This window comes from Micromonospora sp. CA-248260, assembly GCF_050942205.1.
GTDB lineage: Bacteria > Actinomycetota > Actinomycetes > Mycobacteriales > Micromonosporaceae > Micromonospora > Micromonospora antibiotica.
Genome location: NZ_CP192021.1, coordinates 848,899 through 906,392 on the forward strand (window position 1 = coordinate 848,899; position 57,494 = coordinate 906,392).

Annotated in this window: 48 protein-coding genes and 1 pseudogene (2 of these 49 only partly in view); 30 read left to right on the forward strand and 19 right to left on the reverse strand. The window is 72.7% G+C overall.

Going from position 1 to position 57,494, the window contains the following annotated elements; genetic code table 11:
- The 3 genes from ACQP2H_RS04045 to cysN form a co-directional block, all read left to right on the forward strand.
- Positions 1 to 412 carry the 3' portion of a 3'(2'),5'-bisphosphate nucleotidase CysQ gene (locus tag ACQP2H_RS04045; protein ID WP_208570425.1) on the forward strand. The gene continues 392 nt to the left of window position 1, outside the view, so only the last 412 of its 804 coding nucleotides appear in the window; its start codon lies beyond the left edge, outside the window; its stop codon occupies positions 410 to 412.
- Between the two features lie 78 nt (positions 413 to 490).
- Positions 491 to 1,405: a sulfate adenylyltransferase subunit CysD gene (gene cysD / locus ACQP2H_RS04050; protein ID WP_357536175.1), complete on the forward strand. Its 915-nt coding sequence runs from the start codon at positions 491 to 493 to the stop codon at positions 1,403 to 1,405.
- Complete coding sequence (cysN, locus tag ACQP2H_RS04055; protein WP_219466881.1) at positions 1,405 to 2,700, forward strand: sulfate adenylyltransferase subunit CysN; 1,296 nt, start codon at positions 1,405 to 1,407, stop codon at positions 2,698 to 2,700. Before cysD ends, cysN begins: the two co-directional genes overlap by 1 nt.
- Positions 2,701 to 3,026: 326 nt before the next feature.
- On the opposite strand, the gene galK is transcribed toward cysN, so the two are convergent.
- On the reverse strand, positions 3,027 to 4,193 hold the full coding sequence (gene galK, locus ACQP2H_RS04060; protein WP_433231139.1) for a galactokinase: 1,167 nt from the start codon (positions 4,191 to 4,193) through the stop codon (positions 3,027 to 3,029).
- Positions 4,190 to 5,119 (reverse strand): UDP-glucose 4-epimerase GalE, encoded by a 930-nt coding sequence (gene galE, locus ACQP2H_RS04065; RefSeq protein WP_357536338.1) that lies wholly within the window; start codon positions 5,117 to 5,119, stop codon positions 4,190 to 4,192. Before galE ends, galK begins: the two co-directional genes overlap by 4 nt.
- Positions 5,120 to 5,347: 228 nt before the next feature.
- Here galE and ACQP2H_RS04070 point away from each other — a divergent pair, with 228 nt between their 5' ends.
- The 7 genes from ACQP2H_RS04070 to ACQP2H_RS04100 all read left to right on the forward strand — a co-directional run bounded on the left by ACQP2H_RS04070 (position 5,348) and on the right by ACQP2H_RS04100 (position 11,242).
- Positions 5,348 to 6,412 carry a hemolysin family protein gene (locus ACQP2H_RS04070; protein WP_433231142.1) on the forward strand — a complete coding sequence of 355 codons (1,065 nt, stop codon included), beginning with the start codon at positions 5,348 to 5,350 and terminating at the stop codon, positions 6,410 to 6,412.
- A gap of 33 nt (positions 6,413 to 6,445) precedes the next feature.
- The gene (gene trpS, locus ACQP2H_RS04075) at positions 6,446 to 7,471 is read left to right on the forward strand and encodes a tryptophan--tRNA ligase (RefSeq protein WP_219466907.1); all 1,026 of its coding nucleotides are present in this window, start codon (positions 6,446 to 6,448) and stop codon (positions 7,469 to 7,471) included.
- Positions 7,472 to 7,503: 32 nt separating this feature from the next.
- Entirely contained in the window at positions 7,504 to 8,073 is a 570-nt protein-coding gene (locus ACQP2H_RS04080; protein WP_244252842.1) for a 2'-5' RNA ligase family protein, read from the forward strand.
- 155 nt (positions 8,074 to 8,228) lie between these two features.
- Complete coding sequence (locus ACQP2H_RS04085) at positions 8,229 to 9,140, forward strand: YhjD/YihY/BrkB family envelope integrity protein (RefSeq protein WP_433233438.1); 912 nt, start codon at positions 8,229 to 8,231, stop codon at positions 9,138 to 9,140.
- Complete coding sequence (locus ACQP2H_RS04090; protein WP_433231146.1) at positions 9,140 to 9,499, forward strand: GntR family transcriptional regulator; 360 nt, start codon at positions 9,140 to 9,142, stop codon at positions 9,497 to 9,499. Before ACQP2H_RS04085 ends, ACQP2H_RS04090 begins: the two co-directional genes overlap by 1 nt.
- 542 nt (positions 9,500 to 10,041) lie before the next feature.
- Positions 10,042 to 10,689 carry a hypothetical protein gene (locus ACQP2H_RS04095; protein ID WP_433231149.1) on the forward strand — a complete coding sequence of 216 codons (648 nt, stop codon included), beginning with the start codon at positions 10,042 to 10,044 and terminating at the stop codon, positions 10,687 to 10,689.
- A gap of 115 nt (positions 10,690 to 10,804) precedes the next feature.
- Positions 10,805 to 11,242: a hypothetical protein gene (locus tag ACQP2H_RS04100; protein ID WP_433231152.1), complete on the forward strand. Its 438-nt coding sequence runs from the start codon at positions 10,805 to 10,807 to the stop codon at positions 11,240 to 11,242.
- Between the two features lie 218 nt (positions 11,243 to 11,460).
- On the opposite strand, the gene ACQP2H_RS04105 is transcribed toward ACQP2H_RS04100, so the two are convergent.
- Both ACQP2H_RS04105 and ACQP2H_RS04110 read right to left on the reverse strand, forming a co-directional pair.
- Positions 11,461 to 13,095, reverse strand: coding sequence for a glycoside hydrolase family 13 protein (locus tag ACQP2H_RS04105; RefSeq protein WP_433231154.1), 1,635 nt, complete (start codon positions 13,093 to 13,095; stop codon positions 11,461 to 11,463).
- A gap of 396 nt (positions 13,096 to 13,491) precedes the next feature.
- On the reverse strand, positions 13,492 to 14,556 hold the full coding sequence (locus ACQP2H_RS04110) for a LacI family DNA-binding transcriptional regulator (protein ID WP_357536187.1): 1,065 nt from the start codon (positions 14,554 to 14,556) through the stop codon (positions 13,492 to 13,494).
- Between the two features lie 205 nt (positions 14,557 to 14,761).
- Between ACQP2H_RS04110 and ACQP2H_RS04115 the strand changes: the two genes are divergently transcribed.
- From ACQP2H_RS04115 to ACQP2H_RS04170, 12 genes are all read left to right on the forward strand, one after another.
- Complete coding sequence (locus ACQP2H_RS04115) at positions 14,762 to 16,015, forward strand: sugar ABC transporter substrate-binding protein (RefSeq protein ID WP_219466940.1); 1,254 nt, start codon at positions 14,762 to 14,764, stop codon at positions 16,013 to 16,015.
- Positions 16,015 to 17,652: an ABC transporter permease subunit gene (locus tag ACQP2H_RS04120; RefSeq protein ID WP_363821208.1), complete on the forward strand. Its 1,638-nt coding sequence runs from the start codon at positions 16,015 to 16,017 to the stop codon at positions 17,650 to 17,652. The genes ACQP2H_RS04115 and ACQP2H_RS04120 overlap by 1 nt, the downstream gene beginning before the upstream one ends.
- Before the next feature lie 149 nt (positions 17,653 to 17,801).
- Positions 17,802 to 18,611 carry a sugar ABC transporter permease gene (locus ACQP2H_RS04125; protein WP_219470651.1) on the forward strand — a complete coding sequence of 270 codons (810 nt, stop codon included), beginning with the start codon at positions 17,802 to 17,804 and terminating at the stop codon, positions 18,609 to 18,611.
- Between the two features lie 16 nt (positions 18,612 to 18,627).
- On the forward strand, positions 18,628 to 20,550 hold the full coding sequence (locus ACQP2H_RS04130; protein WP_433231159.1) for a glycoside hydrolase family 13 protein: 1,923 nt from the start codon (positions 18,628 to 18,630) through the stop codon (positions 20,548 to 20,550).
- 378 nt (positions 20,551 to 20,928) lie between these two features.
- Positions 20,929 to 21,270, forward strand: coding sequence for a hypothetical protein (locus ACQP2H_RS04135; RefSeq protein WP_091252785.1), 342 nt, complete (start codon positions 20,929 to 20,931; stop codon positions 21,268 to 21,270).
- A gap of 272 nt (positions 21,271 to 21,542) precedes the next feature.
- Positions 21,543 to 22,613 (forward strand): BMP family lipoprotein, encoded by a 1,071-nt coding sequence (locus tag ACQP2H_RS04140; protein WP_219470653.1) that lies wholly within the window; start codon positions 21,543 to 21,545, stop codon positions 22,611 to 22,613.
- A gap of 269 nt (positions 22,614 to 22,882) precedes the next feature.
- Positions 22,883 to 24,421 (forward strand): ABC transporter ATP-binding protein, encoded by a 1,539-nt coding sequence (locus tag ACQP2H_RS04145; protein WP_433231161.1) that lies wholly within the window; start codon positions 22,883 to 22,885, stop codon positions 24,419 to 24,421.
- A 76-nt stretch (positions 24,422 to 24,497) separates the two neighbouring features.
- A complete protein-coding gene (locus tag ACQP2H_RS04150) occupies positions 24,498 to 25,823 on the forward strand; it encodes an ABC transporter permease (RefSeq protein WP_219466954.1) in 1,326 nt (441 codons plus the stop codon).
- Between the two features lie 3 nt (positions 25,824 to 25,826).
- Positions 25,827 to 27,107, forward strand: a complete 1,281-nt coding sequence (locus ACQP2H_RS04155) for an ABC transporter permease (RefSeq protein WP_219466956.1) — start codon at positions 25,827 to 25,829, stop codon at positions 27,105 to 27,107.
- A gap of 160 nt (positions 27,108 to 27,267) precedes the next feature.
- On the forward strand, positions 27,268 to 27,978 hold the full coding sequence (locus ACQP2H_RS04160; protein WP_433231164.1) for a cytidine deaminase: 711 nt from the start codon (positions 27,268 to 27,270) through the stop codon (positions 27,976 to 27,978).
- Between the two features lie 52 nt (positions 27,979 to 28,030).
- Complete coding sequence (locus tag ACQP2H_RS04165; protein ID WP_219466964.1) at positions 28,031 to 29,311, forward strand: thymidine phosphorylase; 1,281 nt, start codon at positions 28,031 to 28,033, stop codon at positions 29,309 to 29,311.
- A gap of 135 nt (positions 29,312 to 29,446) precedes the next feature.
- Entirely contained in the window at positions 29,447 to 30,127 is a 681-nt protein-coding gene (locus tag ACQP2H_RS04170) for a DUF4272 domain-containing protein (protein ID WP_208568640.1), read from the forward strand.
- A gap of 95 nt (positions 30,128 to 30,222) precedes the next feature.
- On the opposite strand, the gene ACQP2H_RS04175 is transcribed toward ACQP2H_RS04170, so the two are convergent.
- Positions 30,223 to 31,284 carry a putative RNA methyltransferase gene (locus ACQP2H_RS04175; protein WP_433233441.1) on the reverse strand — a complete coding sequence of 354 codons (1,062 nt, stop codon included), beginning with the start codon at positions 31,282 to 31,284 and terminating at the stop codon, positions 30,223 to 30,225.
- A 223-nt stretch (positions 31,285 to 31,507) separates the two neighbouring features.
- On the opposite strand from ACQP2H_RS04175, the gene ACQP2H_RS04180 reads away from it, so the two are divergent.
- Positions 31,508 to 32,584, forward strand: coding sequence for an adenosine deaminase (locus ACQP2H_RS04180; RefSeq protein ID WP_208568638.1), 1,077 nt, complete (start codon positions 31,508 to 31,510; stop codon positions 32,582 to 32,584).
- A gap of 1 nt (position 32,585) precedes the next feature.
- On the opposite strand, the gene ACQP2H_RS04185 is transcribed toward ACQP2H_RS04180, so the two are convergent.
- Positions 32,586 to 32,996, reverse strand: coding sequence for a uridine kinase (locus tag ACQP2H_RS04185; RefSeq protein ID WP_255597883.1), 411 nt, complete (start codon positions 32,994 to 32,996; stop codon positions 32,586 to 32,588).
- A 385-nt stretch (positions 32,997 to 33,381) separates the two neighbouring features.
- On the opposite strand from ACQP2H_RS04185, the gene ACQP2H_RS04190 reads away from it, so the two are divergent.
- The 4 genes from ACQP2H_RS04190 to ACQP2H_RS04205 all read left to right on the forward strand — a co-directional run bounded on the left by ACQP2H_RS04190 (position 33,382) and on the right by ACQP2H_RS04205 (position 38,511).
- On the forward strand, positions 33,382 to 37,041 hold the full coding sequence (locus ACQP2H_RS04190) for a nitrate- and nitrite sensing domain-containing protein (protein ID WP_357536195.1): 3,660 nt from the start codon (positions 33,382 to 33,384) through the stop codon (positions 37,039 to 37,041).
- The gene (locus tag ACQP2H_RS04195; protein WP_067304724.1) at positions 37,038 to 37,442 is read left to right on the forward strand and encodes a roadblock/LC7 domain-containing protein; all 405 of its coding nucleotides are present in this window, start codon (positions 37,038 to 37,040) and stop codon (positions 37,440 to 37,442) included. Before ACQP2H_RS04190 ends, ACQP2H_RS04195 begins: the two co-directional genes overlap by 4 nt.
- 96 nt (positions 37,443 to 37,538) lie before the next feature.
- Positions 37,539 to 37,916, forward strand: coding sequence for a DUF742 domain-containing protein (locus ACQP2H_RS04200; RefSeq protein ID WP_088643989.1), 378 nt, complete (start codon positions 37,539 to 37,541; stop codon positions 37,914 to 37,916).
- 1 nt (position 37,917) lies between these two features.
- Positions 37,918 to 38,511, forward strand: a complete 594-nt coding sequence (locus ACQP2H_RS04205; protein ID WP_088643912.1) for a GTP-binding protein — start codon at positions 37,918 to 37,920, stop codon at positions 38,509 to 38,511.
- 220 nt (positions 38,512 to 38,731) lie between these two features.
- Here the strand turns inward: ACQP2H_RS04205 and ACQP2H_RS04210 are convergent, their stop codons facing one another.
- A complete protein-coding gene (locus ACQP2H_RS04210) occupies positions 38,732 to 41,395 on the reverse strand; it encodes a transposase (protein WP_433231170.1) in 2,664 nt (887 codons plus the stop codon).
- 41 nt (positions 41,396 to 41,436) lie between these two features.
- Positions 41,437 to 42,432 carry a DNA primase gene (locus ACQP2H_RS04215; RefSeq protein ID WP_357536197.1) on the reverse strand — a complete coding sequence of 332 codons (996 nt, stop codon included), beginning with the start codon at positions 42,430 to 42,432 and terminating at the stop codon, positions 41,437 to 41,439.
- 140 nt (positions 42,433 to 42,572) lie between these two features.
- Here ACQP2H_RS04215 and ACQP2H_RS04220 point away from each other — a divergent pair, with 140 nt between their 5' ends.
- Complete coding sequence (locus ACQP2H_RS04220; protein ID WP_208568633.1) at positions 42,573 to 42,914, forward strand: PadR family transcriptional regulator; 342 nt, start codon at positions 42,573 to 42,575, stop codon at positions 42,912 to 42,914.
- Between the two features lie 10 nt (positions 42,915 to 42,924).
- Here ACQP2H_RS04220 and ACQP2H_RS04225 read toward each other — a convergent pair whose 3' ends face one another.
- The 10 genes and pseudogenes from ACQP2H_RS04225 to deoC all read right to left on the reverse strand — a co-directional run bounded on the left by ACQP2H_RS04225 (position 42,925) and on the right by deoC (position 54,611).
- The gene (locus tag ACQP2H_RS04225; protein WP_357536199.1) at positions 42,925 to 43,593 is read right to left on the reverse strand and encodes a permease prefix domain 1-containing protein; all 669 of its coding nucleotides are present in this window, start codon (positions 43,591 to 43,593) and stop codon (positions 42,925 to 42,927) included.
- Between the two features lie 103 nt (positions 43,594 to 43,696).
- A pseudogene (gene cydC, locus ACQP2H_RS04230) lies at positions 43,697 to 45,537 on the reverse strand (thiol reductant ABC exporter subunit CydC).
- Between the two features lie 64 nt (positions 45,538 to 45,601).
- Positions 45,602 to 47,323, reverse strand: coding sequence for a thiol reductant ABC exporter subunit CydD (cydD, locus tag ACQP2H_RS04235; RefSeq protein ID WP_433231174.1), 1,722 nt, complete (start codon positions 47,321 to 47,323; stop codon positions 45,602 to 45,604).
- A complete protein-coding gene (locus tag ACQP2H_RS04240; RefSeq protein ID WP_433231177.1) occupies positions 47,320 to 48,327 on the reverse strand; it encodes a cytochrome d ubiquinol oxidase subunit II in 1,008 nt (335 codons plus the stop codon). Before ACQP2H_RS04240 ends, cydD begins: the two co-directional genes overlap by 4 nt.
- Positions 48,328 to 48,337: 10 nt before the next feature.
- On the reverse strand, positions 48,338 to 49,591 hold the full coding sequence (locus tag ACQP2H_RS04245; protein WP_433231179.1) for a cytochrome ubiquinol oxidase subunit I: 1,254 nt from the start codon (positions 49,589 to 49,591) through the stop codon (positions 48,338 to 48,340).
- 271 nt (positions 49,592 to 49,862) lie between these two features.
- Entirely contained in the window at positions 49,863 to 50,768 is a 906-nt protein-coding gene (locus ACQP2H_RS04250) for a M56 family metallopeptidase (RefSeq protein ID WP_433231182.1), read from the reverse strand.
- Between the two features lie 10 nt (positions 50,769 to 50,778).
- Positions 50,779 to 51,303 (reverse strand): BlaI/MecI/CopY family transcriptional regulator, encoded by a 525-nt coding sequence (locus ACQP2H_RS04255; RefSeq protein ID WP_433231184.1) that lies wholly within the window; start codon positions 51,301 to 51,303, stop codon positions 50,779 to 50,781.
- Positions 51,304 to 51,404: 101 nt separating this feature from the next.
- Positions 51,405 to 52,229, reverse strand: coding sequence for an aldehyde dehydrogenase family protein (locus tag ACQP2H_RS04260; RefSeq protein ID WP_219466992.1), 825 nt, complete (start codon positions 52,227 to 52,229; stop codon positions 51,405 to 51,407).
- Positions 52,222 to 53,646, reverse strand: coding sequence for an aldehyde dehydrogenase family protein (locus ACQP2H_RS04265; protein ID WP_357536349.1), 1,425 nt, complete (start codon positions 53,644 to 53,646; stop codon positions 52,222 to 52,224). The genes ACQP2H_RS04260 and ACQP2H_RS04265 overlap by 8 nt, the downstream gene beginning before the upstream one ends.
- Positions 53,647 to 53,651: 5 nt before the next feature.
- Positions 53,652 to 54,611 carry a deoxyribose-phosphate aldolase gene (deoC, locus tag ACQP2H_RS04270; RefSeq protein WP_219466994.1) on the reverse strand — a complete coding sequence of 320 codons (960 nt, stop codon included), beginning with the start codon at positions 54,609 to 54,611 and terminating at the stop codon, positions 53,652 to 53,654.
- 219 nt (positions 54,612 to 54,830) lie between these two features.
- Here deoC and upp point away from each other — a divergent pair, with 219 nt between their 5' ends.
- Positions 54,831 to 55,463 (forward strand): uracil phosphoribosyltransferase, encoded by a 633-nt coding sequence (gene upp, locus ACQP2H_RS04275; protein WP_208568623.1) that lies wholly within the window; start codon positions 54,831 to 54,833, stop codon positions 55,461 to 55,463.
- A gap of 424 nt (positions 55,464 to 55,887) precedes the next feature.
- A complete protein-coding gene (locus tag ACQP2H_RS04280) occupies positions 55,888 to 56,571 on the forward strand; it encodes a GOLPH3/VPS74 family protein (RefSeq protein ID WP_208568622.1) in 684 nt (227 codons plus the stop codon).
- A gap of 206 nt (positions 56,572 to 56,777) precedes the next feature.
- Here ACQP2H_RS04280 and ACQP2H_RS04285 read toward each other — a convergent pair whose 3' ends face one another.
- Positions 56,778 to 57,494, reverse strand: partial view of a phospho-sugar mutase gene (locus tag ACQP2H_RS04285; protein ID WP_433231189.1) — the 3' end only. The gene runs 960 nt beyond the window's last position; only the last 717 of its 1,677 coding nucleotides appear in the window; its start codon lies beyond the right edge, outside the window; it ends in the stop codon at positions 56,778 to 56,780.

Below are 57,494 nucleotides of genomic sequence, written 5' to 3' on the forward strand. Positions count from 1 at the left end.
CCGGGTGCTGGGCACGGACTATCCGCCGGCGTACCCGCCGATGACGGTGGAGGCGGCGACCTCGGGCGACCGTACGCTGCGGTTGGCGGCGAGTCGGAGCCGACCGCCGGCCTTCCTCACCGACCTGGCCGAGGATGTGGGCGCCCAACTGGTGCCGATGGGTTCGGCGGGGGCGAAGATCGCGGCGGTGGTGACCGGTGACGTGGACGCCTACATCCACGCGGGCGGCCAGTACGAGTGGGATTCGGCGGCCCCGATCGCTGTGGCGACGGCCACCGGTCTGCACGCTTCCCGAATCGACGGTTCTGCGCTGAGATACAACGAGGCGGATCCGCGCCTGCCGGACCTGCTGGTCTGCCGCAAGGATCTCGCCAGCCGGTTGCTTGCAGCGCTGCAGAGGCATTCCGGGTAGCCTGAGCGCTGTTTTTGATTTGTCCGACCGGAAAGGTCTGGAATCCATGAACGGATCCGCGCCGATCGAGCCTGTGGCATGACCGCCCCCGGCCGCTTCTACCAGGTCTCCCACCTCGACGCGCTCGAGGCGGAGAGCATCTTCGTGATGCGTGAGGTGGTCGCCGAGATGGAGCGGCCGGTGCTGCTCTTCTCCGGTGGCAAGGACTCGATCGTGATGCTGCGCCTGGCGCAGAAGGCGTTCGCGCCAGCCAACATCCCGTTCCCGGTGATGCACGTCGACACCGGGCACAACTTCCCCGAGGTGCTCGACTACCGCGACGAGCGGGTCGCCGAGCTGGGCCTGCACCTGATCGTGGCCAGCGTGCCCGACGCCCTGGCCGCCGGGACGGTCCGCGAGTCCGGTGACGGGATGCGGAACCGGATCCAGACGCCGGTGTTGTTGGACGCGGTGGAGAAGCACCGGTTCGACGCGTTGTTCGGTGGGGCGCGGCGGGACGAGGAGAAGGCGCGGGCGAAGGAGCGGGTGTTCTCGTTCCGGGACGAGTTCGGGCAGTGGGATCCGAAGAATCAGCGGCCGGAGTTGTGGTCGTTGTACAACGGTCGGCATCATCCGGGTGAGTCGATCCGGGTGTTCCCGTTGTCGAACTGGACCGAGTTGGACATCTGGCACTACATCGCGCGGGAGCGGGTGCCGTTGCCGTCGATCTACTACGCGCACGACCGTGAGGTGATCGAACGCGACGGCATGTTCTACGCCGTCAACGAGTTCTTCCAGCCCCGGGCCGGCGAGCAGCGGTTCAAGGCCCGGGTGCGGTACCGCACGGTCGGCGACGCCTCCTGCACGGCGGCCGTCCGCTCGGATGCCGACACGGTGGAGAAGGTGATCGACGAGGTGGCCGCGACGCGGATCACCGAGCGGGGCGCGACCCGGGGCGACGACCGGGTCAGCGAGGCCGCCATGGAGGACCGCAAGCGGGAGGGCTACTTCTGATGAGCGCCGAGACGGTGTCACCCGAGGTCGAGGCCCGGCCGATGGATCTGCTGCGGTTCGCCACCGCGGGCAGTGTGGACGACGGTAAGTCGACCCTGATCGGTCGGTTGCTGTATGACACGAAGTCGTTGTTCACCGACCAGTTGGCGGCGGTGGAGGCGGTCAGCGCGGCCCGGGGTGACGAGTACACCAACCTGGCGTTGCTCACCGACGGTCTGCGGGCCGAACGGGAGCAGGGCATCACCATCGACGTGGCGTACCGGTACTTCGCCACCCCCCGGCGCAAGTTCATCATCGCCGACACCCCGGGGCACACCCAGTACACCCGCAACATGGTGACGGGCGCGTCCACCGCCGATCTGGCGTTGATCCTGGTGGACGCCCGTAAGGGCCTGGTGGAGCAGTCGCGGCGGCACGCGTTCCTGTGTTCGCTGCTGCGGGTGCCGCACCTGGTGTTGTGCGTCAACAAGATGGACCTGGTCGACTACTCCCAGGAGGTCTTCGAGCAGATCGCCGACGAGTTCACCGCCTTCGCGGCGAAACTCGACGCGCCGGACCTGACCGTGGTGCCGATCTCCGCGCTGCGCGGCGACAACATCGTCACCCGCTCGGAGCACATGCCGTGGTACGAGGGCCCGTCACTGCTGCATCACCTGGAGCACGTGCACATCGCCTCGGACCGCAACCTGGTCGACGTCCGGTTCCCGGTGCAGTACGTGATCCGCCCCCAGTCGACCACGGTCACCGACTACCGGGGCTACGCCGGGCAGGTCGCCTCCGGGGTCCTCAAGCCCGGCGACGAGGTGATGGTCCTGCCGTCCGGCTTCACCAGCCGGATCGCCGCCATCGACACCGCCGACGGCCCCGTCGACGAGGCGTTCCCGCCGATGTCGGTCACCGTCCGCCTCGACGACGAGATCGACATCTCGCGCGGAGACATGATCTGCCGGCCGAACAACGCCCCGACCGTCTCGCAGGACATCGAGGCGATGGTCTGCTGGATGGACGAGACCCGCCCGCTCCAGGTCGGCGGCAAGTACACGATCAAGCACACCACCCGGACGGCGCGGACGATCGTGCGTGGCCTGTACTACCGCCTCGACGTGAACACCCTGCATCGCGACGAGACCGCCAGTGAGCTGCGACTCAACGAGATCGGCCGGGTCCGGTTGCGCACCACCGTCCCGCTGCTGGCCGACGAGTACCGCCGCAACCGCACCACCGGCGGCTTCATCATCATCGACGAGGCCACCAACCGCACCGTAGCCTCCGGCATGATCGTCGACACCGCCTGACCCACCCCCCAGCGCCCCGCCCAATCCCGCCTCGTCCCGTCCCGTCCCACCTCGTCCCGTCCGTCCCACCTCATCGGCTCTCGGTGATCAAGAGCTTTGCGTCAGTTTCCGCCCGGCAGACGACGCAAAGCTCTTGATCACCGAGCCCCACCGCGCCTTTCCCCGCCCCACCGGCCCTGCCGCGCCTCATGTCCGGCTGCCCGTCTCGCCCCGGTGATCAAGAGCTTTTGGTCAGATTTTGCTGGTGGGTTGACGTAAACCTCTTGATCAACGGGGCGAGGGCGGGGTGGGGGCGAGGGCGGGGTGGGGGCGAGGGTGGGGTGGGGTTAGGGGAGGGGGGTGGTGCCGGGGGAGGGGTGGGCGGTGAGGGTGGTGGGGGTGGAGAAGCCGCGTTCGGCGTAGGCGGTACGGACGGCCGCCGCCACCTGTTCCGCAGCCGCCGCTTCGACCAGGGCGAGGACGCAGCCGCCGAAGCCGCCGCCGGTCATCCGGGCACCGAGGGCGCCGGCCGCGAGCGCCGCCTCGACGGCGGTGTCGACCTCGGGGACGGTGATCTCGAAGTCGTCCCGCATGGAGGCGTGCGAGGCGGTCAGCAGCGGCCCGATCTCGGGCACCCGGCCGGCGCGCAGCAGTGCGACGGTGTCGAGCACCCGCTGGTTCTCGGTGACCACGTGCCGGACCCGGCGTCGGGTCTCGTCGTCGGGCAGCCGGGCCAGGGCGTCGTCGAGGCCGGCGGCCGGCACGTCGCGTAGCGCGGGCACCCCGAGCAGGGCGGCGGCCCGTTCGCAGGCGGCGCGGCGGGAGGCGTACTCGCCGTCGGCGTGCCGGTGCGGGGCGCGGCTGTCTATCACCAGGATGGCCAGGTCGGCGGCGTCCAGGTCGAACGGGATGTGTTCGACTGACTCGTCCCGGCAGTCGAGGAAGAGGGCGTGGCCGGCGCGGCAGCGGAGCACCGCCGACTGGTCCATGATGCCGGTCGGCGCACCGACGTAGCCGTTCTCGGCGCGCTGGGCCAGCCGGGGGCGGTGCTCGTCGGGCAGGTCCAACCCGCCCAGGTCGACCAGGGCGGTGAGTACCGCCGCTTCCAGGGCCGCCGAGGAGGAGAGCCCGGAGCCGAGCGGCACGTCCGAGGCGATGGCCAGCCGGGCGCCGGGGACGGCGTACCCGGCTTCGCGCAGGGCCCAGACCACGCCGGCGACGTACCCACCCCAGCCGGTGACCCGTCCCGGGGTGTCGGCCTCGGTGGCGCCGAAGTCGACCGGCCGGTCGGCGATCTCCGACCGGACCGTCCAGCGTTCGCCGGGCTGCGGGCCGGCGGCGACCACGGTACGCAGCGGAAGGGCGAAGGGCAGCACGAATCCGTCGTTGTAGTCGGTGTGCTCGCCGATCAGGTTGACCCGTCCGGGTGCCGCCCAGCGTCCGGCGGGCGTCGCGTCGTACCCGGAGGAGAAGCCGGCGGTGGCGCGGTCGGCGACGTCGGGCCGGCCCGTCACGACTGCTCCAGCACGTGCGAGCGGTAGAACGCCCAGGCGTCGCCCACCATGTCGGTCAGGGTCGGTTTCTCGGGCACCCAGCCCAACTCCTGGCGGGCCAGTGTCGAGGAGGCGACGAGTTCGGCCGGGTCGCCCTCGCGGCGGGGAGCGGTCTCGACGGGCACCGGGTGGCCGGTGATCTCACGGACCACGTCGACTACCTGCCGGTTGGTGAAGCCGTTGCCGTTGCCGAGGTTGTAGATGCGGTGCCGGCCGGGCACGGCGGCGGTGAGCGCCAACAGGTGGGCGCGGGCCAGGTCCTCGACGTGGATGTAGTCGCGCACGCAGGTGCCGTCGACGGTGGGGTAGTCGTCGCCGAAGAGTTGGAGTTTCTCCCGGCGGCCGGCGGCGACGTCGAGGGCGATGGGGATGAGGTGGGTCTCCGGGTCGTGCCGTTCGCCGATGGCGAGGCCGTCGCGCAGGTAGGCGCCGGCGACGTTGAAGTAGCGCAGCGACACGGCGGCGAGGTCGTGTGCGGTCGCCTCGGAGGTGAGCACCAGGTCGACGGCGAGCTTGGTGGCCCCGTACGTGTTGGTGGGGGCCTTGACGGCGGTCTCCGGGATGGGCAGTTCGACCGGGTTGCCGTAGACGGCGGCGGTGGAGGAGAAGACCAGGCGTGGCACCCGGGCGGCCCGGACGGCGTCGACCAACGCGATGGAGCTGACCGTGTTGGCGTGCCAGTACCGCTCGGGGTGGACCATCGACTCGCCGGCGGCGATCAGCGCGGCGAAGTGCAGCACCCCGTCGTAGCCGGCGTCGGGGGTGAGGACCCGGGCGGCCTCGTGCACGGGCAGGTCGACGTGGGTGGCGTCGGGGGCCAGTGCGGCCCGGTGGCCGGTGCGCAGGTCGTCCAGGACCGTCACCTGGTGGCCGGCGTCGAGCAGCATCCGGGTCACCACGCTGCCGATGAACCCGGCGCCGCCGGTGACGAGCAGTTTCACGTCGGTCCTCCTGCCTGGCCGCGCCCGCTGCGGCCGTTCGTGATCACCCTACGGGCGGGTGCTGTCGTCGCGCTGTGCGTCGCGGGGTCGGCGCTATTCCATCACGAACCTTCATAGTTGAACAGATCCGCACATCGCCCACCGTTCGTGGTTGGCGGCCCTACCATCACTTCCATGCGGGAAGCGGGCGGTCCCGGGCCCCGCAGACGCGCGCCGGGGCGGACCAGACGCGTACCCGGGCCGGTGGCCCGCGGTGTCGCCCGGCTGGTCGTCCGGGCCGCCGACGGCGCCACCCGGCTCGTCACCGACCTGCTCGGCGCCAGCCCCGTCGCCGGTCGGGAACGGATCAGCGAGCACGAACTGCGTGACCTGGTCGCCGCGAACACCGTGCTCGACCCCGACGAACGGCGGATCATCGACGAGGTGCTGGTCGCCGGGGCCAGTCTGGTCCGCGAGGTGATGATGCCCCGCACCGAGGTGGTCTTCCTCTCCGCCGGACTGACCCTCGCCGAGGCCGAACGGCTGGTCCGGGCCGAGCCGCACACCCGCTACCCGGTGGTCGACGGCACCCACGACGACGTGGTCGGCTTCGTCCACCTGCGCGACGTGCTGCTGCGCCCCGACCTGGACCGGGCGACCACGGTGGGCCGGGTGAGCCGGGAGGTGAAGCGGCTGCCCGGCAGTAAGCGGGTGCTCGCCGCGCTGACCGAGATGCGCCGGGAGGGCCACCACCTCGCCGTGGTGGTCGACGAGTACGGCGGCACCGCCGGCATCGTCACCTGCGAGGACCTGATCGAGGAGTTGGTCGGGGAGATCCACGACGAGCACGCCGGTCCACCCGAACCGGTGGCGGCCGGTCTGCCGGCCGTGGTGGACGGCCGGCTCAACCTGGCCGACTTCGCCGAACGGACCGGGGTGCCGCTGCCCACCGGCCCCTACGAGACGGTCGGCGGGTACGTGATGGCGGCGCTCGGCCGGCTCCCGGTGGCCGGGGACGAGGTCCCGGTCACCGCGTCGGACGATCCGTCGGCGACGGACCCGGCCGACGGCTGGCTGCTGCGGGTGCTCACCCTCGACGGGCGTCGGGTGTCCCGGGTCGCGGTCTCCGCCGCCCGCCTGCCCGAGCCGCGCCGGGAGGCCGCCGCTGCCGCGGCACCGGCCGACGTCGCGCGGGCGTCGGTACGGGAGGTCACCGCCGCGGCGGAACCGGCGGCGAGTCGACCCGCCGGCCCGTCATGACGTACGCCGGAGGTTGCTGACAGAATTGCCGGCATGTCCGACGTTCCCGCCCGCCCCCGCGTCTTCTCCGGCATCCAGCCGACGGCCGACTCGTTCCACCTCGGCAACTACCTGGGCGCGGTGCGGCACTGGGTGGCGTTGCAGGACACCCACGAGGCGTTCTACTGCGTGGTCGACCTGCACGCGATCACCGCCGGGCACGATCCGGCGGTGCTGCGGCAGCGCACCCGGGTGGCCGCCGCGCAGCTCTTCGCGGTCGGCATCGACCCGGAGCGCAGCGCCCTGTTCGTCCAGTCGCAGGTGCCCGAGCACGCGCAGCTGGCCTGGGTGCTGGGCTGCATCACCGGTTTCGGTGAGGCGAGCCGGATGACCCAGTTCAAGGACAAGTCGCAGAAGCAGGGCAGCGACCGGTCCAGCGTCGGCCTGTTCACGTACCCGATCCTCCAGGCCGCCGACATCCTGCTCTACCAGGCCGACGCGGTGCCGGTCGGCGAGGACCAGCGGCAGCACCTGGAGCTGTCCCGGGATCTGGCCCAGCGGTTCAACTCGCTGTTCGGGCCGACCTTCACGGTGCCCGCCCCGCACATCGTCAAGGACACTGCCAAGATCACTGACCTGCAGGAGCCGACGGCGAAGATGTCCAAGTCGTCGTCCTCGCCGACCGGCATCATCGACCTGTTGGAGGATCCGGCCCGCTCGGCCAAGAAGATCCGCTCGGCGGTGACCGACACCGGCCGGGAGATCGTCTTCGACACCGAGACCAAGCCCGGGGTGTCCAACCTGCTCACCATCCACTCCGCGCTGTCCGGCCGGAGCATCGACGACCTGGTGGCCGCGTACGCGGGCCGGGGGTACGGCGATCTCAAGAAGGAGCTGGGCGAGGTGGTCCGCGAGTTCGTCACCCCGATCCAGGAACGCACCCGGGGGTACCTCGACGATCCCGCCCAGCTCGACAAGCTGCTCGCCGCCGGTGCGGAGAAGGCCCGCGAGGTCACCGTGCCGACGCTGCGCACAGCGTACGAGCGGGTCGGGTTCCTGGCGCCGGTCCACTTCGAGTAGTCATGGGCGGGGCGGCGGTACGGGTCGAGACGATGGCCGGAGGGGTGGCGCGGAGCGTGGATCGCAGGGACGAGGTTCCGGTGGCCGGCGACACCATCCAGATCGGGATCGCGGTCGACATCCCGGAGCCGTGGGGTGAGCTGCTCACCCGACGGCGGGTGCAGACGGGTGACCCGCAGGTCGTCCCGGCGCACGTGACACTGCTCGGTCCGACCGAGATCCCGGTGGCCGCGTTGGGGGCGGTCGAGGCGCATCTGGCCGAGGTGGCCGCCACCCACCTGCCGTTCACCCTGCATCTGCGGGGCACCGGCACGTTCCGGCCGGTGACCCAGGTGGTCTTCGTCGCGGTGGCGGCCGGGATCAGCGAGTGCGAGTTGCTCGCCGCCGCCATCAACGCCGCGCCCCAGCTGCACCGGGAGCTGCGCTTCCCGTACCACCCGCACGTCACCGTGGCGCAGGACGTCGCCCCCGAGGCGCTGGACCGGGCGTACGAGGACCTGGCGGACTTCTCGGCGATGTTCGAGGTGGAGGCGTTCACCCTGTTCTCGCACAGCGGTCAGACCCGGTGGCAGCCGCGCCGGGACTTCCGGCTCGGCGGCTGACCCGCCCGCCGGTGTCCGGTCGCAGCGCCGGCACGGGCGGCACCCCCGTCCACCGGTGGCCGGCGCCCCTTCCGCCGGCAGCCGGTTGGCGGGCCCGGTGACGACAGATCGGCGAGGATGACGTGGTGGATGCGTGGGGCCGGTGGACGGCCGGCATGGACCGCCGGTTCGCCGTGGCCCGGAGCCGGTGGCCGCGGCTCGACCATGTCTGGCGGGCGGTGGACCTCTACGGCGAGGTGCTGGGCGGACGGTTGGCCGCCGCCATCGCCTACTACGGCTTCTTCGCGGTCTTCGCCCTCGCCCTGGTGGCGTACTCGGTCTTCGGGGCGATCCTGGAGGACAACGACGAGGTCTCCGACGCGGTGGCGGCGTTCCTGCGGGACAACCTGCCCTTCCTCGACCCGCAGCAGATCGCCGAGAGTAGCAACGCGGTCGGGGTGGTGGGCCTGGTCATCCTGGTCTTCACCGGGATCGGCTGGGTGGAGGCGATCCGGTCGTCGCAGCGGCTGATGTACGGCTTCAACCAGCAGCCGGGCAACCTGTTGGTCCGCCCGCTGGTGGACCTGGGCGTGCTGCTGCTGGTCTTCGTCATGCTCGGAGTCTCGGTGGCGGCCGTGGACGCGTTGGAGTCGGTGCTGCGGTTCCTGCTGCGGGCCACCGGCTCGGTGGGGCTGACCACCATCAGCGCGGTGCTCAGCGTGCTGGTCAACGCGGTGCTGGCGACGGCGCTGCTGGTGGTGGTGCCCCGGCTGCGGATGAGCCGGCGACGGCTGCGGCCGGTGGTGCTGCTGGTGGCGGTCGGGATCACCCTGCTCAACACGGTCGGCCGGTTCTACATCGTGCGGACCGAGCGGAACCCGGCGTACGCGGTGGTGGCCGGTGCGGTGGCCGTGCTGCTCTACCTCTACCTGCTCAACCAGCTGGTGCTCTTCGGTGCCGCGCTCGCCGCCACCAGCCGGCACGGCCGGGTCGTCGACCTCTCCGAGGGCGCGGTGATGCGGCAGGTCAACGTCGAGGCCGACGTCGAGACCGAGACCGATCCGGGTACGCCGGGAGGAGCGGGCTGATGCTGATCGAGATCGACCCGGGCTCGGCGGTGCCCCCGTACGAGCAGGTGCGGGCGCAGCTCGCCGCGATGATCGGCGACGGCCGGTTGGCGGTGGGCACCCGGCTGGCCACGGTGCGGCAGTTCGCCGCCGAGCTGGGGCTGGCGGTGAACACGGTGGCCCGCGCCTACCGGGAGCTGGAGTCGGTTGGGCTGGTGCAGACCCGGGGCCGGCACGGCACCTTCGTCGCCCCGGGCCGGGACGACGCGGTCGACCGGTTGCAGCGGGCGGCCACCCGGTACGCCGAGGAGGCGGCCCGGCTGGGGGTGTCACCCGACCGGGCGCTGGCCCTGGTCCGCGCCGCCCTGGACACACCCTGACAGAACCGAGCCGAGGACAGGGCGAACGCCCCCGGTGACGCGGTACTCGTCACCGGGGGCGCTTGCTGACATTGCGCATCGGCTGGTCGGTCCGATGCCGGCGCTGCTAGTAGGGATCCTCGCAATCGTGGCCCGTGCGGTTGGCGATAGGGACGAACGCCATGGCGTCCCAGGCGATGTCGACGTTGCTGGCGGGCCCTGAATTGTTCAGCAGCACATACGATCCACGGCCCAGATTGTAGGCACCCAGGTAAACCCACTTGTCGTGACCGTTGATCCCGGGCAGCCCGGTGCCCTGATCCAGCTCGCAGGTGTACTCGCTGCCGTCGTTGCCGCCGCGATGACGTATTCTGCGGCGTCGTACTCGCCCCCGTGGCTGCACCCCCGTGGATATTTGCGGCGATTTCCGTCAGCCCTGATAGTTGCAGAGAATGATCTGAATGCGTAGCATTGAAAAATGTTCACCGTGCAGCTATTCGCCATGGCGGCTGGCGATGTGTGGTGACATCGTTTTCGATTAAATGTGACACGGGGGCACAATAGTGAACGGGTTTGAACGGGAAGTCGGATCGGCACCGGCGGATGGCGGGACGACGTCGAAGATGTCAAAAAAGTGGCTCCTGCTGGCGGTGCCTGTGGTGGTGTTGGCCCTGCTCCTGACCGCCGTGGTGTGGCGCGACAGCAGCGCGGCCCCCCAGCGGCCTCCCGGCCGGCAGGGCGACAGAGGTGAACCCCTGCCGCCTCCCACCCCCACCTCCACCCGCACCGGACCGGTTCCGGCGTTCGCCGGTATCACCCCGGCCAAGGTCACGGACGCCTGGGTCGAGCGCTGGCCCGGCCCGGTGACGGTCGACGGCGCACTGCGTATCGTCAACGTGACTTTGCCGGGCACTCGGGACGAACTGGCGGCTGCGGTCGGTCAGCCGGACAAGTACCGCCGGAACGAAGTGGCTCACATCTTCTGCAGGGTCAAGCTTCGTGGTGCCGTGCAGCGGCTTCTGTTGAAGAACCTGGTCGAGGGCTGCCTCGGTCCGGTCCTCACTGCCAAGGAGCGCACGGCGACGCTCGACTGGCTGCTGAAGGCGGATTTCTCCGCTCCGAGTGATCATATTCGGCAGTCCACCCGGTTCGAACTGCTCGCGATCCACAATGCCGACGAGAATCTGATGCTCAGCCTGAACGCGCGCTGATTTGCGGCGGCACGACGTCAGGACCGGTCGGCCGCCTCCGCTGCTGCCGGGTCGGGTCGCCGTGGGTTGAGGCGAATATCGCCCATGTTCGGGGTCGGGCCGACATGATGAGCCGGTGGGCGCACTTGTGACGCTGGACCTGCCGGACGACTCGCCGATGCTCGGCCTGCCGTGGATCATCACGGTTGGCCCGCTCGGCGACCCTGCGGAGTGGGAGCCTGTTGTCTGCGGCCCGTACGAGCGCCCGCACGCGTTGGCCCTGGCCGAGGCGGTGGTGGCCGACGAGCAGTTGCTGGCGGTGGTCGAGCCGCTGTTGCCGGCGCTGTCGGCCGAGGAGATCCGGGGCGAGATCACCGCGTCGCAGCTCGCCGCCGAGGACGAGGAGGCCCGGATCGAGGCCGCCGACCTCTACGGCGACTTCGACGACGTGCTCGACGAGCAGGAGGAGCCGGCGGTCGACGGGGCGGACCGGCCGGAGCCGCCGCCCGTACCGACCGTGGCGCAGGTGCGGGCGGGCTTCGCTCGGATCGCCGCGCTGCTGCGCGGCCGGTGACGGCTCCGCCGCTGGGGGACCGCGTCGTCGACCGGTGCCGGACGCCGACGGCTCGGGGCCCGGGGCGGGCCCGGTAAGCGATGGAGCTCCGGCCTCCCGGGGAGTCCGCTCCCCGGGAGGCCGGTGCCACCTCACCCCCCACCACAAGGGGTCGGCAGCCCAGTCGCCCGTCGGCGCGGGGCACAACGGACGACCAGGTCAAAGGCGGGTTACCCGGCTCAGCGCCGTTCGAACCACGCAGCTGCGTCCACCGGCAGGACGTGTCCGGTGTCCTGCTCGGTGAGGTCGGCGCTGGCCACCAGGGGACGGCCGTACCCGTCGATCCGGACCGGGGCGCCGCTGAGGTTGACCACGCAGGTCAGCCGGGCGTCGTCGGCGGCCCGGTGGAACGCCAGCACGCCGGGCCCGGTCTCCAACCAGACCACCGGGCCGGCGGTGGCGGCCAACGCCGGGTGCTCGTGCCGCACCCGCAGCGCCGCCCGGTACAGCTCCAGCGTCGAGCCGGGCGTCCCGGTCTGGGCGGCCACCGAGAGGGCCCGCCAGGTCGCCGGGGCCGGCAGCCAGCTCAGCGCGCTGCCCTGCGGACCGAAGCCGTACGGGGCCAGCTCGCCACTCCACGGGATGGGCACCCGGCAGCCGTCGCGGCTCTCCCCGGTACGCAGGAACGCCGGGTCCTGGCGGAGCGCGTCGGGCAGGTCCAGCACCTCGGGAAGGCCGAGTTCCTCACCCTGGTAGAGGTAGGTGGAGCCGGGCAGGGCCAGCATCAGCAGGGCGGCGGCGCGGGCCCGGCGCAGGCCGATCTCGCCGTCGCCGTACCGGGTGACGTGCCGCTGCCGGTCGTGGTTGGACAGTACCCAGGTGGTCGGCGCACCGACGATCGTCGACTCGGCCAGCGCGGTGTCGATCACCTTGCGGAACGAGTCTGCCGACCAGGTGGCGTCGAGGAAGTCGAAGCTGAACGCCTGGTGCAGCTCGTCCGGGCCGATGTAGCGGGCCAGTCGCTGCGGGGTCTCCGCCCACGCCTCGGCCACCGCCATCCGGCCACCGGGGTAGCTGTCCAGGATCGGCCGCCAGGCCCGGTAGATGTCGTGCACCTCGTCCTGGTCGAAGTAGGGCAGCCGGCCCTTGCCGAGCAGTTCCGACTGACGCCGGCCGGTGGTCATCGAGTTGAAGCCGACGTCCGGCAGCCCTTCCGCCTTGATCATCCCGTGGGCGACGTCGATGCGGAACCCGTCGACGCCCCGGTCGAGCCAGAACCGCAACACGTCCTCGAACTCGGCGCGCACCTGCGGGTGCCGCCAGTTCAGGTCGGGCTGGGCGGGGTCGAACAGGTGCAGGTACCACTGGCCGTCGGGCAGCCGGGTCCAGGCGGGGCCGCCGAAGATGCTCTCCCAGTCGTTCGGCGGCAGCTCACCGTGCGCGCCCTGACCGTCGGCGAACAGATAACGCTCCCGCTCCGGGGAGCCGGGGCCGGCGGCGAGGGCGGCGGTGAACCACGGGTGCGCGCTGGAGGTGTGGTTGGGCACCAGGTCCACGATGATCCGCAGGCCCAGCGCGTGCGCGTCGGCGATCATGGCGTCGAAGTCGGCGAGACTGCCGAAGAGCGGGTCGACGTCGCGGTAGTCGGCCACGTCGTAGCCGGCGTCGATCTGCGGCGAGGTGTAGAACGGGGTGAGCCAGAGCGCGTCCACGCCGAGGTCACGCAGGTAGGGCAGCCGCTGCCGGATGCCACCGAGGTCGCCGACGCCGTCGCCGTCGGAGTCGGCGAAGCTGCGGACGTACACCTGGTAGACGACCGCGGCACGCCACCAGTCGTCGGAGGTCTGCGGCGTGGGGTCGGTGGCGGCGGTCATCGGCGGAGCTCCCCGTTCTGTGGCGGGACGGCGGCACCCGCGCGGTGGTGGGTGACGGACGCGGGTGTGGAGAGAATGCCGGCCGAATGCTGCAAGAGTCAAGCAGGGCTTGCGCAAGAAATGACGCCCGTCACCCGCGGCCAGGGTGGGGTCGGCCCGCCCCCGTCCCAGCAGCCGGGAGATGGGCCCGGCGACGGAGCGCCGCATCCGCCCGGTCCGGCGTCGGTTCGCCGCCGGACCGGGCGGGCTGGCGGATCAGGTGGAATGGCGGATCAGGTGGGCTGGCGGATCAGATGGGCCGGGCAGGCTGGCAGGTCGGGTGGCTCACGGCCTGGGCGCAGATGCGGGCTCCGCAGCTCAGGCGGAGGCGGGGCAGCAGTGGAACTGGGGCGTGGCTCAGGCGGGGACGGCGAGGGCGGTGGGTGCCGGGTGGGGCCGGCCCGGGCCGGCCTGGCCGGCCACCGCGGTCGATCCGCGTACCACCAGCTCCGGGCGGAACAGGTATTCCGAGTGCGGGGCGGCGTGCCCGTTGATCTCGTCGACCAGGGCCCGGACCGCCGCCACCGCCATCGCGGCCACCGGCTGCCGCATGGTGGTCAGCGGCGGGTCGGTGAAGGCCATCAGCGGTGAGTCGTCGTAGCCGACCACCGACAGCTCGCCGGGGACGGACAGGCCGCGCTGCCGGCCGGCCCGGACCGCACCCAACGCCATCAGGTCGGAGCCGCAGACGATCCCGGTGACCCCGCGTTCGATCAGTCGCCCGGCGGCGGCCTCGCCGCCCTCGACGCCGAACAGCGACAGCTCGGCGAGCGCGTCCAGCTCGCTGCCGGTGGAGCCGAGCCGGGTCATCGCGGCCCGGAAGCCGGCCACCCGGCGCTGCACCGGCACGAACCGGTCCGGCCCGGTGATCAGGCCGATCCGCCGGTGCCCGAGCGCGACCAGGTGCGCCACGGCCAGCTCGGTGGCCTCCCGGTCGTCGCAGGAGACGAAGGGTGCGGCGATGCCGGGGGCGTACCCGTTGATCATGACGACCGGCAGCGGCCGGGCGATCAGCGCGCGGTACCGGTCATGGTTGGCGGCCGTGTCGGCGTGCAGGCCGGAGACGAAGACGATGCCGGAGACCTGCCGGTCGAGCAGCATCTCCACGTACTCGTCCTCGGTGACCCCGCCCGGGGTCTGGGTGCACAGCACCGGGGTGAACCCGCTCTGCGCCAGCGTCGACTCGATGACCTGGGCGAACGCCGGGAAGATCGGATTCTCCAGCTCCGGCACCACCAGCCCGACCAGCCCGGCGCTGCGCTTGCGCAGCCGGGCCGGGCGCTCGTAGCCGAGCACGTCGAGGGCGGTCAGGACGGCCTGCCGGGTCTCGGGGGCCACGCCGGGGCGGTCGTTGAGCACCCGCGACACCGTGGCCTCGCTGACTTCGGCCTGTTGGGCGATGTCGGACAGTCGAGCGCGCATGGCGGAACTTTAACCCAAGGGCAAGTTCTTGCGTACGTCTCTGCAAGCCCTTCCATAATATGCAACCTCTTGCTAACGTCCCGGCAACACGCGACAGCAGCGGCGCGGCCTGCCCGGCGCCGGTCAGCAAGAACTTTCAGTGTTTCCCACGACGAGGCCGCCCTTCCCCCCGGTGGTCGGCTTCGCCATGACGACAGGAGTACCGATGCGCATCCGTACCGCGGGTGTGGTCACCGTTCTCGGCCTGGCGCTCGCCGCGTCGGGCTGCGGCGGCGACAACAGCAACGACGAACCGGCCACCAAGGCCACCTCCCAGGCGGCGGGCGGCAAGCTCGTCATCTGGGCGGACGACAAGCGCACCGCGGCCCTCAAGCCGTTCGCCGAGAAGTTCGGCCAGGACAACGGCGTCACCGTCGAGGTGCAGGCCGTCTCCAAGGACCTCCAGACCAACTTCGTCACCGCCTCCCAGCAGGGCAGCGGCCCGGACGTGGTGGTCGGCGCGCACGACTGGATCGGCAACCTGGTGCAGAACGGGGCCATCGACCCGGTGCAGCTCGCCGCCGAGCAGAAGTCCGGCTTCAACGAGACCGCGATCAAGGCGGTGACGTTCAACGGTCAGCTCTACGGCGTCCCATACGCCACCGAGAACGTCGCGCTGATCCGCAACACCGCGCTGGCCCCCGAGGCACCCAAGACGATCGAGGACCTCGTCGCCACCGGCAAGAAGCTCAAGGCCGACAAGAAGGCCAGCGAGATCCTCTGCCTCCAGTCCGGACAGAACGGCGACGCCTACCACATCTACCCGCTCTACACCTCGGCCGGCGGGTACCTCTTCGGCACCGCCGCCAACGGCGACTACGACCCCAAGGACCTCGGCGTGGGCAAGCCGGAGTCGATCGCGGCCTTCCAGAAGATCGCGAAGCTCGGTGAGAAGGGCGACGGCGCGCTCAAGCGCTCCATCACCGGCGAGAACTCGATCGCCACCTTCACCGGCAAGAAGTGCGCCTTCCTGGTCTCCGGCCCGTGGGCGATCGCCGACGCCAAGAAGGCAGGCATCTCCTACGACATCTCCCCGGTCCCCGGCTTCGCCGGTGGCAAGCAGGCCCAGCCGTTCGTCGGCGTCCAGGCGTTCTACGTCGCCGCCAAGGGCAAGAACAAGGCGCTGGCCCAGGAGTTCGTCACCAACTACGTGACCACGCCCGAGCTGGCCGTGGCGCTCTACCAGGCCGAGCCGCGCCCGCCGGCGTTGACCGCCGCGTTCGACCAGGTCAAGGGCGCCGACCCGGACCTGGCCAAGTTCTCCGAGGCGGGCAAGGGCGGCCAGGTGCTGCCGGCGATCCCGGCCATGGCCGCGATCTGGGACCCGTTCGGCAAGGCCGAAGCGGCAGTCATCGGCGGTGCCGACCCGGCGAAGACCGTCACCGCCGCCGGCAAGACGATCTCGGGTCAGATCAAGTAATGAGCACGCTGTCCGGCCCGGGACCTGCCCCGCAGGCCCCGGGCCGGGGGCCTGCGCGTTCCGGGCCCCCGGAAACCTCCCGTACCGCGCGCCAGCACGCGCCGATCACCGCGACCGGCCTCGCCGTCAAGGTGGTCCTGCTCGGCCTGGTGGCCGGGATCGCGATCTGGGCGGCCTTCCCGCTCGTCGCCGCCCGGCTCTGGGTCGGTCTCGCCGTCCTGGCGGTCACCACCGTCGGCCTGGGCTACCTCTACCTGACCCGCCGGCACATCCCGGCCAAGTACCTGGTGCCAGGAACGATCTTCCTGATCGCCTTCCAGGTCTTCCCGGTGCTCTACACCGCGAGCACCGCGTTCACGAACTTCGGCGACGGCCACCGGGGCTCCAAGGACGACGCGATCGTCGCCATCGAGACCTCCTCGGTCAAGCAGGTCCCCGGCTCCGCCGAGTACGCCCTCGCCATCGCCACCACCGGCGATCCGACCACCGGCCCGCTGGTCTTCCTGCTCACCGACCCGGGGACCGGCCGGGTCTCCGCCGGGGACGCCGACGGGCTGCGCCCACTCGACGCCGCCGACGTGACCGTCGCCGGCAGCGGCAGGGTCACCGCCGCCAAGGGCTACACCGTGCTCAACGTCGGCCAGGCCAGCGTACGCAGCGAGGAGATCACCGCCCTGGTGGTGCCGACCTCCGGGGGCGCGGTGCGCTCCAACGGCCTGTCCCGCGCCTACGAGGGCAAGGCCGTCCGGGCGTACGACCGGGGCTGCGACTGCGTCACCGACGGCGAGACCGGCAGGACCTGGACGGCCGACCCGGACACCGGTGCCTTCGTCGCCGCCGACGGCGAGCGGCTCGCCCAGGGCTGGCAGGTCGGGGTGGGGTTCAAGAACTTCGCCCGGGTGCTCACCGACCCGGACATCTCCGGCCCGTTCTTCGGCACCCTGCTGTGGAACTTCGCCTTCGCGGTCGGCTCCACCGGGTTCACCTTCGGACTCGGCATGGCGATCGCCCTGGCCCTGCACTCGCCCCGGATGCGGGGCACCAACCTCTACCGGGTGTTCCTGATCCTGCCGTACGCGATGCCGTCGTTCGCGATGCTGCTGGTCTGGCGGGACATGTTCAACACCGACTTCGGCCTGGTCAACAACCTGTTCGGGCTCGGTGTCGACTGGTTCGGCGAGGCCTGGTCGGCCCGGCTGGCGGTGTTGCTGGTGCAGCTCTGGCTCGGGTACCCGTACATGTTCCTGGTGACCACGGGCGCGCTCCAGGCGATCCCCAGGGAGCTGACCGAGGCCACCTCGGTCGACGGCGCGTCGCCCTGGCAGTCGTTCCGGGCGGTCACCCTGCCGCTGCTGCTGGTCGCGCTCTCGCCGCTGCTGATCGCGTCGTTCGCCTACAACTTCAACAACATCAACGCGATCTGGTTGACCACCGAGGGCGGCCCGTTCGCGCCGGACAACCCGACCAACGGGGCCACCGACCTGCTGATCACGTACACCTACCGGCTGGCCTTCGGCGCGCAGGGCGCCGAGTTCGGCCTGGCCGCCGCGGTGTCGATCTTCATCTTCGCGATCGTGGCCACGGTCTCGGCGGTCAGCTTCCGGCGCACCCGCCAGCAGGAGGAGGTCTACTCGTGACGACCCGTCCCCACGCCGCCGGGCCGGCGGCCCCCGCCGCACCCGTCGTCCGGTCGGATGCCGCCGGCCCGCGTGCCGGTCGGCCGGCTGCCGCGGTACGCGGTGGCCGACGTCCGGGCCGGTGGTTCACCCAGGTCGGCTGGCGGCACGTGGTCGGCGTGCTGGCGGTGGCGTTCAGCCTCTTCCCGATCCTGTTCGTGCTCTCCGCCGCACTCAACCCGCTCGGCACCCTCTCGTCGACCGAGCTGCTGCCCACCGGGGCGTCGCTGTCGAACTTCGGCGACCTGTTCGAGCGGACGGAGTTCGGCCGCTGGTTCCTCAACTCGCTGCTCATCGCGGGCGGGGCGAGCTTCGCGTCGATCTTCCTGTCCGCGCTGGCGGCGTACGCGTTCTCCCGGATGCGCTTCGCCGGGCGGCGGGTCGGGCTGCTGACCCTGCTGCTGATCCAGATGTTCCCGCAGTTCCTGGCGATCGTGGCGATCTTCCTGATCTTCACCCGGGTCACGGACCTGTGGCCGTCGATCGGCTTCAACACCCCGTGGGGACTGTTCCTGCTCTACATGGGCGGCGCGCTGGGCATGAACACCTGGCTGATGAAGGGGTTCTTCGACACCCTGCCCCGCGAGCTGGACGAGTCGGCCACGATGGACGGCGCCAGCCACGCGCAGGTCTTCTTCCGGATCATGCTGCCGCTGGTGGCGCCGATCCTGGCGGTGACCGCGCTGCTGTCGTTCATCGGCACGATCAACGAATTCATGATCGCCAACGTGTTCCTCACCGACACCGGCTCCAAGACCCTCGCGGTCGGCATGTTCGGCCTGGTGGCGGGGGAGCGGAACAACAACTTCGGGATCTTCGCGGCGGGCACCCTGCTCACCGCGATCCCCACCGTGCTGGTCTTCCAGCTCCTCCAGCGCTACATCGTCTCCGGCCTCACCGCCGGGGCCGTCAAGGGCTGAACCGAAAGGCCACGCCATGTCCCTGTCGCCGCACCACGACGGCTCGGCGCTGTACGTGCCCGAGCAGGAACCCGCCCTCGGGCAGACCGTGCCGGTCTTCGTCCGGGTACCCGACGGCACCGACGTCCGGCAGGTGCACGTCCGCACCACCGCCGACGGTGAACCGCGTTTCGTCGAGGCCACCGTCGACCGCCGCGACGGCCACGACGTGTGGTGGCGGGCCGACGTCGAGGTCCGCAACCCGGTCAGCAACTACCGGTTCATGCTGACCGGGACGACCGGCTACCGCTGGCTCAACGCCGCCGGTCAGGTCGACCACGACGTGCCCGACCACGGCGACTTCAAGCTGGTCAGCCACGCCCCGCCGCCGGCCTGGGCCCGGGACGCGGTGATCTACCAGATCTTCCCCGACCGGTTCGCCCGCTCCGCCGTCGCCGCCGACCGCACCCCGCCGGACTGGGCGATCCCCTGCGACTGGGACACCCCGGTCATCGGGTACGGCCCGCATACCCCACGCCAGTTCTACGGCGGCGACCTCGACGGCATCACCGAACGGCTCGACCACCTGGACCGGCTCGGCGTCAACACCGTCTACCTGACGCCGGTCTTCCCGGCCCGCTCCAACCACCGCTACGACGCCGCCGGCTTCGACACCGTCGATCCACTGCTCGGCGGGGAGGCGGCGCTGGTCCGGCTGGCCGACGCCGTCCGGGCCCGGGGCTGGCGGCTGCTCGGCGACATCACCAGCAACCACACCGGCGACGCGCACGAGTGGTTCACCCGCGCCCTGGCCGACGGCGACGCCCCCGAACGGGAGCTGTACTACTTCGACCCGGCCACCGGCTACGAGTCGTGGAACGGGGTGCGATCGCTGCCCAAGCTCAACTGGGGCAGCGCCGAACTGCGCCGCCGCTTCGCCACCGATCCGGACTCGCCGCTACGCCGCTGGCTGCGTCCGCCGTACGGGCTGGACGGGTGGCGGGTCGACGTGGCCAACATGACCGGGCGGCGGGGCGCGGACGCGTACACCCACGAGGTGGCGCGGTTGCTGCGGGAGGTGGTCGTGCAGACCCGCCCCGACGGGCTGCTGCTCGCCGAGCACGGTCACGACCACACCGGTGACCTGGACCGCGACGGCTGGCACGGCACGATGAACTACGTCGGCTTCACCGACCCGGTCTGGTCCTGGCTGCGCCGCGAGGGCCCTGCCCACCGGCCGGCCGGCGCACCGGGTCCTGCGGGTTCTGCGGGCGGGCGGGGGCCGGGGCCGGGGGGCTTGTCGGGGCAGGGCGGTGAGCCGGTGCCGAACTTCCTCGGGACGCCGGGCGGGGTGCGGCGGCGGGACGCCCGTGCCGTGCTCGCCACCATGGACAGCTTCCGGTCGCTGATCTCCTGGCGGTCGTACACCCATTCGTGGCAGTTGCTCGGCTCGCACGACTCGGCCCGGATCCGCACGGTGGTTGGCGACGCGGCCCGGCAGGAGGTGGCCGCCGGGCTGCTCGCCACCATGCCCGGTACCCCGGTGGTCTTCGCCGGTGACGAGCTGGGCCTGACCGGCGGCAACGGCGAGGGCTCGCGTACCCCGATGCCGTGGCACCGGCCGCAGAGCTGGGACGCCGGGACGTTCGCCGCGTACCGGGCGTTGCTGGCGTTGCGGCGGGACACCCCGGCGCTGCGGCACGGCGGACTGCGCTGGGTGCATGCGGACGCCGACACACTGGTCTTCCTACGCGAGGCGACGGCCGGCACGGTGCTGGTACTGGCCCGCCGGGCCGCCGGCCCACCGGTGCGGCTGACCGGCCTGCCGTACGGGGGCAGCGCCGCATCCCGTCCGGCCGGTGAGAACGTCTACGGGGGCGCCCCGGCCCTGCACCCGTCCGCCGACGGCAGCACCACCCTTCCCGGCGACGGCCCCACCTTCCAACTCTGGCACCTCTGACCCCCACCCCACCCGCCCCCGCGCCCCGCACCCCCACCCCACCCCGCACCCCACCCCGCACCCTCACCCCCGCACCGCCCACGCCCCCGCACCACCCCGCGCCCCGCACCTCCACACCACCCCGCCCACCCCCGCCCACCCCCGCTCCCGCCCCACCCGCGCCCGTCTTGCCCTTTCCGTGGGGGTCTCCTGGAAGATCGTGCTCGAACCTGGTTGTAGTGGCTTCCGTGCGAGCAGGCCACTACACCATGGTTCGAGCACGATCTTGAGCTGCGGAGCGTGGGCGGGCGGCCTGCCGTGGCCGGGGGAGATCACGGATTGAGCTCAGCCGGCGGGGCACCTACTACAAAGTGTCGTTGATGGGGGAGGATGGCTCGCGTGGAAGCTCTCCGACTGATCCTTCTCTACGTCCATCTGATCGGCTTCGCGCTGCTCCTCGGCGGTGCGGTCGCCCAGTACGTCAGCGGCCGGCTGCGGATCAACGCGGCCATGCTCTGGGGCTCGGTGATCCAGTTGCTGACCGGCGTGGGCCTGTCCGCGCCGCTACGTGACGGCGACGAGCCGGCCCCCGCGAAGCTTGTTACCAAGTTGGTGCTGGCCCTGCTCATCTTCGTCATGGTCTTCTTCTCCCGGAAGCGGGAGCAGGTGGCCCGTGGTCACTTCCTGGCGATCGTCGGGTTGACCCTGGTCACGGCCGCCGTGGCGGTGTTCTGGCGGTAGCCGGCGACGGTCGGCGGGGCCGCCGGGAAACGGGCGTTCGCGACACCGGGCCGGTCGGCACTGGCACGCTGAGTGATGTGCCCCACGCCCGGGTTACGCCGGGATAACGAGCGTTCAACAGTCGTGCACGATTGGCGGCCGGTGGGTGGACGGCGGGCTACGCTCCCGTCCGTAACGTGGGATGCCGGCGGCACAACGCTCGCCGGTTCAAGGGCTGCCACCGCACGAGGCGGTGAGCAATGGAAGGAGACGTCTTGCGCTCTGTGCGTGGGATGCGGATCGCCTCTGCCATCGCGGCGGGTGGGCTCGTGCTGGGTGCCGCCGCGTGTGGTGAGGCGCCGGACGACGACAACAACGCCGGTGGCAGCGGCGACAAGAAGTACAGCGCCTGCATGGTGACCGACGTCGGCGGCATCGACGACAAGTCGTTCAACACCTCCGCCTGGAAGGGCCTGGAGGAGGCCAAGAAGGCCAACGACAAGATCGACATCAAGTACGTCGCGTCCAAGGCCGAGGCGGACTACGAGGTCAACCTGACCGGGTACGTCAACCAGAAGTGCGACTTCATCCTGGCCGTCGGTGGCCTGATGCAGGACGCCACCAAGAAGATCGCCGCCGCGAACCCGAACCAGCAGTTCGGCATCGTGGACGCGAACCCGGCCACGGCCAACGTCTACCCGATGCAGTTCGACACCGCCCAGGCCGCCTTCCAGGCCGGTTACCTGGCCGCCGGGATGACCAAGAGCGGCAAGGTCGGCACCTACGGTGGCCTGCCGATCCCGCCGGTGACCATCTTCATGGACGGTTTCGCCGACGGCGTGGCGCACTACAACAAGACCAAGAGCAAGAACGTCCAGGTGCTCGGCTGGGACAAGGCGACCCAGAAGGGTTCCTTCACCAACGACTTCGCCAAGCAGGACGAGGGCAAGAAGGTCTCCGACGCGCTGGTCGCCCAGGGCGCGGACATCGTCATGCCGGTCGCCGGCGGCGCGGGCCTCGGCACCACCTCCGCGGCGAAGGCCTCGGGTGGCAAGTACTCGGTCGTCTGGGTCGACGTCGACGGCTGCGAGAGCACCCCCGACTGCGCGGCGCTGCTGACCACCGTGGTCAAGAACATCCCGGACGCCGTCAAGGACGCCGTGCTCAAGGCCGCCGGTGGCGAGAAGCTCGCCGCCACCCCGGGCTTCGTCGGCAACCTCGCCAACAACGGTGTCTCGATCGCCCCGTACCACGACTTCGACAGCAAGGTCCCGGCGGACCTCAAGGCCGAGGTCGAGAAGCTGAAGGCGGACATCGCCGCCGGCACCATCACGGTCACCTCGAAGGCCCAGCCGACCAAGTGACCGCCGCGTCGGCCGCCGCGATGGGATCATCGGCAGCGGCGGCCGGCGGGCACCAGGCATGACGACCGGCCGTCCCGGCGTACGTGGGGAATCCACGGGCGTCGGGGCGGCCGGTCCGCGCACCGGCCGGCCGGCACCCCGGTGGCCGGTCGACCGGCAGCTAGGCTGCACCATCGCTCGCACTCCAGGAGGTTGCGCTGAGACTCGAACTGCGCGGCATCACTAAGCGGTTCGGTGATCTGGTCGCCAACGATCACATCGACCTGACGGTGGAGCCTGGAGAGATCCACGCCCTGCTCGGCGAGAACGGCGCCGGCAAGTCGACCCTGATGAACGTGCTCTACGGGCTCTACCAGCCCGACGAGGGCGAGATCCTGGTCGACGGCCAGCCGCTGCGGCTCAAGGGCCCCTCGGACGCGATCCGGGCCGGGATCGGCATGGTGCACCAGCACTTCATGCTGGTGCCGGTCTTCACCGTGACCGAGAACATCATGCTCGGCGCGGAGCAGGTCCGGGGCGGCGTCGTCGGCTTCCTCGACCGGCGGCGGGCCCGCCGCGAGGTGGCGGAGGTCTCCGCCCGGTACAACCTGCGGGTCGACCCGGACGCGGTGATCGAGGACCTGCCGGTCGGCATCCAGCAGCGGGTCGAGATCGTCAAGGCGCTCACCCGCGACGTCGACCTGCTGATCCTGGACGAGCCGACCGCCGTGCTCACCCCGCAGGAGACCGAGGAGCTGCTCACGGTCATGCGGTCGCTCAAGGCGGCCGGCAAGTCGATCGTCTTCATCACCCACAAGCTCGGCGAGGTCAAGGCCATCGCCGACCGGATCACCGTGATCCGGCGGGGCCGGACCGTCGGCACCGCCTCCCCCGAGGCGAGCCGGGACGAGTTGGCCGCGCTGATGGTCGGCCGCAACGTCCGGCTCACCGTCGACAAGCAGCCCGCCACCCCGGGCCGGCCGATCCTGGAGGTCGCCGGCCTGGTCGTCGACGACGACCGGCAGATCCGCGCGGTGGACGGCATCGACCTGACCGTTCGCGCCGGTGAGGTGCTCGGCGTGGCCGGCGTGCAGGGCAACGGGCAGACCGAGCTGATCGAGGCGATCATGGGGCTGCGCCCGACGCTCGCCGGCACGGTGACCCTCGACGGCGAGCCGATCCACGGCTGGTCCACCAAGAAGGTGCTCCGCGCCGGGGTCGGCTACGTCCCCGAGGACCGCAGTGTCGACGGCCTGGTCAAGGAGTTCAGCGTCGCCGAGAACCTGGTCCTCGACATCTACGACCGGCCGCCGTTCGGCAAGGGCCTGGCGCTGCGGCCGGACGCGATCGCCTCGTCGGCGCGGGAGCGGATCGAACAGTTCGACGTGCGTACCCCGTCGGCGGACGCGGCGGTGGGCACCCTCTCCGGCGGCAACCAGCAGAAGGTGATCGTGGCCCGGGAGCTGTCCCGGCCGCTGAAGCTCTTCATCGCCGCCCAGCCCACCCGGGGCGTGGACGTCGGCTCGATCGAGTTCATCCACAGCCGGGTCATCCGCGAGCGCGACGTCGGCACCGCCGTCATGGTCGTCTCCAGCGAGTTGGACGAGGTGATCGGCCTCGCCGACCGGATCGCGGTGATGTACCGGGGCCGGATCATCGGCATCGTCGGCCCGGACACCCCGCGCGAGGAGATCGGCCTGCTGATGGCCGGCATCACCCCCGACGCCGCCGGGTCGGCCCCGGCGGGCGACCCGACCGGGGTGGCCGACGGTACGACCGGCGACGCGGCACCGACCCCCGAGAGCCCTGGCAACGAGGACGAGGCATGAGCGAGCGGCAGCGAGTGAATCATCGACACCGCGCCCCGGTGCCTCCCGCCGGCACCGCGTGCAGCGAGGTGACGGCATGAGCGACCCCAACCCGGTGTCCGGCTCCCCGGACAAGGAACCGGCGACCGAGGCGGAGCTGACCGCGACCGGCAAGGCCGACCGGGGCGCCACGATGACCGCACCGAAGCAGCCCGCGCCGGGGCCCCGGCCCACGCTGGGCCGGCTCTTCCTGGACAACCTCTGGGCCGCCAACACGGTGACCGTCACCGTCCTCGCTCTGGTGCTGGCGATGCTGGTCGGCGCGGTCCTGATCATCGTGTCGGACCCGGAGGTGCTGGCCACCTACGGCTACATCACGGCCCGCCCGGCCGACGCGCTCGACGCCAGCTGGACGGTGGTCAGCGAGGCGTACGCCAACCTGTTCAAGGGGGCGGTCTTCGACCCGGAGGCGTCCGGCTTCACCGCCGCGATGAGCCCGATCTCGGAGACCCTCACCTACACCGCGCCACTGGTGTTCACCGGCCTGTCGGTCGCGCTCGCCTTCCGGGGCGGGCTGTTCAACATCGGCGCGCAGGGCCAGGCGACGATGGGCGTGATCCTGGCCGCCGTGGCCGGGTTCGCGTTGCCGCTGCCGCCGGTGGTGCACCTGGTCGTCGCGTTGATCGCCGGTGCGGTCGGCGGCGCGGTCTGGGGTTTCGTCCCCGGCATCCTCAAGGCCCGGACCGGTGCGCACGAGGTGATCAACACGATCATGCTCAACTACGTCGCGGTCTACTTCCTGTCCTGGATCATCGTGCAGAACGGTGTGCAGAACCCGGACCGGGCGGACGCGATCAGCCGCCCGGTCGACTCCTCCGCCGCGCTGCCCCGGCTGCTCGGCGACAACCTGCGGGTGCACGCCGGGATTCTGCTCGCGGTGCTGGCCACCTGGGCCATCGCCTGGCTGCTCAACCGGTCGACGCTCGGCTTCGAGCTGCGGGCCGTCGGGGCCAACCCGGATGCGGCGCGGACCGCCGGCATCAGCGTCACCAAGACGTACGTGCTGGTGATGGTGATCGCCGGGATGCTCGCCGGCCTCGGCGGCAGCCAGATGGTGCTGGGCTCCACCGCGAACGCGCTCACCCCGCTGGTGATCGCGCAGATCGGCTTCGACGGCATCCTGGTGGCGCTGCTCGGCCGGGTGAAGCCGTGGGGGGTGCTGCTGGCGGCGCTGCTGTTCGGCGCGCTCCAGGCCGGTGGCAACCGGATGCAGTCGTACTCCGGGATCTCGCTGGAGCTGGTCACCGTGCTCCAGGCGCTGATCGTCATCTTCATCGCCGCGCCGGCCCTGGTGAAGGCGATCTTCCAGCTCCGGGCCGCCCGTGCCGCCCGGTTGCAGACGAGCCTCGCGAAGGGCTGGTGAGGCATGTCCACCACCGCTGTTCCCGACGTCGCCGTGGCCGCGGTCGACGAGGGTTTCTGGACCCGCCCCCGTAAGGTCGGCCTGGTCCTGCTGGCGTTGGGCGTGCTCGCCGCCGTGCTGTTCGGGGCGCTAGCCACCGGCCAGCAGGCCCGGTTCACCCTCAGCGAGACCGAGGGCGGCGCGGCGCTGGAGATCCAGGGCACCCTCGGCGCGATCCTGTTCGGGGTCGTCGCCGCCGCAGCCGGCGGCGCGCTGCTGGCCGGGGTCCCGAAGCGCTGGTTCACAGTGGTCCTCGGGGTGGGGCTGGTCGGCTTCGTGCTGAGCTTCCTGTGCTGGCAGGTCTCCGCCGCCCCCGAGGGCCGCAACTTCATGCCGATGGTCAACATCGTGCGGGGCACCTTCGTCCTGGCCCTGCCGCTGGTCTTCGGTGCGCTCGCCGGGGTGCTCTGCGAGCGGTCGGGCGTGGTCAACGTCGCCATCGAGGGGCAGTTGCTGATGGGCGCGTTCAGCGGCGCGCTGTTCGGCAGCCTCAGCGGCAGCGTCTGGGTGGGTCTGGTGGCGGCGGCGATCGGCGGTGCGTTCATCTCGCTGCTGCTGGCCGTCTTCGCCATCCGCTACCTGGTCGACCAGGTCGTCATGGGGGTGGTGCTCAACCTGCTGGCGGTCGGCGTCACCGGCTTCCTCTACGAGCGGCTGATGCAGACCAACGCCGACAAGTACAACAGTGCGCCGCGCTTCGGCAACTGGGAGATCCCGCTGCTGAAGGACATCCCGCTGCTCGGCCCGGCGCTGTTCCGGGGCAACATCTTCCTCTATCTCGGCCTGCTGCTGGTGCTCGTCATCCACCTCGCGCTGTTCCGGACCCGGTGGGGTCTGCGGACCAGGTCGGTGGGCGAGCACCCGACCGCCGCCGACACCCTCGGGGTCAAGGTGCTGGGCCTGCGCTACCGCAACGTGCTGCTGGCCGGGGTGGTCGCCGGCATCGGTGGCGCGTCGTACACCCTGGCGCTCTACAGCTTCACCAAGAACATGATCGGCGGTAAGGGCTTCATCGCCCTGGCCGCGTTGATCTTCGGCCGGTGGAGCCCGACGGGGGCGCTGCTCGCCGCGCTGTTCTTCGGCTTCGCCGACCAGCTCGCCACCTACCTCGGCGCGATCGGCAGCAGCATCCCCAGCCAGTTCCTGGCCATGCTGCCCTACCTGGCGACCATCCTGGCGGTGGCCGGGCTGGTCGGTCGGGTCCGGGCGCCCGCCGCCGACGGCAAGCCGTACGTCAAGGGCTGAGAGACCGGCCCGGTGCGGGCCCGGCGGGGACCTCCCTGCCGGGCCCGCACCGTTCCCGACGACGCCGTCCGGGTACGGCCCGCCGGGCGGCGGTGGACGACGGGCGGCTGACCGGCACCCTTCCCGCACCCGGGCGGGGTGACCTGGGCAGAATGAGGGGATGAGCGAGATCGACTGGGAGCGTCTGCGGGCCGCCGCCACCGAGGTGATGCGGCACGCCTACGTGCCGTACTCGAAGTTCCCGGTCGGCGCGGCGGCCCTGGTCGACGACGGCCGGGTGGTGGTCGGCTGCAACGTGGAGAACGCCGGCTACGGGGTGACCCTCTGCGCCGAGTGCGGGGTGGTGTCGGCGCTGCACGCGACCGGCGGCGGGCGGCTGGTCGCGATGTCCTGCGTCGACGCGAACGGTGAGCCGCTGATGCCGTGCGGCCGGTGCCGGCAACTGCTCTGGGAGAACGGCGGCCCGGAGTGCCTGGTCGAGTCGAGGACGGGCCCGCTGCGGATGGCGGAGCTGCTGCCGCACGCCTTCGACGTGGCCGACATCGAGGCGGTCGTCGGCGGGACCCCGGTGCCGGTGGTGCCGGACCGGTTGGCCGCCTGGCGGGGCCGGGGCACCGTCTTCGTGCACCCGGACCTCTCCGCCGGGCAGCAGATCTGGACGGCGTACTGGGAGCGGTCGGCGGGGGACACCGACGAGGCGGGGCCCGGGGTGCTGGAGGAGGCGCCGAGCTGGGGCGACCCGGCGGAGGCGATCAACTGGGGACTGGCCCGGACGCCGAGGGTCGTGGTGGTGGACGCGGAGGGCACCATCTTCTGGGCCGGCGAGGGTGAGCCGCCGCTGGAGATCCCGGCCCGTTGGGCCGCCTCCTGACCCGTCCGGCCCTCACGCCGGTTACTGCAACGACTTCAGAAGGAACTCAACGGTGAGTGCTTTTACCGCGGTCGACGTCATCCGGGCCAAACGGGACGGGGGTGTGCTCAGCGACGGTCAGATCGACTGGGTGGTCGACGCGTACACCCGGGGGCTGGTGGCCGACGAGCAGATGTCGGCGCTGGCCATGGCGATCCTGCTGCGCGGCATGACGGCGGCGGAGATCGCCAGGTGGACCGCCGCGATGATCGCCAGCGGGGAGCGGCTGGACCTGTCGGCGGTGGCCCGGCCGACGGTCGACAAGCACTCCACCGGCGGCGTCGGCGACAAGATCACCCTGCCGCTCACCCCACTCGTCGCGGCCTGCGGCGGTGCGGTGCCGCAGCTCTCCGGCCGGGGGCTCGGGCACACCGGCGGCACGCTGGACAAGCTGGAGTCGATCCCCGGCTGGCGGGCGGCGCTGAGCAACGACGAGTTCATCGCCCAGCTCCGCGACGTCGGCGCGGTGATCTGCGCGGCCGGCGCCGCACTCGCCCCGGCCGACCGCAAGCTGTACGCGTTGCGCGACGTCACCGGCACCGTGGAGGCGATCCCGCTGATCGCCAGCTCGATCATGAGCAAGAAGATCGCCGAGGGCACCGGGGCGCTGGTCCTCGACGTCAAGGTCGGCTCCGGCGCGTTCATGAAGAACGTGGCCGACGCCCGCGAGCTGGCCCGGACCATGGTGGCGCTCGGGGACGCCCACGGGGTGCGCACGGTCGCCCTGCTCACCGACATGTCCACCCCGCTCGGTCTGACCGTCGGCAACGCGATCGAGGTGACCGAGTCGGTGCAGGTGCTCGCCGGTGGTGGCCCGGCCGACGTGGTGGAGCTGACCCTGGCGTTGGCCCGGGAGATGCTCGACGCGGCCGGTCTGCCCGACGCCGACCCGGCCGCCGCGCTGCGCGACGGGCGGGCGATGGACGCCTGGCGGGCGATGATCCGCGCCCAGGGTGGGGACCCCGACGCCCCGCTGCCGACGGCCCACGAGACCGAGGTGGTCCGGGCCGACACCGACGGCTACGTCGAGTCGGTCGACGCGTACGCCATCGGGGTGGCCGCGTGGCGGCTCGGCGCCGGCCGGGCCCGCAAGGAGGACCCGGTCAGTGCCGCCGCCGGGGTGGTGCTGCACAAGCGGCCCGGCGACCCGGTGCGGGTCGGCGAACCGCTGTACGAGCTGCGCGCCGACGATGCGACCCGACTGCCGGCGGCGGCTGCGGAGGCCGCCCGCGCGGTGCGGGTGTCGACCGTCGCGCCGACGACGTCGCCGCTGGTCATCGAGCGGATCGGCTGACAGGTCGTCACCCCTGGCGGCCGGTCGACCGACAGGGGTCGGCCGGCATGGTGCCGGTCGCAACGGAACGCTATCCTCCCTGGTCAGGGGGACCGAACGGCGGTGACGCCGCGTGAGCAGACAGGGAATCCGATCGTGCTGGTAGCCGCGCCCGATCCCCGCGAGGTCCGCGAGGCGAGCCTCGACGAGTTGTCCCGGCTGCGCCTGCCCCTGCCACCGACCCAGTTTCCCCTGGTCTGGGAGCCGGGCGACGAGATCGAACTGCGTCCCACCGTGGAGATCGAGGCCCGCATCGCGGTGCTGCACCTGATCCTGGCCCGCTGCTTCGGGATGCCGGCGCAGACGGCGATGAGCTGGTTGCTCGACTCCCACCTGGTCGACATGGTCACCCCGCCCGAGTGGCAGTTCGTGGTGGGCGGCAAGGGCGACCACCGCTCGTTCGTCCTGCACCACGACGCGCTCTTCTCGCTGTCCTGGGTGCTGGGCCTGAGCAAGCAGCTCGACCCGACCATCCCGGTGGACGAACGGCTGGTGGAGCGGATGCCGTACCTGGCCGGGGGGGAGACCTTCGGCCAGTGGCGGGCCCGCATCCTGGCCGCCCCGCAGCACCCGGCGGACGCCGCCGCCCTGCTCGACCTGCACTACTGCCTGGACTGGGCGTACCTGGAGGTGGAGAAGTCGGGGCACCGGCTGCCCGGCCTGGTGGACGCGAACGCGATCGGCCAGCGCCGGTGGGCGTTGGAGTGGGCGGTGATGCTGCGCGGCCCGTACCACGACGAGCCGCCGGGCTGGGAAGAGGTCGACCTGTCCACCTGAGCCGGTGGCCCGCCAGGCCCCTCGTGGGCCAGTGGGCCGGCGGGTCCCCGGGCACGTCGTGGTCGACGGGGGCGGTCCCTCTGGTGACGCCGTGGTCAGCGGGGACGCCAGGTGGTCAGGCGTACCGACGCGGTCACCGTGACCGGGGTGGGCAGCGCGTCGATCGCGGCGGCGAGCCGCGCCGGGTCGGTGTGCCAGGCGCTCGGCCCCATCCCGACCAGGGTGGCCACCTCGGCCCGGTCGAGGGTGAGCCGGGCGGTGTGCACGGCGGTGTGCTCCGGGGTGAACCGCCCGGCGAGGCTGTCGGCGACCCGGTCGGCCTTGGCCGGGTCGACCCGCAGCAGCCCGAGCACGTCGACCAGCTCGGCGAGGTGGGCGTCGGTGGGGGTGACCACCAGCAGCACCCCGGCGGGGTGCAGCACCCGGTGGAACTCGTCGCCGTTGCGCGGGGCGAAGACGTCGAGCAGCACGGCCACCGACCGGTCGGCCAGCGGTAACCGCTGCCAGGTGTCGGCGAGCGCGGCGGCGGCCCGGGGGTGGGCGCGGGCGGCGCGGCGCAGCGCCGGCTTGGCGACGTCCAGGGCCAGACCCACGGCGTCGGGCAGCGCCGCCAGCACCGCCGCGAGGTGCCGCCCGGTGCCCGCCCCGGCCTCCACCACCAGCGGGTACGCCCCGAAGCCCACCCGCTCCGACCCGCCTGCCGCCCGGTCCACCTCCCCGCTCGCCTCGGCCGGTCCGCTCGCGGCTGCCGGCCCGACCTGGGCTGCCGGTCCGCTGACCTGGGCCGGCCCATTTCCCGTTGCCGGGGTCGATGCTGGCAGCCTGTTCGCGGCTGCCGGTCCGGTCGGGTCGGCCGGTTCGCTCGCTTCGGCCGGTTCGGCCGCTTCGGCGGGGTCGGTGGGCGTTGACAGGGCGGATGCCGCCGCCTCGGCCAGGGTGGACGAGATCATGTCGTAGTGCCCGGCGGCCAGGAAGTCGGCGCGGGCGGCGACCATCTCGGCGGTGTCCCCGACGTGCGGGGCCCGGCCGGCGAGCAGGGTGACGTACCCCTGGCGGGCCAGGTCGAAGCTGTGCCGGCGGGGGCAGCGCAACGCGCGGGTGTCGGTGGCGGCGGCCAGCGGCTGGGTGCAGACCGGGCAGCGCAGCCGGGCGACGATCTGTGGGTGCGTCGCGTCGACGGGCTGCTCGAACGGGTGCGGCGCGGTCACCCGCAGCAGCCTACGGCGCACGGCCGGCCGGGCCGCCGGCATGTCTGCCCGATGCGCGGGTCCCGCGCCCGGGTCGGCGGGTCGGCGGGTCAGCGGGTCGGCGGGTCGGCGGGTCGGCGGGTCGGCGTGAGCCTGATCGCGGTCCGTTGGGGGGCGTGACTAGGGTCGGGGGATGGTCGCAATCCGATACGAGGACATCGTCAAGGTCCCGAAGGCGCTGCTGCACGATCATCTCGACGGCGGCCTGCGGCCGGCGACGGTCGTCGAGCTGGCCGCCGAGGTGGGGCACGAGCTGCCGAGCACCGATCCGGAGGCGCTCGGCCGGTGGTTCGCGGAGGCGGCGCACTCCGGTTCGCTGGAGCGCTACCTGGAGACGTTCGCGCACACCGTCGCGGTCATGCAGACCGCTGCGGCGCTGCGCCGGGTGGCCCGTGAGTGCGCGCTCGACCTGGCCGCCGACGGTGTGGTGTACGCCGAGGTCCGGTTCGCCCCCGAGCAGCACCTGGAGCAGAACCTCACCCTGGACGAGGTGGTCGAGGCGGTCGTCGCCGGGTTCGTGGAGGGCAGCGCGGAGGCCGCTGCGGCGGGCACCCCGATCCGGGTCGGCACCCTGCTCACCGCGATGCGGCACGCCGCCAGGTCGCAGGAGATCGCCGAGCTGGCCGTCCGGCACCGCGACGCCGGGGTGGTGGGCTTCGACATCGCGGGTGCCGAGGCCGGTTTCCCGCCCACCCGCCACCTGGACGCCTTCGAGTATCTCCAGCGGGAGAACTTCCACTTCACCATCCACGCCGGTGAGGCGTTCGGCCTGCCGTCGATCTGGCAGGCGATCCAGTGGTGCGGGGCGGACCGGCTCGGCCACGGGGTGCGGATCGTCGACGACATCACCCCGGGTCCGGTGCCGACGCTCGGCCGGCTGGCCGCGTACGTGCGGGACAAGCGGATCCCGCTGGAGCTGTGCCCGTCGTCGAACGTGCAGACCGGCGCGGTGGCGTCGATCGCCGAACACCCGATCGGGCTGCTGCGCGAGCTGCGGTTCCGGGTGACGGTGAACACCGACAACCGGCTGATGAGCGGCACGTCGATGTCGCGGGAGATGGCGCTGCTGGTGGAGAACTTCGGCTACGGCTGGAAGGAACTCCAGTGGTTCACGGTCAACGCGATGAAGAGCGCCTTCATCCCGTTCGACGAGCGGTTGGCGATCATCGACGAGGTGATCAAGCCGGCGTACGCGAAGCTGATCGGCTGACTCAGCGGTGCGGGTGGCCGGCGACCAGGTCGGCCACCCGGCGCAGGATCTCCCGCGCGTGGGCCGCCTCGGCGCCGAGGCCGGTCTGCCGGCGCAGCACCGCCGGTTCGGCGCGCAGCAGCGCCACCCCGCGCCGGATCAGCACCTTCGGCGCCTTGCGCTGCTCGGACAGGTCCCGGGCCAGCCGGCGGACGAAGGTCGCCCCGCGCGGTCGACGCAGCGCGTACGCCCCGGCGAGCAGCCCTCGTCGGCGGCACTCCTCGACGATGTCGGCGGCGAAAATCCCTTCGGCGATGAAAAGTGGCGATCCGGTCACGTCAAATGGCCGGGTGGCCACCCGGCGATCCGCACCGATCGCATAGACGGGCACTTCGGCCCGGCCCTGCTGGGCCAGTCGGTCAATTGTCTCCACGGCCGTTCCCGCGTCCCACGACTCGGGCGCGTCCCAGTCGACCAGTCCGTTTCGTCGCGGCAACGTAGGGTCATCACCGTTCTTGTAGAAGTCGTCCAGGCAGAGCACGGGAAGGCCGGTTCGTTGCGCTATATACGACTTTCCGGACCCGGAGGGGCCGGCGAGGAGCACGACACGGTGGCGATATTCCATTACTTTGGGTAACTCCGGAAAGACGGATTGCGATCAAATTGCATCAACATCTCATCACACCTCCGGCGACCGACAACCTGGGCTTTCTCTTTCAGGGGAGGCGTGATGGAATCTCGGAGGTCCGACCCGCCGGGTCGGCTGCTGGGCGTTGCCCGTGGCAACGCGGAGACGCTGTAATCGCGAGGGCGGTGACGTGAGCAAACGGCCAACGACGGCGAACTCCTTCCTGTCGCGTCTGCGTCGGCCGGCCGGCCGGCTCCGCGACATGCCGATCTGGTCCAAGCTCGGGCTGATCATGATCGTGCCGACCATCGCCACGGTCGTCGTGGGCACCAGCGGGCTGGTGGACCACCTGCAGACGCTCAACAACGCCAACCGGGCCGGCGACCTGGCCAACCTGGTGGGTTACTCCGGTGACCTCGTCAACACCCTCCAGGACGAGCGCACCAACGCCGTCCTCCTGCTCGGGTCGCCGAAGGGGCAGGCTCGCGCGCAATACCAGGAGGCGTACAACCGGGTCAACCAGCGGGTCGATCAGTCGAAGTCGCCCTACTCGCAACAGCGCGCCGAGATCGAGGGCCTGCCGGCGACCCTGGAGGCGCAGCTCGACCGGATCGACAGCGACCTGACGGAGATGCCCGGCATCCGCAGCCAGGTCTACAACGGCAAGCTCCGACTCAGCGAGGCGGTCAGCCGGTACACCGGCCTGATCAACAATCTGATCACCATCCGTGACTCGGCCACCCAGCTCGCCGGTGACAACGACCTGAGCGACCAGATGCGCGCCGCCGCCGCGATGGCCCGCGCCAAGGAGTACGCCTCCGTCCGCCGGATCGCGGTGCACCAGGTGCTGCTCCAGAAGGCGTACACGCCCGCCCTGCGGGAGCTGTACATCTCCAGCAACACCGGTGAGCAGCAGGCCCTGCAGAGCTTCCAGGCGGTGGCCAGTCGCGCCGAGCGCGAGTTCCAGGACCAGACCATCTCCGGCTCCGACCGGCGTCAGGCGGACATCTACGCCGGCCAGGTCAGCGCGCTCAACAGCGACAAGCTCGACGGCCTCACCTTCAGCACCGACCAGTGGGACGCGGCCATGGTCGCGTACGCCCAGCTCAACCGGTCCGTGGAGGTACGCCTCGACAGCGACGTCGTCGCCAAGGCCGACGAGTTGCGCTCCGACGTCCAGCGTCAGGTCTTCCTGGAGACCGGCCTGCTGCTCAGCATGCTGCTGCTGGCGATCCTGTTCGCCTACCTGGTCGCCCGCTCGATGGCCCGTTCCCTGCGCGAGCTGCGTCAGGGTGCCCTGTCGATCGCCCAGTTCGGGCTGCCGCAGGCGGTGGCCCGGCTGCGGGACCCGCAGTTCACCGGGCAACAGTCCCCGGCCCAGTTGGCCAACCAGATCGCCGAGCCGCTGCCGGTGCGCAGCCGCGACGAGTTCGGCCAGGTGACCGAGGCGTTCAACGCCGTCCACCTGGAGGCCGTCCGGACCGCCGCCGAGCAGGCCGCACTCCGCTCCTCGGTCGCGACGATGTTCGTCAACCTCGCCCGCCGCTCGCAGATCCTGGTCGACCGGCTGATCGGCCACCTGGACCGGCTGGAGCGCGGCGAGGAGGACCCGGACCGCCTGGCCGAGTTGTTCCAGCTCGACCACCTGGCCACCCGGATGCGCCGTAACGACGAGAACCTGCTGGTCCTCGCCGGTGCCGACTCCACCCGGGTGCAGCGCGAGCCGGCCGCCCTCATCGACGTGCTGCGTGCCGCCCAGTCCGAGGTCGAGCACTACACCCGGATCGAGTTCGGGGTCATCGACCGCGACATCGAGGTCTCCGCGCACGCGGTCAACGACCTGGTCCACCTGGTCGCCGAGCTGTTCGACAACGCTACGGCGTTCTCCCCGCCGGACTCCCAGGTGATGGTCGAGGCCCGCCGGGTCGGTGACCGCGCGTCGCTCTACGTCGAGGACCGGGGCATCGGCATCAGCGCCGAGCAGTTGTCCGATCTCAACGAGCGGCTTGCCACCCCACCCCAGGTGGACGTGGCCGTCTCCCGGATGATGGGCCTGGTCGTGGTGGCCCGGTTGGCCTCCCGGCACGGCGTCAAGGTCGAGCTGCGGCCCGGCACCGACCGGGGTACCGTGGCCGAGGTCGTCCTGCCCACCTCGGTGCTGGTGCCGCGTGCCCTCACCGGCCGGGCCCCGGGCACCCCAGGACTGCCGGGCCCCGGCCCCCAGTTCGGCGGTGCCGCGCCGGCCTTCGGTGGTTCCGCCCCGACCCCGGCCTTCGGTGGCAACGGCACCTCGCCGGCCTTCGGCGGCAACGGCACGTCGCCGGCCTTCGGCGGTGCCGGTGCCCCGCCGGCCTTCGGTGCGCTGCCCGCGCTCGGCAACGGCCAACCGCCCGCCCCCCGACAGGGCGATTCCGGCAACCAGGTCACCCTCGGCGGCCGGCCCTTCGACCCGGCTCCGCGCAACGGCTCCGCCGCCCCGGCCAACGGCGGGCGCGGTCTGCCCGCCTGGTCGGACCTCACCGGTGCCAGCGGGATCAACGGCAGCGACGGGTTCACCCCGCGACCCACCAACGGGCAGTCGATCGATCCGCTGCCCCAACGGCGCAGCACCGACGACCCGGACAACACCGCCCAGCAGCCGGTCATCCCGCGTCAGCTGCCGAGCAGCCCGGAGGCCCGGCCGTACAGCTCTCCGCCGGTCCCGCCGGTGTCGGCACCGCCGCTACCGCCGGCGTACCCGGTCGCACCGGTCTCCGCCCAGCCCGTGTCGGGTCACCCGGTGTCGGGCCAGCCCGTGTCGGGTCACCCCGTGTCGGGCCAGCCGGTCTCCGGCTACCCGGTTTCCGGTCAGCCGATGTCCGGCTACCCGGTGTCGGCGTCCCCGTACGCCGGTCACCCCGGCCCGGCTGCGCCGGTGTCCGGTTCGCCCGGTGCCCCGCTGCCGTCCCGGCCCACCTCCGGCGGTGCTGCCCCGGGTGCCGGTGCCCCGCCGGCCTGGCCGCCGGTGGCCAATCCCGACCGGGACACGGCCACCCCGCCGGTCCCCGAACGGCTCTCCGCCGCCCTGGACATGACCACCGAGCTGCCCCGGGTGCCGCGCGCCGAGCCGACGCCGGCACCCCGCCAGCCGACGCCGCCGCCGGTGCGGGCCGCGCAGCCGGCAGCCAACCGGCCGTCAGCGCCGCAGCAGGTCCCCCAGCAGCGGTACGCGGACGAGACGATGGAACTGCCGATCTTCCGGGAGCTGGAGTCGGCCTGGTTCCGCACCCGCAAGCCGGGTCCGGAGGAGTCAGCCGGTGCCCGACAGTCGTTGACCAATGGCGCGGGGACCTCCCAGTCCGCCGTCGACACCGCCATCCACCCGGCCCAGTACACCGCACCAGGGACGACAGGTAGCGCACCGATGGCAGACACCGCGCCGGCCGGGGGCGTGCCGCGTGACAACGGGTCGACAGCGAACGGGGGATTCGCCGGTCGCGGCGACGGCCCGCCGGCCCGCCGCCCCGCCCCTCAGCCCAACTCCTGGCAGACCGCCGCCGACGACGGTTGGCGGGCGGCGGTGGCCGCGACCGAGGCACCGGTGGCCGGGACCACCCAGACCGGCCTGCCGAAGCGGACGCCGATGGCGCAGCTGGTGCCAGGGGCGATCGAGAAGCCGGCCGCGTCGGTGCAGCGACGTACGCCGGAGGCAGTCAGGGGTCTGCTCTCGGCCTACCATCGAGGTGTGCAACGCGGCCGGACCACCTCGGACAACCCCACCAACCCGGACGCGACTCCGGGCGGGCAGCAATCCTCGCCGTCTGGCTTCGGCCCGGCGGGCGGGAGCGGGCAGAAGGAGCAAGAAGGATGACAACTACGCAGGATCTTGGTTGGCTGCTGGCCAACTTCGCCGACCGGGTGCCGGGTGTCGCGCACGCGGTCGCGGTATCCGCCGACGGCCTGCTCCTCGCTTCGTCGCGCGACCTGCCCCGGGACCGGGCCGACCAGTTGGCCGCGATCGCGTCCGGCCTGGTCAGCCTGACCCAGGGGGCGGCCCGCTGCTTCGAGGGCGGCGCGGTGTTGCAGACCGTCGTCGAGATGGACAACGGCTTCCTGTTCCTGATGTCCATCTCGGACGGCTCGTCGTTCGCCGTGCTGGCCGCCCGCAGCTGTGACGTCGGTCAGGTCGGTTACGAGATGGCGTTGCTGGTCGACCGGGTGGGCGACGCGCTCACCCCGCAGGCCCGTACGGCTGTCGGGATGATGGGCTGACCGGGCTGACCAGTTGGTCGGCACGGAACGACGACAACAACGACGGGTTCCACCGGGCGAGAGCCGGTGCCGGGGGCGAAGGAGGTGAGTGGCGAGATGGTCGATCGTGACGAACCGACAGGTGCGTTGGTCCGGCCGTACGCCGTGACCCGTGGTCGCACCCGTCCCCGGCTCGACATCGCCTTGGAGGCGCTCGTCGAGACGACGGTGCGCGGTCGCGCTGCTGCCGGTGGCAACGGCGGTCAGGGCCGGGAGCACCAGTACATCGCCGCGCTGTGTGACGGACGTGTGCAGTCGCTGGCCGAGATCGCGGCGCGGATGCAACTCCCGCTCGGTGTGGCCCGGGTGCTCATCGCCGACATGGCGACGGACGGCCTGGTCGCGGTCCACGAGCCGACCATTCTGGACGACTCGGACGACGCGGTGGGCACTGAACTGCTGGAGAGGGTGCTGAGTGGACTTCGCAGGCTCTGACATGTCGCAGCGGCCGCCTGCCCCGAACGGGCGCGTGACGTCGGCGAAGATCGTTATCGCCGGTGGGTTCGGCGTCGGCAAGACGACGCTGGTCGGCTCGGTCTCGGAGATCACGCCGCTGACCACCGAGGCCATCATGACCTCCGCCGGTGTGGGCGTCGACGACACCCGGCAGGTGCCGGGCAAGACGACGACCACGGTGGCGATGGACTTCGGCCGTATCTCGATCGACCGGGATCTGATCCTGTACCTGTTCGGTACGCCCGGTCAGACGCGGTTCTGGTTCATGTGGGACGAACTGGTCCGGGGTGCCATCGGTGCCGTGGTGCTGGTCGACACCCGCCGGTTGGCCGACTGCTTCGCGGCGATCGACTTCTTCGAGCACCGGCGGTTGCCGTACCTGGTGGCCATCAACTGCTTCGACGGGATGCAGTACCACGACCCGCAGGACGTCCGGGACGCGTTGGCGATCTCGACCGACGTCCCGGTGGTGGCCTGTGACGCCCGTAACCGGGAGTCGACCAAGCACGTGCTGATCTCGCTGGTCGAGTACGTCCTCACCATGCGGCGGTCGCGCGCGGTCGCGCCGGCCTGACCGACTCCGACGCGCCCGGTGGCGGCCCCTGGCCGTTACCGGGCGCGTTCGCGTTCCCGGCGGTCATCGCGGGCGGGTCGTGCGACCGCTGTGGGGCCACCTGGGCGACGTCGACGCCCTGGGGGTCATCCGGGATGCGGACGCGGTGCCGCACGGTCGGTACGACGACGCTGGCCCGGCCGGAAGAACCGGGCCGGGCCAGGGTGGAACCATCAGACTGTCAGGACCGGTATCCGGCGGAGCGGAACTCGTACTCCCGATCGTCTTCCCGCTCGGTCGGGTCGCGGCTGAAGTCCCAGCCGCCGGCCGCCTCACGGCCCGGCCGGCCGCCGACGGCGAAACCGCCGATCTCCTGCCCACGACGCCAACCCCGGAAGTAGCCGGTGGTGTTCTCGGCGAGGCTCGCGGCGTCCCGGACGATCCGCAGCGGACGCTCCTCGCGCAGCGGCGAGCCGGGAACGAGGTTGGCCTGGGGGACCCGTTTGGGTAGCCCGGCCGAGGTTTCCGCACCCACCGCCGGCTGGGCGACCTTTTCGGCGGCCTGCCAGCCGGTGTCCGCGGTGGACGACCACTCCAGGTCGCTCTCGTCGCCGTGCCCGACGAACCACGCCGACTTCGCCTGGGCGAAGATCAACAGGTCGCCGTCGCCCTCGTCGGAGACCGGTGGCGGGCGGTGCTCCATCGGCGCGGGACGGCGTTCGACCGGCTCCGGTCGCCGCTCCAGGCCCGGCCGCTCGCTGCGTGCCGGCCGCTCGGGCCGGTCGAGAAGTTCCGGCCGCTCGGACCGCTCCGGCCGCTCCAACCGCTCGGGCCGGTCGAGACGCTCCGGCCGCTCGGACCGCTCCAACCGCTCCGGCCGGTCCAGGCGCTCGGCCCGCTCGGGCCGGTCCAGGCGTGCCGGACGGTCGACCCGGGTGGGGCGGTCCAGATGCTCCGGCCGGTCGAGGCGCTCGGCGCGGTCAACCCGGCTGGGCCGACCGGGACGGCCGGCCTCCTCCCGGTCGACCAACCGCAGCGGGGGAGTGTCCAGGTGCGGATCGGCGGGGGCGTCCAAGCCGTCCCGCAACGCCCGGTCGGCCAGCGGTGGCGGCTCCACCAGCCGCAACATCGGCGGCTCCGGGGGCAGGTCGTCGGCCAGCCAGGGCGGGGTGATCCGGCGTCCGGCACCCGGGTCGGCGGGGGCGTCGCCCGCCCGCCCGGCCCGCTCACCATAGGCCGGCACCACCGGGTTGTTGGCCGAGCTGTCGCCCGGATTCTCCGGGTTGTTGACCAGGGGCCAGTTCGCCCGCGAACCCGGCGCGGCGGTGGGCTCCGGCTCGGGGCGGGTGATCGGCACCGGGACGTTCAGGTCCGTCGCGCTGAACCCACCAGTGGGCGTCGAGAGGGCGCCGGTGGTCTTGGGCCGGGGTGGGATCACGGTGCGTTGCCGCTCGGCCCGTGCGTTGTTGATCGCGGCGGTGGTCAGCGTCGGCCGGAACGGCTCACCGGCCTCGGCGGGCGGCACGTTGCCGCGCTGTGCCGGGGCGATCGGGGTGATCCCCGGAGGAGGCGGTGGCGGAGCCGAGACGGGCCGGTTCGCCGGGGCGTCCATCCCGCGCCTGATCGGCGGAATCATGGTGGTCGGTGCGTCCGAACCCCCACGTCGGCCCGGCGGCATGCCCTGGTCCGTACGCGCGGGTGGTGCCGAGGTCGGCAGGTTGGCGGCGGCAGCCGGGGTCACCGGTTGGGGGGCCACCGGCGGTGGGGCGATCGGGGCGGGGGCCACCGGCGGCGGCCCGAGCGGTCGGGGCGTGACCGGCATCGCTCCGCCGGGGACCGGCTCGGGACGGCTCCGCCGCCCGGTCGGTACCGGCGGGGCCGGCTCTGCGATCCGGACCGGCCGCAGGCCGGGACCGGTGCCACTGATGCCGGTCAGCTCGCCGACCTGCTCGCCCCGGCGGGCGGCAGCCCGGCGGCCGGGCATGGGACTCGGGGCGCTGACCCGGGTGCTGAGCGCGCCCACCAGGGCCTCGCAGCCGGCGTCACAGGCGCGCACCGCAGCGACCGACTGCCGGACGGTCTCGGCGACGGCGGACGTGAGCGCCCGGTTGACGGTGGCCCGGCGCGGGGTCTCGGAGATGGCGACCCGCAGCGCGGTGACCGCCGCCTCGATCTCCCCGGCCTCGGCCACCCCGTCGGCGGTGAGGTGTGCGGTGACCGCCTCGGCGGCGACCGACATGTCGCGGCCCCGGGCCGCCGTGCCGGTGAGCATGTTCGGCTCGGGCAGCGCGTCGAGGACGGCCAACGCCACCGGATCAGCCGGGTCCGGGTACGCCCGCAGGGCGGCCGGATACAACTCGCGGAGCACCTCGCGCAGGGCCACGGCGGCGGAGTGCCGGCCGCTGGACAGGGCGGCGTGCGCGGCGAGGACCTGCTTGAAGCCGGCCAGGTCCCGGGGAGCCGGCAGGGTGACTGCGGAGAGCGCGCCGGCCTGGAGGGCGCGGGCCAGGCCCACCGCCCGCCGCTCGGCCGGCGCGGACTGCATCTCCTCCAAGGAGTCGTCGTCGGCGAACCGCTCGGCGAAGTCGTCGACCGAGTCGTCGTCGGCGATCGCCAGCGGACGGCCCGCCGCGCTCAGCAGTGAGGTGACCGTGTGGTCGTCGCTGTCGGCCGCGATCGCCACGCCGCTCGGCCCGCCCGACCGTTCCACGAGCAGCGTGACGAGCTGGGCGTAACCCGCCGCGTCGTCGCTGATCTCGTAGACGTGCAGCAGACGGCCTGCGTCGTCGACCACGGCGGACGTCAGCGTCGATCCGGCCGAGGCCGGTCGGTCGGCCGGATCTGCCGAGGCCAGACCGCAGTACACGCGCACGAGCGCCACGGCGTCGTCCTCCTCCCGGGACACAGGTCTATTCTCTGCCAGCCACTGATGCTCCCCGTTCGGGGTCAGTCGCGCCAGTCCACGACGGCAGAGATCTTGCCGACAATGGTGCGCCACCCCAAGCTTGCGGTCTGGGCACCGATTTTCTTCAGCCGCCTACGGCCGAGAAATCCACCGACTCCGCCGTTGACAGAAGCGCGCAGCGCCTCGTCGAGATCGTCCAGGCTGGAGCCGGCCGAGAGCATGTCCAGCACGGCGGGTAGCCGCAGCGCGTACGACAGGTCACGGGCGACCTCGCCGGCCTCGATCAGCAGGGTCGGGTCCCACGTGTCGTGCCCACCGCGCAGGTTCTCCACGACCAGGTCGAGTTCGTAGGTGTCCTCGTCGCGCGGGGCGATGTCGGCCGGCTCCACCCGTTCGGACAGTTCATTCCAACCGTCCAGTTGAGACAGGTCGTTGGGTGCCCCGGAGCGGATGAAACTGACGAGCGACTCGGGCGTCTTGAACAGCAGCAGCCGGCCCTTGTGGCTCAGGAAGACCGGCACCTCCTCGTCGCCGTCGGTGTCGTCGTCGTCCGCGTCCTCGTCGGCGTCCGAGGCGTCGGTGTCGTCGTCGGCGTCCGAGGCGTCGGCGTCGAGGGTGTCGGTGCCCGTGCCGCCGGCGCGCTTGCCGTCGCTCACGCCCTTACGGTCCGCGTCGTCCTCGTCCTCGGCGGAGAGTGCGGCGAACTCCTCGTCGAGGATCACCACCTCGTCGTCGTCCTCGGCCTCGACGACCTGGCGGCGGGCCAGGAAGGGGTCGTCCTCGTCGCGCTCGGCGACGTCCGTCGGGGTCAGCTCGCGTGCCGCCCGGTACGCCCGGAGGGTGAAACCGGTGCCGGCGGGCAGGGCGATCTCGACCGGATCGATGCTCAGCTCGTCCCAGAGCGAGCGGTCGGCCGGGCCGGACTCCACGTCGGGCCCGGTCGGCCCATCGGTGTCGCCGAGCTCGGGTTCGTCGGCGTCGGGCCGTTGGGGCGACTGGCGGGCCACGCTGACCTCCGTGTGCGTCGGGTTACCCACTCGGCGGCATGCGGTCGCCGAGTGACTCTGGGCACATACCCTAATGGGCGGCCGGCCGTGGGCCGACCCCGCACCCCGGCGAGGCCCGGGAACCCGTGCCTGCTGGCGGTCCGGGCGGCTGACAAGTAGCGTTGCTACGTATGAAGGCTCAGGCGTTGCACGGCCACCTCGACGCCCTGTTGCTGGCCGTGCTGGAGCAGGGCGAACTGCACGGCTACGCGGTCATCGAGGCGCTGCGCGCCCGCAGCGCGGGCCAGCTCGATCTGCCGACCGGCACCATCTATCCGGCGTTGCGTCGGTTGGAGCGGGCCGGTCACGTGGCCAGTTCCTGGAGCACGGTCAACGGTCGGGAGCGGCGGACGTACCGGCTCACCGACTCCGGTCGGGCGTCGCTGGCCGGCGAACGGGCCGGGTGGCGCGAGTTCAGTGCCACCGTCGGCCGGTTCCTCGACCCTGCCGGCCCGCCCGCCACGCCGGCCTGACCCCGCAGCGTCAGCGGGTGGCGACCAGCCAGAAGCGGGTGGCCCGGAAGAGCGCGAAGTGGGCGGCCCCGGCCAGCACCGCGCCGACGATCATCGGAGGCCAGGTCAGGGCGGCCTCCCACAGCGCGATCGACCAGCCGAAGAGGGCCACCCCGGCGACCGCGCCGAGGGTGAGGGTGCCGGTCAGTCCCCAGCCGAGCAGCCGGTTCACGGATGTGCCGGCCCGACCGCGACGGGCCGCCCAACGTCCGGACACCAGGGCGGCCAGCGCGACCGTGGCCACGGTCAGCCAGATGCCGTGCATCGATCCGGCGAGCACCTGGTAGCCGGCGGGCGGGGGCGGCCCACCGCTCCAGCTCGACCCCTGCCAGGTCAGGTCACCGCAGGCCACCAGCAGCACGGCGATCACCAGCGCCCGCCGGGCCAACCCGCGCAGCGTCCCGGCGGCCAACTCCGCCTGGTAGGCCGGAGCAAGTTCGGCAGGCGAGCCGAAGTCGACCACGGCCCGCCGTTCGGCCTCCCGCGCCGGCAGGCCACCGTCCCGGTACGCCTCGGCGGCGTCGTCCAGCGCGTCCCGTACCTCGCGGATCAGTTCGGTCCGTAGCCGCGTCGGACCGTGCAGTCGGGACTCCAGATCCCGCAGCCGCTCGTCGATTCCTACCTCGTCGCAGGCGCGCATGGCATCACCCTGCCACGACCGGGCGGGCCGCGCGTCGGGGAGATTCCCGGACCCGGGCTCCGGTGTGGGGCGGCTCCGGGACACGGGTCGGGGGCCGGCTCGTTCAGGGCGTCAGCGTCAGGTATCCGCGCTCGGCGGCCTCCTGGAGCACCCACTGGTCCCGGTACCAGCCGGCGGTGGTGACCAGATCGGCGTGCCGCCCCCGCTGGACGATCCGGCCGGCGTCCAGGACCACGACCTCGTCCATCCCGGACAGGCCGCTGAGCCGGTGGCTGATCAGCAGCACGGAGTGCCCGGCGGGGGTGGCTGCCAGCACTCCGGCGAGTACCGCGTCGGCGGCGACCGGGTCGAGACCCTCGGTCGGTTCGTCCAGTACCAGGACGCCGGGCGCGGCGAGCAGTGCCCGGGCCAGCGCGAGCCGCTGCCGCTGCCCGCCGGAGAGCTGACCGCCCTCCTCGCCGACCATGGTGTCCCAACCGTCGGGCTGTTCCGTCACCCAGTCCAGCAGGCCGGCGGCGCGGGTCGCCGCGGCCAGCTCGGCCTCGTCCGCGTCGGGCCGGCCGAGCAGCAGGTTCTCCCGCACCGACGCGTGGAAGACGTACGCCTCGGCGAACAGGCCGCCGATCGCCCGGGGCAGCTCCTCGGGCGGGTACGCCGACACGTCCCGACCGGCCAGGGTGACCCGGCCGGTGTCGGGTCGTACCGCCCCGGTCAGCACCGCGGCCAGGGTGCTCTTGCCGGCGCCGCTCGGCCCGACGACCGCGATCCGGCGGCCGGCGGGCAGGTCGAGGTCGAATCCGGCGAGGGCGGGCGCGGCCCCCTCCCGGTACCGGACGACGACCCCGTCGAACCGCACGTCGCGCGCCGCCGCCCCCACGCCCTCGGGACCATCGGCGGCCACCAGGCCGCCGTCCCCCGGAGCACCGCCGTCCCCCGGGCCACCGGCGACTGCCGGGCCACCGCCGGCCCCGGGCCGGCTGCGCCGGTGGGGTCGTCGAGCAGGGCGGCGACCCGGGACAGGCCCGCGCGGAGCTGGGTCCACTGTCGGGCCGCGCCGACCAGCGCCAACGTGATCTCCACCGCGGCGAGGGTGCCGACGGCGAGCACCCCCACCAGCACCCCGGCCACGTCGGCGCGGAGGGCGGCGAGCACCACCCCGGCGGCGGTCAGTCCGGCCACCAGCACCCCGGCCGCGTCCACCGCGAATCCGGTCGCGGCGAGCCGGCGCTCCAGCCGGGCCAGCCGGTCGGCGCGGCGGGTCGCGGCCCGCAGCGCCTGGCCGGTGGCCCCGAAGGCGGCCAGGTCGGCGGCACCGTGGGTGAGGTCGACGGCGTCGGTGGCGAGCGCCCCGCGCAGCGGTGCCACCTCGTCGGCGGCCCGGCGGGTCAGCGCGGTGGCCAGCACCGGCAGTGCCACCCCGGTGACCAGCAGCCCGGCCGCGAGCACCCCGGCCGAGGGCAGCGAGATCAGGGCGGCCCCACCGACGGCGAGTACCCCGACCAGGGCGGCTACCGCCCCGGGCACGAGCACCCGGAGCAGCAGGTCCTGCACCGCCTCGACGTCGGAGACCAGCCGGCTCAGGGCGTCCCCGGTGCGCTGGCCGGCCGGGGTGGGCCGGGCGGCGAGGGTGGCGAAGACCCGGGCCCGGACGTCGGTGACCAGGCGGAGCACGGCGTCGTGCCCGGCGAGCCGTTCGGTGTAGCGCAGCACGCCCCGGCTGACCGCCAGCGCCCGGACGGCCACGATGGCGACCGTCAGCCGGTCCAGCGGTGGCTGGCCGGCGGCGCTCATCAGCAGCCAGGTGGCGGTGGCCATCAGGGCCAGTCCGGCGAGTTCGGTGGCCGAGGCGAGCAGTCCGGCCCCGAGCAGTCGGCCCAGGTAGGGCCGGGCCAGCCGCAGCACCACCCGTTCGGGCCGCGCGGCAGGGACGGGTCCGGGGTTCATCGGCGGGCCTCCCGCGCCAGGGAAGGGGCGGGTCGGGTCGGCGTGACGGAGGCGGGTCGGGCGCTCATCGGCCGGCCTCTGCGGCCGGGGTCAGCTCGGTCACCCGCCCGGCGGCGACGTGCAGGACCCGGTCGGCGTCCGCCAGGAGGGCCGGCCGGTGCGCCACCAGCAGGGCGGTGCGACCGGCCACCAGCCGCCGGGTGGCCGCCAGGACGATGGTCTCGCTGGCGGTGTCCAGCCGGGCGGTCGGCTCGTCGAGCAGCACGAGCGGGGCGTCCCGGAGGAAGGCGCGGGCCAGGGCGACCCGCTGCCGTTGACCGCTGGACAGCCCGTGGCCGCGCTCGCCGAGCAGGGTGCCCAGCCCGTCGGGCAGGGCCGTCACCACGTCGTCCAGCGCGGCGTCGGTGACCGCGCGGGCCAGGGTGGCGTCCGGGGTGTCGGGGGCGCCCAGCCGGATGTTGTCGGCAAGCGTGGCGGCGAAGAGGTGGGCCCGCTGCGGCACCCAGGCGATCTGCCGACGCCAGTCGTCGGGGTCGACGTCGGCCAGGTCGACCCCGGCGACGGTGATCCGGCCGGCGGTGGGCGTGACGAAGCCGAGCAGCAGGCCGAGCAGGGTGCTCTTGCCGGCGCCGCTCGGCCCGACGACGGCGATCCGTTCGCCCGGTCGGATGGTGAGCGTGACGTCCCGCAAGGCGGTGGTCCGCTCGTAGGCGACGGTGACGTCGGTGAGCACGATCTCGCCCGCCCCGGACGGCGTACCGACGCGTGCCCCGACCCTCGCCGGTCCGGCGGGCACCCCGGCGGCGGGGCCCTCGGCCGCCGCACCGGCCGGGCCGGTGGTGACGGCGGAGACGGTCAGCGCCTCGTCCAGCGCGGTGAGCCCCTCCATGCTGGCGTGGAAGCGGCTGCCGGCGGCCCGCAACGGCAGGTACGCCTCCGGGGTGAGCAGCAGCACCAGCAGCGCGGTGGCCAGGGTGATGCCGCCGTCGAGCAGCCGGATGCCGACCGGCACCGCGACCAGCGCCACCGACAGGGTGGCGACCAGTTCCAGCACCAGCGCGGAGAGGAAGGCGATCCGCAGGGTCTTCATGGTGGCGACCCGGTGCCCGTCGGCCATCCGGCGGACCACCTCGGTCTGTGTCCGGGCCCGGCCGAACGCGCGCAGGGTGGGCAGCCCGGCCACCATGTCGAGGAAGTGCCCGCCGAGCATCGACAGCCGCCGCCACTGCCGTTCGGTGGCGGCCTGGGCCTGCCAGCCGAGCAGCGCGCCGAAGACCGGGATCAGCGGGATGGTGAGCACGATGATCAGGGCCGAGCTCCAGTCGGCGAAGACCAGCCGGGCCAGCACGGCGGCCGGCACGGTGACGCTGAGCACGAGCTGGGGGAGGTAGCCGGTGAAGTAGGCGTCCAGCGCGTCGAGGCCGCGCCCGGTGAGGGTGGCGAGCTGGCCGGCCCGCTGGCCGGCGACCCAGCCGGGCCCGTGCCGGCCGACGGCGGCCAGCAGGTCGGCGCGGAGGGTGGCCTTCACGGTGGCGGCGGCCCGTGCGGCGGCGGTGCCCTGCCCCCAGGTGACCAGGGCCCGACCGCCGACGGCGGCGACGAAACCGGCCAGCGCGGTGGTGTCCAGCCGGCCGTCGATGGCGGTCGCGAGCACCGTGGCCAGGGCGGTGGCCTGCGCGACGACCAGCAGCGCGGTGAGCCCGCCGAGGGCGGCGAGCACGGCGAGGTCGCGCCGGGCCGCGGGGACCCGGCGCAGCAGACGCGGGTCGAAGGGACGGCGGTTCACCAGTACACCGGTGCCCTGCCGTCGGTCCGTCCCCGGAACACCCACCAGCACATTGCCTGGAAGCCTAGTAGGGCCGGCAGGAGGGGCAGCAGCAGCCAGCCCAGCAGCTGCAACGTCGGCCCGCTGGCCGCCGCTTCGGTGACGCCGACGGTGGCCGCCGGGTCGACCGTGGAGACCAGCACGGCCGGCCAACGGGCCACCCCGACCAGCGCCACCGGCAGCGCCAGGGCCGTGCCGGTGGCGGCCAGGGCCACCCCGGGTCGGCCCCGGTGCAGCGCCGCGCGGGCCGCAACCAGCGCCCCGACCAGCGCCACCAGCAGCAGTACGGCGGGAAGCGGCTGGCGGGTCGCTGCGCGTACCCGGTCGGAGAGCAGGCCCAGCGCGGCGGCCGTGGTGACGGCGGCGAGCGACCCGACGAGCAGCCGGCGGGCCAGCCGGGCGGTCACCGGGGCGTCGGCGGTCGGCAGCCGCAGGGTGAGGAAGGTCGCACCGTGCGCGGCGACGAGGACGAGCAGGGCGAGCCCGGTGGCGGCGACGAACGGGGTGGCCAGGTGGCTCTGCCCGGCGACGTGACCGTAGGTGTCGATCGGCAGGCCCTGGAGCAGCCCGGCGAGCAGTGCGCCCCAGCCGAACACGGCGAGTGCGCTGCCGACCACGACCACCCGGTCCCAGCCCCGGCGGGCGGCCGGCCCGGTCGGCCGACTGCGCTGCTGCACCCCGGCGGTGACCAGGATCACCCCGGCCAGCGCTCCGGCCACGGCGGGGTAGTAGCCGGAGAGGAGTTCGCCCTCCAGGGTGGGGAAGACGCCGAAGAGGATGCCGACGGCGGCCACCAGCCACACCTCGTTGCCGAGGAAGAAGGGGCCGAGCGCGGTGAGCCCGGCGCGGTGGGCGGCCGGGGTGTCCCGCCGGGCGAGCAGCAGCCCGACGCCGTAGTCGTAGCCGGCGAGGACGAGGTAGCCGGCGAAGAGGAGGCCGAGCAGGGCGTACCAGAGGAGGGGCATCGGGGTCCTCTCAGGCGAAGGCGCGGGCCGGCCGGGGTTCGTCGTCGTCGAGGACGCCGGGCGGGCGGCCGAGCGCCGGGTCGGTGGCGCCCCGGGCGGCGTGCCGGGCGAGCAGCGTCCAGTTGGTGACGGCGAGGGTGCCGAGCAGCAGGCTGAAACCGATCAGTGAGGCGAGCATCAGGCCCGGGTCGACGTCGGAGACGGCCCGGTCGGTGGGGAGCAACCCGTACGCGGCCCAGGGCTGCCGGCCGACCTCCCGGGCGAGCCAGCCGAGGATGACCGCGACGAAGGGCAGTGGCAGGGCGCACAGGGTCAGCCAGAGCGGGAAGCGCAGCCGGATCACCAGGTCCCGCCAGAGCAGCGGCAGCAGCAGCCAGACGCAGCCCAGGGTGAACCCGATGAGGATCATGAAGCCGAGCCCGACGTTGGACAGCACCGGCGGGGTGTAGTCACCGGGGCCGAACCGGGTGGTCCACTCGGCGATCCGGGCGTCGGCGGTCGGGCCGGCGTCGAACTTGGTGGGTTGCAGCTCGCCGACCGGGCCGAACTGGGCGAAGCCGAACCCCTGCACCAGGCTGACCGACAGGGCGGCGGTGACCAGCCCGATCCGCAGCGAGGTGCGGTGCAGGGCGAAGTCGGCGGTCCGTCGGATCAGGTGCCAGGCGCTGACCGAGGCCATCAGCATGCCGCCGGTGAGCAGGCTGGCGGCGATCACGTGGCCCAGCGCCATGCCGAGGGTGGGGTTGGTGAGCAACGCTCCGAAGTCGGTCAGGTGGGCGACCCCGTCACGCACCCGGTAGCCGACCGGGTGCTGGAGCCAGGCGTTCGCCACCATGATCCAGAAGGCCGAGGCGTACGCGGTGAGCGCGACCCCCCAGAGCAGCGCCAGGTGTACGCCACGCCGCAGCCGGTGCCAGCCGAAGATCCACATGCCGAGGAACGTCGACTCCAGGAAGAACGCCACGAGCGTCTCGATCGCCAGCGGGGCCCCGAAGACGTTGCCGACGTAGCGCGACAGCCCGCTCCAGTTCAGCCCGAACTGGAACTCCAGCAGGATGCCGCTGGCGATGCCGAGCACGTAGTTGATCACGTAGAGCTGGCCCCAGAACCGGGTCAGCCGTTCCCACTGCGGGTTGCCGGTGACGAACCAGGCGGTCTGCATGCCGACCAGCAGGGTGACCAGCCCGAGGGTGACCGCCACGAAGAGGAAGTGGATCGAGGTGGTGGTGGCGAACTGGAGGCGCGCGAGGAGCAGGGTGTCCATGACCGCTCTCTAACGTAGTCCCGCTTTTCGTAGGCAGCCTACACGTAGCCCCGCTACCTATCCATCCGCTCGGCATCGCCGCCAACTCCGGCGGACGGGACGGATCAGGCAGGCAGGGCGCGATCGGCGGGGCAGGGCGCAGCCGATCCAGCCGGGTGGCCGCCGGCTGCGCGGTCTGCTGACCGACCAGCGCGACCGGGCCGCCGCCCTGGTCCGTGGTCCGGCGGCGTGCGGCGGTCCGGCGGCGCGCGGTCGGTCCGGCCGGCTGCGGTCAGCTCAGGAAGAGGGAGATCGGGAGGGCGGCCAGGGTGGTGGTCACCGCCAGCGCGGCGGCCCCGAGCAGCCGGGGCGGCCGGTCGGCGACCAGCAGCCGCTGCATCCGGACGTCGAGGTCGCGGTCGCCCATGCCGAGCGCGCCGGCCGGGGTGACCCGGTGCCCGGCGGCGGCGAACCGGCGCAGCGCACCCGCCAGCGGGGCGTCGGCGTGCAGCTCGCGGGCCTTGTCGTCGGCCCGCATCTCGACCAGCAGGGCCACCCGCTCGTGGGCGGCGCGGACCCACCGGAACCACGGCAGCGCCCGGCACAGCGCGGTGAACGGCAACAGCACCAGGTCGTGGCGCTCCTGGGCGTGCGCCCGCTCGTGGGCGAGCACCGCCGCCAGCTCGGCCCGGTCCAGCAGGCTGAGCGTGCCGGCGCTGACCACCACCCGGGGGCGTACCCCGGGCAGGCAGTACGCGGCGGTGCCGGGGTGGTCGAGGACCAGCGCGCCGGGAATCGTCGGGTCCCGGCGGGCGACCAGGGTGAGCAGGTCCCGGTGCCGACGCTGGGCGCTCACGGCGGCGTGCACGCTGCGGACGGTGGTGCCGAGCAGCACCGCGCCGATGCCGAAGCCGACCCCGACCAGGCCGAGGTGGACGGCGGTCACCCCGGCCGGCAGGGTGCCGTGGGCCAGGTCGTCGGCGAGGGCCAGCAACGCCCCGCCGGTCGGCCGGTCGTACGCGGTCAGCCCGAGCGCCATCGGCAGGCCCATCGCGGACAGGCCGAGGGCCAGCCCGACCGCCTGCCAGCAGACGATCGCGACCCGGGGGGCCCGCCACGTCCAGGTGGAGCCGGCCAACACCTGCGCGGTCAGCCAGCAGGCCAGGATCGCCCCGGCGAAGTGCACGGCGTACGCCATGATGGCCGCCCTACCGGTCCGTCGCCTCGTCGGCGGTCCGGGCCCGGCCGGTGCGGGGGTCCCCGACCCGGTCGGTCAGCCCGGCCTCGTGCCGCCCGGTCCCGGAGCCCGGCCGGGCGTCCTGCCCGGCCGGCGTGCCGGCGTCGGGTCCGGCCGGTGCGGGGCCGGTCAGCCCCGCCTCCGCGCCGAGCGCCGCCCGCAGCACCTCGGCCTCGGTGCCGGTCACGGAACGGGCGAAGCGCACCAGCGCGGCGTCCCGGCTGCCGCCGAGGTCGAGGGCGTCGAGCATGAGCCGGGCGATGTGCGCCTCCCGGCTGGCGGCGGCCCGGTAGCGCCAGGCCCGCCCCTCGCGTTCCCGCTGCACCATGCCCTTGCCGGCGAGCCGGTCCAGCACGGTCATCACCGTCGTGTACGCCAACTCGCGCCCGTCCAGGGCCTCGGCGACCTCCCGCACGGTCACCCCGTCCGACGTGCCCGGGACCACGTCCCACAGCACGTCCATCACCGCCCGCTCAAGATCACCCAACCGCGTCACCAGGCAATCCTACCCCCGGTAGTACGACCGGCTGTCGGACCATCGGGCCGGCCGGCACCCCGGCCGCCCGTGCCGCCCCGGCCCACCGGCGACCCGGCCGGTCAGACCCCCTTGGGGTGCCAGACCGTCTTGGTCTCCAGCAGCGCGGTCATCCGGCCCAGGCCCGGGTCACCCGCCCAGTCGTGGTCGGCCGGCACCGGCCGGAGCACCCGCTTGAGGTTCTCCGCCGCCCCGGCCTCCAGCTCGGTCGCCAACTCCCGGTCGGTCACCCCGGCCAGGTCGATCGCGTTGACGTCCAGGTGCGCGGCGAGCGTCGGCGCGGTCTCGGTGATCCGGCCGGTGAGCAGGTTGACCACCCCACCCGGCAGGTCCGAGGTGGCCAGCACCTCGGCCAGGGTCACCGCCGCCAACGGGGCCGACGGGGAGGCCGCCACCACCACCGTGTTGCCGGTGACGATGGCCGGGGCGATCACGCCGACCAGACCGAGCAGCGCCGGGGACTCGGGTGCCACCACGGCCACCACCCCCGTCGGCTCGGGCGCGGACAGGTTGAAGTAGGGCCCGGCCACCGGGTTCGCGCCGCCGTACACCTGGGGGAGCTTGTCGGCCCAGCCGGCGTACCAGACCCAGCGGTCGACCGCCGCGTCCACCTCGCCGCCGGGGACGCCGAGCGCCACGAACTGCTCGCGGCGGCCCTCCAGCATCTCGGCCACCCGGTAGAGGATCTGACCCCGGTTGTACGCGGTCGCCCCGGACCACCCCTTGACGGCGGCGCGGGCGGCGACCACGGCGTCCCGCGCGTCCTTGCGGGAGGCCAGTGACACGTTCGAGTCCTGCACGAGATACGACCGTCCCGACTCGCTGCGCGGGAACTTCCCGCCGATGAAGAGCTTGTACGTCTTGCGTACCGCGACCCGCTCAGACATTGAGGTACCCCTCCAGCCCGTGCCGGCCACCCTCGCGGCCGTAGCCCGACTCCTTGTAGCCGCCGAACGGCGAGGTCGGGTCGAACTTGTTGAACGTGTTGGCCCAGACCACCCCGGCGCGCAGCCGGTCGGCGGTCCACAGGATGCGCGAGCCCTTGTCGGTCCAGATCCCGGCCGACAGCCCGTACGGCGTGTTGTTGGCCTTCTCCACGGCCTCGGCCGGGGTGCGGAAGGTCAGCACCGACAGCACCGGGCCGAAGATCTCCTCGCGGGCGACCCGGTGCGCCTGGGTGACCCCGGTGAAGATCGTCGGCGCGAACCAGAACCCCCGCTCGGGCAGCTCACACGGCGGCGACCAGCGCTGCGCCCCCTCGGCCGCCCCGGCGTCGGACAGTTCCCGGATGCGGGCCAGCTGGGCGGCCGAGTTGATCGCCCCGACGTCGGTGTTCTTGTCCAGCGGGTCACCGACGCGCAGCAGCGCCATCCGCCGCTTGAGCGCGTCGAGCACCTGCTCGGCGACGTTCTCCTGGACCAGCAGCCGGGAACCGGCGCAGCAGACGTGGCCCTGGTTGAAGAAGATGCCGTTGACGATCCCCTCGACGGCCTGGTCGACCGGCGCGTCGTCGTAGACGATGTTGGCGGCCTTGCCGCCCAGCTCCAGGGTGACCTTCTTGCCGGTGCCGGCCACCGACCGGGCGATGGCCTTGCCGACCTCGGTGGAGCCGGTGAAGGCGACCTTGTCCACGCCCGGGTGTTCCACCAGCGCCCGGCCGGTGTCGCCCGCGCCGGTGACGATGTTGACCACGCCGGCCGGCAGGTCGGCCTGCTGGCAGATCTCGGCGAACAGCAGCGCCGTCAGCGGGGTGGTCTCGGCGGGTTTGAGCACCACCGTGTTGCCGGCGGCGAGCGCCGGGGCGACCTTCCAGGCGAGCATGAGCAGCGGGAAGTTCCACGGGATGACCTGCGCGGCCACCCCGAGCGGTCGCGGGTCCGCGCCAAAGCCCGCGTACGGCAGCTTGTCGGCCCAGCCGGCGTAGTAGAAGAAGTGGGCGGCGACCAGCGGCAGGTCGACGTCCCGGGACTCCCGGATCGGCTTGCCGTTGTCCAGCGACTCCAGCACCGCCAGCTCACGGGAGCGTTCCTGGACGAGCCGGGCGATCCGGTACAGGTACTTGGCCCGGTCCCGGCCGGGCATCGGACCCCACACCTTGTCGTACGCCTTGCGGGCGGCGCGGACCGCGCGGTCGACGTCCTGGGCGCCGGCCCAGGTGACCTCGGCGAGCACCTCCTCGGTGGCCGGGTTGACCGTCTTGTCGAGGTTCTCGCCGTCGACGAACCTGCCGTCGATGAACAGACCGTAGGACGACCTGATGTCGACGATCGCGCGCGACTCGGGCGCAGGGGCGTATTCGAACATCATGCTCAGTCCAGGGTGAAGTAGTCGGGACCGGAGTAGATGCCGGTCGTCAGCTTGGTGCGCTGCATGAGCAGGTCGTTGAGCAGGCTGGACGCGCCGAACCGGAACCAGTCCGGGCTCAGCCAGTCGCCGCCGACGGTCTCGTTGACCATGACCAGGTACTTGATCGCGTCCTTGGTGTTCTTGATCCCGCCGGCCGGCTTGACGCCTACCTGCCGCCCGGTGGCGGCCCGGAAGTCGCGGACCGCCTCCAGCATCACCAGGGTCACCGGCAGGGTCGCGGCGACCGGGACCTTGCCGGTGGAGGTCTTGATGAAGTCGCCGCCGGCCAGCATCCCCAGCCAGGAGGCCCGCCGGACGTTGTCGTAGGTGGCCAGTTCGCCGGTCTCCAGGATCACCTTGAGGTGGGCGTCCCCGCAGGCCTCCTTGGTGGCGACGATCTCGTCGTAGACCTCCTGGTAACGACCGGCCAGGAACGCGCCCCGGTTGATCACCATGTCGATCTCGTCCGCACCGGCGGCGACGGCCGCCCGGGTGTCGGCGAGCTTGACGTCCAGCGGCGCCTGCCCCGACGGGAACGCGGTCGCCACGCTGGCCAGGTGCACGGCGCTGCCGCGCAGCACCTCCGCCACGTGCGGCACCATCGCCGGGTAGACGCAGACCGCGCCGACGTGCGGGCAGGTCGGGTCGGCCGGGTCCGGGCGCAGCGCCTTAGCGGCCAGGGCGCGCACCTTGCCCGGGGTGTCGGCCCCCTCCAGGGTGGTCAGGTCGACCATCCGGATGGCCAGGTCGATCGCCTGCGCCTTGGCGGTGGTCTTGATCGAGCGGGTGCCGAGCTGTGCCGCCCGCTGCTCCGCGCCGACCTGGTCCACCCCGGGCAGGCCGTGCAGGAAGGTCCGCAACGCGGTCTCGGATCGCCCCAGCTCGGACAGGTCCGACCGGGCCGACGTCGTTGTCGCCGTCATGCCCCGAATACTACGCAGCCACGAGTCCGGTGATCCTGGTCACAGCAGCCCGGGTCGGGGGCGGTCGGGTAGCCCGGCGTCGCCGCAGGGCCCGGTGGGCCGGGGTGCCCCGGTTGGCTGCGGGTAAGACGCCCCGGCCCGTCGGCCCCGGGTGAGCCGCGTCGCCGCCCGCCGCGCACCCGTACTGCCGGCGGGCCGGGACCGGTAGGTTGAGCGATCGTGGACGTACACGTCATTGACCACCCGCTCGCCCAGTCGCGGCTGACCGCCATGCGGGACGCCCGGACCGACTCGTCGTCGTTCCGGGCCGCGCTGCACGAACTCACCACCATGCTGGTGTACGAGGCCGCGCGCACCTTCCCCGTCGAGAAGTACCCGGTGCAGACCCCGGTCACCGGTGCCGAGGGGACCCGGTTGGCGAACCCGCCGCTGCTGGTGCCGGTGCTGCGGGCCGGCCTCGGGATGGCCGACGCGGCGCTCGGGCTGCTGCCGGAGTCGTCGATGGGCTTCGTCGGCCTGGCCCGCGACGAGGAGACGTACGAGCCGCGCGCCTACATGGAGTCGCTGCCCCGGGACCTCGCCGGCCTGCCGGTGCTGGTGCTCGACCCGATGCTGGCCACCGGCGGTTCGCTGGAGCACTGCTGCCGGCTGCTCGCCGACCGGGGCTGCACCGACATCACCGTGCTCTGCGTGCTCGCCGCGCCGGTCGGCATCGCCCGGCTGGAGCGGTCGGGGCTGCCGTTGCGCCTGGTCACCGCGTCGATCGACGAGGGGCTGAACGACAACATGTTCATCGTGCCGGGCCTCGGCGACGCCGGTGACCGCCAGTTCGGCGGCATGCCCCGGTTCTGACCGGCCCATTTCGCCGCGGCATGCCCCGCTCCTGGCTTGCCCGGCTCGCGGCCGGCATGCCCCGCTCCCGGCTCGCGGCCGGCATGCCCCGCTCCCGGCTCGCGGCCGGCATGCCCCGCTCCCGGCTCGCGGCCGGCATGCCCCGCTCCCGGCTCGCGGCCGGCATGCCCCGCTCCCGGCTCGCGGCCGGCATGCCTCGCTCAGCGTGCGGCCGGCATGCCTCGCCCGGTTTGCGGTGGCATGCCCCGCTCAGCTCGCGGTGGCATGCTCCATTTCCGGCCCGCCCAGCTCCGGTGTCTCCGGGCTGAGCTGGCGGGTGGTCGGCAGGTCGCGGGCGAGTGGTCGGGTCGGTCGCGGGGGTTGCCTTCCCACCCAGAGCGAGTCGGTGAGCGCGGGGTGCGTTCAGGCGCTACCGTCTCGGGCCATGACTGGTGTTGCGCTGGCCGAGGAGTTGCTGCTCCTCGCGTATGACGATGAATCCGGCAAGGCGACCATGCCCCGGATCAGTCTTGACCTGGGGATGGCCGCCGCCGTCCTGGTCGAGCTGGCCCTTGCCGGCCGGATCGCGTACGTCGACGGGAACCTGGTGGTGACCGACCCGACGCCGGTCGGCGAGCCGATCCTGGACGGGGTGCTGGGCCGGATGGCCGCCGACACCCCGCACAGCCCGTCCTCCTGGGTGCAGCGGCTGCGGCACGGCCTGCGCGACCGCATCCTCGGCGACCTGGTCGACCGTGGCGTGGTGCGTGACGTCGAGGAGACCGAGCTGGACTTCATCGTGGTGCACCGCTACCCGACCACCGACCCGTCCGTGGAGCAGGACAGCCGGCGGCGGCTGGCCGAGGCGCTGGCCGGCGAGCAGTTGCCCGACGAGCGGACGGCGGCGCTGGCCACGCTGGTTGCGGTGCTGCGGATGGAACCGGCGCTCGGCCTGACCGGCAGCGCGGCGCAGGACGCCCGGCGTCGGCTGGAGGAGATCGCGGGCGGGGCCGGTTTCTCCGGCACGATCAGCCTGGAGGAGTCGGTGGTCCGCCCCTCGGTGGCCCTGGTCGTCACCGCCCTCGGTCAGGCCGTCGACCACGCACTCGGCAAGCGCGCCGTGAGCTGACCGCCACCACCGCACGCGACCCCGCTGGTCGCGGAGGAGCCTCGCAGTTGCCTGGTTGTAGTGGCATCCATCCCGCTCGGATGCCACTACAACCAGGAAACTGAGTCGATCATGCAGCGCGGTGCGTGGCGGGCAATGCGGTGCGTGGGCGGTCAATGCAGCGCGGCGCGTGGCGGAGAATGCGGCGCGGCGCGTGGTGGGCGGGGTCAGATGCCGAGGGCGGTGGCGATCTCGGTGCGTAGCGTGGTGAGCGCCGCCGCCGCCCGGGTGCGGGCCGCCGGCACGTCCCCGTCCGCGACCGGCTCCACCACCTCCAGGTACGCCTTGAGCTTCGGCTCGGTGCCCGAGGGGCGGATCACCACCCGGGCGGCGGCGGTACGCAGGATCACCACGTCGGCGGCGGGCAGCAGATCCTGCGCCTCGGTGACCGGTGCACCGAGCAGCGTGGTCGGGGTGGCCGCCCGGACCCGGGCCATCACGTCGGCGATGATCCGCAGGTCGTCCACCCGGACCGACAACTGGTCGGTCTGGTGCACGCCGAACTCGGCAGCCAGCTCGTCCAGCCGGTCGGTCAGGGTGCGCCCCTGCGCCTTCAGCCCGGCGGCCAGCTCGGCGACGGTCAGCGCGGCGGTGATGCCGTCCTTGTCGCGTACGTGCTCGGGGGCCACGCAGTAGCCGAGGGCCTCCTCGTAGCCGTACGCCAGCGGCGGCGTCCCACCCCCGGCCCGGACGATCCACTTGAACCCGGTCAACGTCTCGTCGTACGCCCGGCCCCGGGCCGCGCACATCGCCCGGAGCAGGGACGACGACACGATCGTGGTCGCGTACAGGCCGTCGACGCCGCGCCGCATCAGGTGGTCGGCGAGCAGCACCCCCACCTCGTCCCCGCGCAACATCCGCCACCCCGTCCCGGTGCCGGCCGG

Coding starts and splice junctions, on each gene's coding strand:
- cysD (WP_357536175.1), top strand. CDS start 491: ATGACCGCCCCCGGCCGCTTCTACCAGGTCTCCCACCTCGACGCGCTC.
- cysN (WP_219466881.1), top strand. CDS start 1,405: ATGAGCGCCGAGACGGTGTCACCCGAGGTCGAGGCCCGGCCGATGGAT.
- galE (WP_357536338.1), bottom strand. CDS start 5,119: ATGCTGCTCGACGCCGGCCACCAGGTGACGGTCCTGGACGACCTGCGC.
- ACQP2H_RS04070 (WP_433231142.1), top strand. CDS start 5,348: ATGCGGGAAGCGGGCGGTCCCGGGCCCCGCAGACGCGCGCCGGGGCGG.
- trpS (WP_219466907.1), top strand. CDS start 6,446: ATGTCCGACGTTCCCGCCCGCCCCCGCGTCTTCTCCGGCATCCAGCCG.
- ACQP2H_RS04080 (WP_244252842.1), top strand. CDS start 7,504: ATGGCCGGAGGGGTGGCGCGGAGCGTGGATCGCAGGGACGAGGTTCCG.
- ACQP2H_RS04085 (WP_433233438.1), top strand. CDS start 8,229: ATGGACCGCCGGTTCGCCGTGGCCCGGAGCCGGTGGCCGCGGCTCGAC.
- ACQP2H_RS04090 (WP_433231146.1), top strand. CDS start 9,140: ATGCTGATCGAGATCGACCCGGGCTCGGCGGTGCCCCCGTACGAGCAG.
- ACQP2H_RS04105 (WP_433231154.1), bottom strand. CDS start 13,095: ATGACCGCCGCCACCGACCCCACGCCGCAGACCTCCGACGACTGGTGG.
- ACQP2H_RS04110 (WP_357536187.1), bottom strand. CDS start 14,556: ATGCGCGCTCGACTGTCCGACATCGCCCAACAGGCCGAAGTCAGCGAG.
- ACQP2H_RS04115 (WP_219466940.1), top strand. CDS start 14,762: ATGCGCATCCGTACCGCGGGTGTGGTCACCGTTCTCGGCCTGGCGCTC.
- ACQP2H_RS04120 (WP_363821208.1), top strand. CDS start 16,015: ATGAGCACGCTGTCCGGCCCGGGACCTGCCCCGCAGGCCCCGGGCCGG.
- ACQP2H_RS04130 (WP_433231159.1), top strand. CDS start 18,628: ATGTCCCTGTCGCCGCACCACGACGGCTCGGCGCTGTACGTGCCCGAG.
- ACQP2H_RS04140 (WP_219470653.1), top strand. CDS start 21,543: ATGCGGATCGCCTCTGCCATCGCGGCGGGTGGGCTCGTGCTGGGTGCC.
- ACQP2H_RS04150 (WP_219466954.1), top strand. CDS start 24,498: ATGAGCGACCCCAACCCGGTGTCCGGCTCCCCGGACAAGGAACCGGCG.
- ACQP2H_RS04155 (WP_219466956.1), top strand. CDS start 25,827: ATGTCCACCACCGCTGTTCCCGACGTCGCCGTGGCCGCGGTCGACGAG.
- ACQP2H_RS04160 (WP_433231164.1), top strand. CDS start 27,268: ATGAGCGAGATCGACTGGGAGCGTCTGCGGGCCGCCGCCACCGAGGTG.
- ACQP2H_RS04180 (WP_208568638.1), top strand. CDS start 31,508: ATGGTCGCAATCCGATACGAGGACATCGTCAAGGTCCCGAAGGCGCTG.
- ACQP2H_RS04195 (WP_067304724.1), top strand. CDS start 37,038: ATGACAACTACGCAGGATCTTGGTTGGCTGCTGGCCAACTTCGCCGAC.
- ACQP2H_RS04200 (WP_088643989.1), top strand. CDS start 37,539: ATGGTCGATCGTGACGAACCGACAGGTGCGTTGGTCCGGCCGTACGCC.
- ACQP2H_RS04205 (WP_088643912.1), top strand. CDS start 37,918: ATGTCGCAGCGGCCGCCTGCCCCGAACGGGCGCGTGACGTCGGCGAAG.
- ACQP2H_RS04220 (WP_208568633.1), top strand. CDS start 42,573: ATGAAGGCTCAGGCGTTGCACGGCCACCTCGACGCCCTGTTGCTGGCC.
- ACQP2H_RS04225 (WP_357536199.1), bottom strand. CDS start 43,593: ATGCGCGCCTGCGACGAGGTAGGAATCGACGAGCGGCTGCGGGATCTG.
- ACQP2H_RS04240 (WP_433231177.1), bottom strand. CDS start 48,327: ATGCCCCTCCTCTGGTACGCCCTGCTCGGCCTCCTCTTCGCCGGCTAC.
- ACQP2H_RS04245 (WP_433231179.1), bottom strand. CDS start 49,591: ATGGACACCCTGCTCCTCGCGCGCCTCCAGTTCGCCACCACCACCTCG.
- ACQP2H_RS04250 (WP_433231182.1), bottom strand. CDS start 50,768: ATGGCGTACGCCGTGCACTTCGCCGGGGCGATCCTGGCCTGCTGGCTG.
- ACQP2H_RS04260 (WP_219466992.1), bottom strand. CDS start 52,229: ATGTCTGAGCGGGTCGCGGTACGCAAGACGTACAAGCTCTTCATCGGC.
- ACQP2H_RS04265 (WP_357536349.1), bottom strand. CDS start 53,646: ATGTTCGAATACGCCCCTGCGCCCGAGTCGCGCGCGATCGTCGACATC.
- deoC (WP_219466994.1), bottom strand. CDS start 54,611: ATGACGGCGACAACGACGTCGGCCCGGTCGGACCTGTCCGAGCTGGGG.
- ACQP2H_RS04280 (WP_208568622.1), top strand. CDS start 55,888: ATGACTGGTGTTGCGCTGGCCGAGGAGTTGCTGCTCCTCGCGTATGAC.